Source organism: Actinomadura sp. DC4 (assembly GCF_030406325.1).
Classification (GTDB): domain Bacteria; phylum Actinomycetota; class Actinomycetes; order Streptosporangiales; family Streptosporangiaceae; genus Actinoallomurus.
Genome location: NZ_JAUEQY010000023.1, coordinates 57672 through 115342 on the forward strand (window position 1 = coordinate 57672; position 57671 = coordinate 115342).

A 57671-nucleotide genomic window follows, 5' to 3' on the forward strand; every position below is an offset into this window, starting at 1 on the left:
GGAGTGAGATCCGTGCCCTCGACGGAGACGACGGCCTGGAGGCGGTCGTCGTCGAGGGACCCGAGGGCCGGCGGGAGCGGCTGGAGAGCCGGGTGCTGTTCTGCTTCATCGGCGCCGAGCCCGCGTCCGGATGGCTGGACGGGCTCGCTCTGGACGATCACGGGTTCGTGCTCACCGACAGCCGGCTGCCCGCGGGAACCTCCGCGTCACCGCTGCCCTTCCAGACCAGCGCGCCGCGCGTCTTCGCGGCCGGTGACGTGCGGTCGGGCTCGATGAAGCGCGTGGCCTCCGCCGTGGGTGAGGGCGCGGGCGCCGTGGCGGCCGTCCACACCGCGCTCACGCCGCCGGCCCACCGCTGACGTCACGGGCCTTAAGCGGGCCCGGAGCCGCCTTTCAGTGAACGTCCAGTCGATCTTCACTGCGCCCGGCTAGTTTCCCCGTTCTGATCCGTTGCGTCGACGAACAGAGGGAAACCGGTGCTCAACCTCTCCACCCTTCTGGAGGACAGCGCGCGCTCGCATCCGGAGCAGGTCGCCGTCGTGACCGGTGAGCAACGGCTGACCTACGCCGGCGTCGACGCGGCCGCCCGCCAGGTCGCGGGTCTCCTGGTCGCACGCGGGATCCGGCACGGTGACAAGGTGGCCCTGTCGTGCCCCAACCTGGCCTGGTTCCCGATCGTGTACTACGGCGTCCTCAAGGCCGGTGCCGTCGTGGTGCCCCTGAACGTCATGCTCAAGAGCCGGGAGGTCGCGTACCACCTCAACGACTCCGAGGCGGCCGCGTACTTCTGCTTCGAGGGGTCCCCGCAACTGCCGACGGGCGCCGAGGGCTTCGCCGGGTACGGCGCGGCGGAGAGGTGCGAGCACTTCTTCCTGATCACCGCGGATCCGGCCGCGCCGTCGCCGATCGAAGGGGCGGAGACGCTCGGCGCGGCGCTGGCCGGGCGGCCCGCGACCTTCGAGACGGTGCCGACGCGGGGTGATGATCCGGCGGTCATCCTCTACACCAGCGGGACCACCGGTCAGGCCAAGGGCGCCGAGCTGTCCCACGAGAACCTCGTACTGAACGCGTTCGTGGCCAACCGGATCTTCGTCAGCACGCCGTGCCTCGACACCCACCTGGTGGTATTGCCGCTCTTCCACACGTTCGCCGCGACGATCAACATGAACGCCGGGTTCGCCTCGGCGTCGACGCTGATTCTGGTGCCGCGTTTCGAACCCGAGGCCGTCTTGCGACTCCTCGGGACGCAGGAGATCACCTTTTTCGCCGGCGTGCCGACGATGTACTGGGCTCTGATCGAGGCGCTCACCGACGATGTCGACGCCGACCGGATCGGACGGACGATGCGCCGGGCGGTGGCCGCGGGCTCCAGCCTGCCGGTAGAGATCATCAAGGGATTCCGCGACCGCTTCGGGGTCACCATCCTCGAGGGCTACGGGCTGTCAGAGACCTCCCCATCCGTCACGTTCACCCCGCTCTGGGCCGAGCCGCGACCGGGCTCGGTCGGCAAGCCGATCTGGGGCGTGGAGGTGAAGCTCGTCGACGACGAGTGGAACACGGTCGAGGGCGCCGGTGAGGTCGGTGAGATCGCGATTCGCGGTCACAACGTGATGCGCGGCTACTACAACCGGCCCGAGGCGACCGCCGAGGTCATGCGGGACGGCTGGTTCCGCACCGGAGACCTGGGCAGACGCGACGAGGACGGCTGGTACTACATCGTCGACCGTGTCAAGGACATGATCATCCGGAACGGTTTCAACGTCTACCCCCGCGAGGTCGAAGACGTGCTGATGAGCCACGAGGACGTCTCGCTGGCCGTGGTCATCGGCGTCCCTCGTCCCGGCCACGGCGAGGAGATCAAGGCGGTCGTCGTTCGCCGGCCCGGTGCGACGGTGACCGAGGACGACCTCCTGGCCTGGGGGCGGGAGCGGATGGCGGCGTACAAGTACCCGCGGATCGTCGAGTTCGCCGACGAGATCCCGATGACCGCGACCGGCAAGCCGCTGAAGCGCGAGCTGCGCTGACACCACCCGGCCGCCCCCGGCGGGTGACGAGCCGGTGGACCACGACGAGACGCGGAAGGTGGACATGTACCGGCACGCCTACAAGAGCCAGTGTGAGGTGGAGGAGAGCCGCCACGAACCGGGGAAACGGCCGAAGCGCAGACTGACGCTGTTCGCGCTGGCCCTGGGCACGTTCGCGATCGGGTCGGGGGAGTTCGGGAGTAACGGCATCATCCAGTCGTTCTCCTCGGAGCTGCGCGTCTCGGTACCGCTGGCGACCTGGGCGATCACGGCGTACGCCCTCGGCGTGATGATCGGTTCACCGCTGATCACGGTGGCCCTCGCGCGGTTGAACCGCCGGACGCTCCTGCTCGGCCTGGTCGGCCTGTTCCTGGTGGGCAACGAGTGGTCCGCGCTCGCGCCGAACATCTGGTTGCTGATCGCGGGACGATTCTTCACGGGTACCGTCCAGGGCGCCTACTTCGGCGCCGGCGCGGTCGTCGCGGCGTACGTCTACGGCCCGGGCAAGGGCGGCAAGGCCTTCGCCACGGTGATGACCGGTCTGACGGTCGCGACCGTCGTCGGTTCCCCGGCCGGGACGTTCATCGGTCAGCACGCGGGCTGGCGCATGCTGTACATCGCCGTCGCGGGGGTCGGAGTGCTGGCCTTGGCGGCCCTGTGGGTCTGGGTGCCGCGCACCACGGACCTGGACGGGGAGCCCGTCGGCCGGGAGCTCACCGTGCTGCGGAGGCCGATGGTGTGGGTGACGATGGCGGTCGCCGCGCTCGGCATCTCCAGCATCTTCGCGGTCTACACCTTCGCCGGGCCGTTCGTGACCGACGCGGCCCTGGCGGACGCCGCGATGATCCCGGTGGCGCTGGCGATCTTCGGAGTGGGCATGGCGGCCGGGAACGCCCTCGGCGGCCGTTTCGCCGACGCCCACCCGGCCCGGGTCCTGGTCAGCGGTTACGTCGGCGTACTGATGGTCCTGGTCGTGCTCGGCCTGTTCGGCGATCACCTGAGCGTGCTGTTCCCGTCGATGTTCGGCGTCGGCGCCACGATGATGTTCGCGATCCCGGCGATCCAGGTGCTGTTGAACAGGTCCGCGCCCGAGGCACCCGCGCTCGTCGGCGCGCTCAACCTCGCCGCGCTCAACCTGGCCAACGCCCTGGGCGCCCTCGGCGGAGCGGCGACGCTGGACGCCGGGCTGGAAACCCTGTCGACCGTCTGCGCCGGCTTCGTGCTCACCGCCGCCGGTCTCCTCCTCTTCCTCGCGTCTACGCGGGCACGGTCGCCTGGATCACGGTCCCCTCGCCCTGCGGGCTGATGATGCGGAAGGTGCCGCCGAGCGCCTCGACGCGGTCCTGGAGGCCGATGATGCCCGACCCGTCACGTGGGTCGGCTCCGCCGCCTCCGTCATCGGAGATCTCGATCCAGGCCCGGTCGTCGTCCCGGCCCGCCCGTACGGCGGCCCGGTCGGCGTTCGCGTGCTTGGCGATGTTCGTCAGCGACTCGGAGACGAGGTAGTAAATGGCGATCTCGCTCGACTCGTCCAGGGGCTCCGCAAAGTCGACGTCGAAGTCGACGGGGATCGTGAAGCGGCGCGTCATCGAGAGGAGGGCGGAGTCCAGGCCGCCGCGGGAGAGCACCGCCGGCCGCAGACCGTGGGAGATCTCGTGCACCTGACGCCTGATCTCCCGCAGATCCTCGTCGATGCGCCGGAGGTGCCCTCCGAGCACTCGCTGGTCGGGGGTCAGGCAGTCCTCCGCCTCGCGCAACTGCAGACCGAGGGAGATGAGACGTTGCTGGACGCCGTCGTGCAGGTCGCGTTCGAGGGCCCGGCGCGCGGCGTCGAAGACGCCGACCAGGCGGGCGCGCGACGCGATGAGCTCGGCGCGGCTCTCGGCCTGCGCGATCGTGCAGCCGAGGAGCTGCACGAAGTTGGCCACGTGGTGTTCGGTGCCGTCCGGTGGCGGCCTCGGGGCTCGATAGAGCACCGCGAGCTCGCCCCACACCTCTTCCTCGACCTTGATCGGGCAGGCGATGACATGCTCGATGCCCACGGACCTGGACCACTCGCCCACGTCGCCGCCGATCTGACTGGTCACCCGTCGTACGGGCCGGTTGGTACGGAGCACCTCCGCGGCGCCCGAGTCATCTGCCTTCCAGTGCAGGTCGGACGGAATCCTCACGTCGCCTGCCTCCGGGGCGGCCCAGAACGCGACGACGGACATGGTCAGATCCGGCTCGTAGCGGCTGATGACGCTGTAGTCGGCGGCGTGCATCGACCCGACCGCGCCGGCGACCTCCTGGAAGACCTTGTCCGGCGGCAGGCCGTGCGCGACCAGCATCGCCGTCCGGCGTACCGCCGCCTGCTCGTTCACCAGCCTGATCAGCTCGGTGTGACGGCGCTCCGCCGAGGCCAGGGATTCCTCGAAGCAGGTTCCGCCGTCGTACTCGCTGAACATCATCGTCAGCACCCCACCACCTGGTCCATCAGGTCATTCAGGCTTAGCACACCGGCCGGCGAGATCACCATCCGGCGTCCGGTCCCTGTGGGAGACTGGCTGGTAGGAGCCGGTTCGAGCGGCAGGCGTGGGCGACGATGAGTGGAGCCTGACTTGGCGAGTCTCACGCTCGTCGTCGCGGTAGGCGTGGTCATCCTCGCCTGCCGTGGCCTCGCCGGCCGGCTGAACCTCGCGCCGCCCGCACTGCTCCTCGTCGGCGGGGTGCTGCTGGGATTCGTGCCCGCCCTGCGCGCGGTGCACCTGCCGCCCGAGGCGGTCCTCCTGCTGTTCCTCCCCGTCCTGCTGTACTGGGAGAGCTTCACCTCATCGCTCCGCGAGATCCGCGGGAACCTCCGGGTCATCGTGCTCCTCAGCACCATCCTGGTCGCCGCCACCGCGGCGGTGGTCGCGGTGGCGGCGCACGCGCTCGGCCTGCCGTGGAGCCCGGCCTGGGTCCTCGGCGCCGCGGTCGCGCCGACCGACGCCACCGCCGTCGGCGTGCTGGGCCGCGCGCTGCCGCGTCGCATCGCCACCACGCTCCGCGCGGAGAGCCTGGTCAACGACGGCACCGCGCTGGTGATCTACGCGCTGGCCGTCGGCGTCACGATCGGTGAGGAGCACTTCAGCCTCGTACGCGTCGGCGGCATGTTCCTGCTCGCCTACACCGGCGGTGTCGCCATCGGCCTTGCCGCCACCTGGCTGAGCGTGTGGGTCCGCCGGCGTCTGCACGACCCGTTCCAGCACAACCTCCTCGCGGTCCTCACGCCCCTGACCGCCTACCTGATCGCCGAGGCCGTCCACGCCTCGGGCGTGCTCGCGGTCGTGGTCAGTGGCCTGTGGGTGAGCCAGGCGTCGCCGCGCCTGTTCACGGCCCACGCCCGGCAGTACGTCCAGACCGTCATGCACTTCGTCACCTCGCTCGCCAACGCCGCGCTGTTCGTGCTGGTCGGGCTCGAGGTCCAGTCGGCCGTCCGGGGGCTGAGCACCGTCGGGCTGACCCGCGGCCTGGTCGCGGTGGCCGCGATCTCCGCGGCCATCATCGGCGTACGGTTCGCCTGGCTGTTCACGAGCCCGTATGTCATCCGCGTGCTCGACCGCACGCCACGGCAGCGGTCGCTGCGCCTCGGGGCCCGCCCGCGCACCGTCATGGCCGCCGCCGGCTTCCGCGGGGCGGTCTCGCTGGCGGCGGCCCTGTCGGTGCCCCGCACGCTCGACTCGGGCGGAGCCTTCCCGGGCCGTGATCTGATCGTCTTCGTCACCGCCGGCGTCATCGCCGTGACGCTGCTGGTGCAGGCACCGCTGCTGCCCTCGGTGGTGCGCTGGGCCCGGCTCGGCGGCGACGCGGCGATCGAACGGGAACGCCGCCTCGCCGAGATCACCGCCACCGAGCGGGCCCTGGACGCGCTTTCCGCGCTGGCCGGCGACCTCGGCACCGGCGAGGACGTCGCCGGCCGGCTGCGGGCGGAGTTCGACCAGCGGCTGCGCGTCCTGCGTGCGGACGAGGAGGAGGCGGGTGACGCGCTGGACTGGGAGGAGCAGTACACCGCCCTGCGCCTGGCCGTGCTCGCCCACCAGCACGAGACCGTCGTCCGGATGCGGGACGAAGGCGAGATCGACGACACCGTGCTGCGCAGGATCCAGACCGATCTCGACCTCGAAGAGCTGCAGATAACGCGTCACCGGATCGGCGACCGATGACGAACCGGCGTCCGTCACGCCGAATTCATGCCGCGGAAACAGCGGTCGTTCCAGGGGCCCGAATACTCGTTCACCGGTAGCCACTGTTCAGCCTGTCTTCACCTGGCCTTGCCGAAAGCGACGTGCGCCGCCGCATAGGTTTCGGCGATCGGGCTCATTTTCCTCAGAGGATCTCGGCACGAGGACAGGAATGACCGGCCGGACCATTTCGTGGCGCACGTCCACCGCGAGCGCCACCGCTTTCTGCGTACAGGCGATGGCGATGGAGCCGCCGTCCGGGGAAGAGGACTTCGTCCGGGATTTCGGCTGGCTCGCCGGCGCGATCGACGACGGCCGGCCGGCCGAGCCTCCGCAGCCGCCCCAACCGCCCGCGCCGCCCCCGCCCGCGCCGATGGCACCGCCCTGGTTCACCGAGGAAGACGCGCTGGGCGACACGGCCGTCGAGCGGGTCGACCTGCCGGCCGACGAGGCGACCGCGGCCGCGGAGGCCGACCGCGTCGTCCGGGCGCTTCCGCGGGAGGTCACGTCCCAGGTCCGCGCGGCGATCAAGAAGCGGCTGACCGAAGCGCTCCGGCCGTCCGACGCCGCGACACTCGCCGCGGACGAGCACGCCGACCGGGATCGGTGGACGAACCTGTTGCAGTCCGGCCAGGCGTTCGCGGTCGACGGGCACCTGGTCTGGCTCCACCCGGTCCTGCGGGACTTCCGGCACCTGCCGCCGGGCCCGGGGGAGCGGCCGCGCGAGTACCCGGTGACGTTCGGGGGCCTGTCCGCGAGCCGGTACCGGGAGACGGAGACGACCCGGGGCTATGAGACCGCGGTCAACAGCATCTTCGGAATGGCCTCGTCCGTGCTCTCCTCCATCTTCATGGGGCTGCCGCGGCTGCGGTTCTCGTCGTCGTCGCGGCGGCGTCACGAGGCGAAGGTGCAGGCGATCGCCGGCCGCAAGACCATCAGCGAAGAACTGCACTCCTTCGCCGCGGGTGTGGACTTCCACGTCTTCGTCGACGGCCGGCGCGCCCATCACGACGTGGTCCTGCCCGAGGTCGTGCGCGTGCCCTTTCCCCGCGCCTTCCTGCGCCCCGGAGGCGCGGTGCCGCCCGCCCGGCCGCCGGCGCACGTGGTCTCCGCGGCACGGGCGCGCGCGGCGTCACGGTTCCACATGGTCGTGGGCGCCGTGGGCGCCGAGCCGGTGGGCGTCGAGCTGCAGCAGCGGCTGCTCGCCGCCGGGCTGCCGGCGAAGACGGTCGCGGAGATCCTGACCGACCTGCTGCCGACCATGTTCGACGAGCAGTCGCTGAAGAACGGCTCACGCGCGTGGACGACCAGCGGCCGCACGTCGGACCCGGTCCACGCGCGGACCGGCCTCGCCCGGTCGTTCCGCGGGCACGTGCGCGCGGTCTGGCGGCTGCGGCGGCTGGAGTACGAGGACGAGGCGCCCGGCACCATCCGCGACGACCTGGGGCTGCTCGGCACCCGGCGGAGCGGGCGTTCCTTCGCGAGCTCCTTCGAGTACACCCACGGCGTCCAGGCGGGCGGCATCCACCATCCCGGCCTGTTCGGCAAGGGCTATCTCCATGCCGGGATGTCGCTGAAGTGGTCCAGGTCGCACTCGATGGGGGCCGACGCGGAATGGCTCCCCAAGGCCACGCTCATGCGCAAGACGCGGCTGGCCCGGTACCGGGCGGTCGCGGACCTGGCGATCGAGGTGGAGTCCTCCACCCACCGCGTGGACCCGTTCGAGGTCCCGGTGGTGGCCGAGATCGCGGTGCCGCACAAAGAGGCACGCGACTTCGAGACGGCGCTCCTCGGCGAGGTCCGGTCCGCGCCGTTGCGCGCGTACGACACCGACGTGGCGGCCGGGACCCCCGCCATGCGCACGCTGACCGACCTCGCCGCGCCGGAGCGCGGCTTCGGGTTCCGGACGACGCGGCTGCCCGGCGGGAGCACGGTACGTACGCCCGAGGAGCTGGAGGAGTTCGCGCGGCGGTCGCCCGAGCCCTTGATGATCCGCCGCAGCGCGTGGACCGGCGAGGAACCTCCGGCGTGGCGGACGGCACTCGGCCTGGCGGCGTCGGGACGGGCTCGCCTGTACGCCGCCGACTACACGGAGCTGGACGCCACCGGCGCCCCCGCGCCCGCGCCCGTGCCGAATCCGGCGCGGCACCAGTTCGTCATCGGAGCCGCCGGCGAGGTGGCCGGCCCCTTCCCGCCCGGCCGCGTCCTGCACGACCCCGATCCACGGGAGCCGCCCGCGCTCGCCGCCGGCGTGGGCACCGGCCTGGGGCACGAGACCCGGCTGCCGGGCTCGGAACGGGTGCTCGAGGAGATCCGCGGATTCCTGCTCGAGCGCGTGAAGAACGCGGCGAAGGCGCAGGAGTGGGGGCAGGTGAGCCGCGAGCTCGACGTGACGTTCGGCACCACGGCGCTGGAGGCGGACCTGACGGCGGTCCTGACGGGGATCGAGTACAACGCCACCCTGGGCGGGCACACGGTGGACATCTCGGTCACCGGTGAACTGGGACGGGGCCGCGGGGCCGACGAACACGACCTGACGGTCAACGCCCGCAGCGTCGCCGGAGAGGGCGCCTCGGCGGACCGCGGAGACGCGTGGGAGGCGTCGCTCAAAGTCGACGGCCGTGCTCGCCTCGGCGATCTGAGCCGTACGAACATCGAGATCGGGAAGGTCTCCGCCGGCGGCGGTTACGGACGGTCCAAGGGGCTGGCCTGGAGCGCCGGGAGCAAGGGGTACCGCCGGACCGAGACCGACGGTCCCGCCGTTGAGATCATCCGGGAGATGCGCTACCGGGTCGACGTGCGGATCAAGAAGAAGACGGCCGTCGTCGCCCGTCTTCAGCGCCTCGTGACCGGGGACGAGCTCGTCGCGCGTGTCGCCGTACCCGTCCAGCACCAGCCCGAGACACCGCCTCGCCTGACCGAGCTGACGGATCTGGGCCGGCTGGTACGGCTGCCGGAGCTCCCGCCCGCGGACCGGGTGACCGACCTGTCGCAGGGCGCGCCGGGCCTGTACTCCGCGATCGTCGCGCTGCCCCGGCTCGCCCTGGTGGCGGGCGAGAGGGTCGCCAGGCTCGCCGGGGGACCGCGGCCGCGCGAGCGGTGGGACGTCTCCGCGGACATCCGCCGCGCGACCACCTCGTCCTTCCTGGAGGCCAACATCGCCGCGCTCACCAGCGAGAACGGGATGTTCGTCGACCTGTTCGAGCAGGACGGCTGGTCGTACTCCCTCCAGCTCAAGGCGCGGGCGGTCGACACCCGGCGTGTGTGGTCCGGTGAGGTCGAGCTGGAGCACTACGCGAGCGGCAACGCCAGGCTCGGCACGTCCAAGGGCACCGACCGTACGCTGGTCGCGGCCGGCACGCTGGGCCTGCGCGTCCGCACCAAGGTGAAGACGGAGGACGGCGAGCCCGGAGAGGCGGTCGCGGGGGAGACCCGCCGGGGCACCGACCAGGTCAAGGTCCAGGCCGTCGGGCAGAAGTCGGTCAAGTGGAGCGACACCGACACCGATGAGACCGGCGGCATCGACGTCAGCCGCGTCACGTACGCGGGGCTGACGCACACGTACCGGTCCGGCCTGGTGTTCGAGATCTCGGCCGTCCGGTCGAAGAGCGGCCAGGTCCGGCGGGGCGAGCCGGTGGTGTTCGAGGCGCGCGACGCGATGGACTTCATGGTGCCGGACCGGCTGGCCGCGGACTTGGCGCTGCCCCGACCGTCCGCGGACCTGCCGGAACCGGTGACGCGGACCTACCTCGACCCGGACCTGGCCCTCGGCTCGTCCTACCCCGAGCTCCTCGGCGCGGAGCGCGTGATGCCCCGCCTGGTCGCGTTGCTGCGGCGGCGAGGAGCGCTGGCCGCGTCAGAGGAGACGACCGACTCGGCGCTGATGCAGGTACTGCGGGCGCGGTACTCCCAGGAGGGGTTGCGCAGGCAACATCTCACGCTGTTCGGCACGGGCGTCCTGGCCTGGCTCCCTCTCGACGTGGGCTTCGGCGCCACCCGCTACCTCGGCGTCCGGGTCCGCGGCGAGCTCCTGCCGACCACCGACGCACGGCATCGGCCCGACGCCAAGCTGATGCTGCGCAGCCAGGGCATCGAGACCAAGGAGAACAAACGGCACCGTTCGGTCACCACCACGGCGGAGGGGGTCGTCTACGGCGCCGGATACAAGCCGGAGCGATTCGGCGGCGGAAGCGGCCAGGTCGGCCGTACCTGGGGCAAGGCCGTGGAGACCGCGAAGAAGGTCAACGTCAAGGACATCTCGCGCGTCACCGCCCGCGACCGTTCCTATGAGTTCAACCATGAGGTCCGGTACACGATCGAGCTGGTCGGCACCACCGAACCGCCCCCGGGCGTACGGCAGCTCGCCTCGGTGTCACGGCGCGGGCTCCTCGGCATCGGCGACCTCCTCGGGAGTGACGTCCTGGAGAGGTTCTGGTACCGCCGCCGGACCATCTGGACGGAGGACGCCGACGGGATCGCCGGTTCGGCACGGCTGCTGGTGCCGGAGCACGTGACCGCGGCGTCGGGCGGCCCCGCGGCCGGCCGCCGGCCGGTCACGCCCGAGGACGTCCGCTGGGACGAGGTCCGGCCGTCCCCGGTGGAGGCCGAGCTGGCGCCGCTGATCGGGCAGGTCCACTTCGCCGCGGCCCCCCTCGTCGGCGAGTGGGCGCCGTACGTGACGATCCCGCTCACGCGCCGGCCGGGCGATCCGCTCGCCGCCACCCGTCCACCCGGTTTCGAGCTGAGCACCGGCCGGGGGATCCGGGTCGCCGGGAGCGCGGGCTCGACGAGCCTGCGGGCTCAGGTCAGGCGGCTGCTCGCCCACACGTTCCGGATCCCGCTCGCCAAGGGCGACGTCACGGTGGGCATCGCGCTCGACGGTGCGGTGAAACTCACCGAGGCCGAGCTGAAGGGCCGTAACTACGTCCAGAAGCGGGCCGGCGGCGAGCACAAAGAGGAACGTTCCAGTGGCTGGGACGTGCGGTTCGACGCGCTCGGCGGCAAGGTGAACGCCGACACCGCCGAAGAGGCCGAGGCGATGCCGTACGACCGGTCCTGGGGAGGCGCCGAGGGCGTGGCCGCGGAGACGAGCAACATCCTCGAACGCAACAGCGAGAGCACGCGCCTCTACGACTACTACGCCTTCGACCTGACGCTCGCCCTGCACGGGCCGTCCGGCAGCCACCTCGCCATGCGCGTGCCGCGTGGCCTCATCGGCCGGCTGGCCAGAAGCGAGGTGCGCCGCTTGAAGGAGAACGAGCACTTCGCCGGTTTCTTCCGGGAAAAGGGCGAGGGCGTGAGACCGAACGTCGTGACCGACGCCGCGGGCCTGCGATGGACGGGCTCCTCGGCGAGCGCCGGGGAGTTCTGCGTCGAGGTCGCCGTGATCAACTCCAGACCACGCTGACCTCGACACAGTCTTCGCCGCTGTAGGGAGACTTCCACCACGCGAAACCGCTGTCGTCGGTCTCGACGTTCGTCCGCCATACCGGCCGCTCGTCCGTCTCCGGGACGCGTGGCAAGGCGGCCGGCCCGTCGGGTCCGAGCCTCGCCCGCGGCTCCCCCAGGAACGCGGAGGGACGGTCCGGACGGGGGCGCACGTCCGCGGGGCGCCGTGGAGTGGCGCTCGCCGTTCTCGGCCCGCGCAGGGAGGCGACGGCGGCGGCGTACAGCCGTGGGAAGGCCGGCGCGCCGGCCCCGGCGGGCGGGTCCAGCAGGGTGCCGTCATCGTCCAGCGTCACGTACGCCGCCGCCCGCGCGTCCTCGGGCGGCGTCGCCGCCTGGCCGGATGGGTACTCCGACCACCGGATCCGGCCGTGCCGGTTGTACGCCACGAGCCGTCGCTCCGGCTCCTGCGTCGTCACCAGTGCCAAGGCTCGCGAGCCGGCCGCGAGGAGCCGGGCCTCCAGCGCGCGGAGCGCGTCCGCCGTCCGCTCCGTCGCGCCTCGGTAGGCCGAGGGGAGCCGCTCGCTCTCCTCTCCGGTACGCGGGTCGGTCTCCTCCCACGGCGGTGCGAACACCGCGCGGTCGTCCGGAGCGGGACCGGTGCGGGGCTCGGCGTCCCGTACCGGGGTGACCGGCCGCGTGACGTCGTGGGCCACGGCCGGCCGGGCGACCACGAAGGTGTGCGCGTCCCTGAACAGGAGCGGGTCGCCGGCCCGCGCCCGGAGGGTGGTCCCCAGCGGGACGAAGCGACGCACCACACCGTCCCCCACGTGCACGGCTCCGTCGCCTCCGGGACCGGTGAACCACACCCATGTTTTCGGTGGGAGGTTCTCCGGCCGCGTTCGTGTCACCTCGACGCTACGGCCGGGCTGTCCCGCGAGGTGGTCGCGGACCGCGTCCGCGCGTGTCATCACCTGCTCGGCGCGGGCGAAGAACCGTACTGCCGCGGGCAGGTCGGTCTCCATCACGTCGGTGGGCGTCATCCCGGCCGGCGGCGCGCCGTGCGTGAGCCAGGAGACGGGGGCGAACTCCGACAGCGCGCCGACATGCCGCCAGCCGTCCTGGGCCAGGCCCCGCTCGCCGACCCGGTGGCCGCCGGTCGCGTTCCGGTAGAGGTGTGGGTCCTCTGGGGGCGGATGGTCCGTCACGGTCGGCCCGTGCCCGGCGTCCCGGTCCCGCGGCGGCTCGGGTTCCGTGTCGTGTTGCCACCCGGGTCCCGGTTCGTAGGGCGACTCGGGCCGAGACGGCGGCGTGAGCAGCAAGAGGGGAAGCATGTCGTCGGGCTCGGCGACCACGAACACCGAGCGCTCACCGGCCCGCCGGCGCAGATCCTCGGCCGGCAGGATCCGGACCTGATCGCCCGGCACGTACGTGCGATAAGCCCCGTCGGGGAGCGCGACCGCCGCTCCCGTGGCGGCGCCGTGGAAGGCGACCCACGTACCGGGCGGCAGATCGTCCGGCAGGTCGTTCCTCGTTTCGACCAGGCGGTCCGACCGCCGCACGAGTGTCCGATGGAACCGCTGGGGCAGGCTCGCGTCGCGGTCGGCCGTCAGGAAGTCCAGCGCGTCGGTCCAGTCGTCGGCGACGATGTCCTCCACCGTGACGCCCTCGTCCGGAGCGTCGTGTGTGAGCCAGAAGACCGGCGCGTAGTCCGCCAGCGGCTCGGCGTGGGGGCCGCCCTCATCGCGATGGTGGAGCACGGGGCGCCCGTTCTCTTCCACGGACAGGACCGCGTCGGTGATCGCCAGCCCCTCGGGGACCACAGGCGGACGCGGCGGCCGGGCCAGGGCGGCGGCGGATGACCGGAGCCGCTGGAAGAACGCCTGGTCGAGGGCTTGGCGTGGCAGCTCATCGGCCAGGTCGCTGGGGACACCGTCCCGATCGAGGTCCAGCGAGGCGTCCACGGTGCCCGGCCGGCCCGCAGGCCGCCTCGATCCGGCGTCGAACCACCGGACGGCACCGTCCCGATTCACCGCCACGAGCAGCTCGGGCCGGTCAGGGACGGCCACCAGCGACACGTCGCCCGACTGGGCCTGCCGGAGTCCGCGCTCGATCGTCTCGCCGGTCGTGCCCGTCACGGCAGCGTACAGAAACCGAACACGTGGCGCCCGGCCCATCCGTCCCAGCGCGGTGAGGTCATCGAGCCATTCGCCCAATTGCGTGATGGCGGCCTGCGACGGAGGTCCAGGCGCGTCCCCCCGAGCGAGCGTCCGCAGGTGCCCCAGGATCCGGTGCGCCTCGTCCACCCGGGCCTCGGCGGCCGGCGTCGGAGTGACGTCCGCCAGCCAGCCGGCGCGTGTCTCCCGGTACAGCAGCTGCCCTTCCAGCGAGTCCTGGATTCGCGCTCGGGCCCTGGGGTCGTCCTGGGCAGACGGCGCCGCCAGCCTTTCCCGCAGTTGAGCGATCATCATGTCCAGTGAGTCGATTTCCTGGCGGGTGATCGTGTCCTCGGCACGGCGCCAGTCCAGGTCGTCGTACCAGAACCGGCGGGCGTCGTACGCCCGGCGCACCCACCTCGACATCCCCGGGCGCAGCGTGTCCAGGCGTGCGCGGCGGGCGGCGATCTCCTCGGCGGCGGCCTGCTTGAAGGTCTGCCCGCGCGCCGCCGCGCGGCGGTACAGCCGGTCCAGCTCGTGGTCCTCCGGCACGAAGGCGGCCAGGTCGGCACGGCGCCGGTCCGACAGCTCCTTGAGCAGGGTCTCCACGCGTGCGCGGCGGGCGGCGATCTCCCCCGCGACGGCCTGCTCGAACGTCTGCCGGCGGGCGATCGCATGGAAGTACAGCCGTCCCACCTCGGCGTCGTCGAGCCCGAAATCGAGGACCTCCGCGTGGTGCAGGTCCGACAGCAGCCCGCGACGGTGTGCCAGGTCCGCGGTGAACCAGTCCCAGACGAGGCCGTCGAGCACGCTGAGGCGGCCACCGATGATCCGGTTGTGGGCCGGGTCGAAGGTGTGCATCCCGCCTTCGGGGTCGATCCATGTCCGCCGTCCGACGACGTTGCCCTCCCGGCTCTCGACGAGCACGTGAGTGTGCAGGGCGTGTGCCACGTCACGGGCCACGTACACCGGGTCCAGCCCGAGGAGTGACACCTCGAGCGGCAGCTCGGGCAGGATGGCGAGGCGCGCCGCGGGCAGCCCGGCGAGCGCGGCGTTCACCTGGTCGCGTGTGGCCTGTACGGCGTCGATCAGCTCATTGACGGCCCGGTTCATCGCGCTCGTGGCAATGGTCCGCTCGTCCGGGTCGATCGTGTGGTTCTGCAGGATGGCCGGTACGTCCGGTAGGACCTCCACGGGGACGCCGGCCTCGAGAGCGGCGGCGAGATCGGCCTGCATCGTCGTCTCGGCCCACGGCCGCACCGCCCGGTACGCCTCCCTGGCCAGCGTCGCGGCGTCGGAGGTGAGGACGACCGGCCGGTCGCCGCCGATCCGGTTGCGGATCTGCCGGGCCACCTCCTGGTACGCGCGGATCGCCTCCAGGCGTTTCCCCGCGGCGCCGGTCAGTAGCGGGGCGAGGTCGAAGGTGGGGGCGCCCTGCATGTGCGGCCAGGACTCCCGGTGCCGCCGGGCTGCTTCTCCCGGCCGCTCCTGCCACGCCGCTTTCGTCCGCTCCATCTGAGCACGCAGCTCGTCGACCTCGGCCTGGAACAGTTCCGCGTACACGTCGCCGCTGATCGGGTCGCTGTACTGGCGCCCCTTGGGCGTCGGCGCGCGGAACAGGTGGTGTTCGAACTTGTCGGCGTGCAGCCGGCCGCCGAAGCGGAGCCGGACCATGTAGACCGGTCCCTGTTCCTTGACGTGCTGCTCTCTGCGGTAGTTCTTGGTGTCGGCGCTCTCCTGTTTCATCGAGGTGATGCGGCTGCCGGAGTTCTGGCCGTCCCAGGTGTGCGCGTGCTGGTCCGGGTGGTGTTTGCCCATCTCGCCGGAGCCGTCGATCTGGTAGTCGCCCTCCACACGTACCTGATCGGTGCTGGAGGAGGTCGTGGTGCCGCTCTGGTGCTTGGCGTAGCGGCCGGTGCCGGTACCGTCCTTCATCTGGGCGATCACCTCGAGGTCGTACAGGCCGCCTTTGAGGTAGAGGTCCGCGCGGGTGTCGGCGTCGCCGGGCATGATGAGGCCCTTGGCCACTTGATAGCCGCGCTCGTCGGTCGCCTCCTGCAGATGGTTGGTCAGGTGCAGCCGTGACAGCAGGACCGGGAGCGAGCGGCTGGACTCCGCCGCCGGGTCCCCGGCCTTCGCCCCGAACAGCTTCGCGACCGCCCCGGGCTCGAAGACCCCTGCCAGCAGCTTCTGGGCGATCGGCAGGGCGTCGTCGAGGAGGGCTCCGGAGATGAACGCGTTGCCCGGCAGCTTCGGCAGCTTGGCGAGGTCGGGCAGGGCGGACGGCCCGCGCAGGACACCGGCTTCGGCGATCGCGCGCGGCACCTGGATCTCCAGCCGGCCCGGAAACCGCCCCGGTGGCTCGGCCCGGCCGTGGTGCGTCGCTCCGTCGAACATCTTCAGCAGCAGTTTGTTCAGCGGCCGGCCGTTCATCTTGAGCCGCCGTACGCTGATCGTCATCTCCTCGTCGAAGCCGGCCAGGTAGTGCCCGGACCAGTCGTAGACGGTCTGCTCGGTGACCCCTGTCTCGGCCCTCGTGGTTCCGCGGTGGTGTCCTTCGGAGACCTTGACGGCGACGGCGTCGGACGCGGTGGTGCTCTCCTGACCGCCCGTGCCGAGCTTGGCGGGCGTCAGGGCCTGGGAGCCGTCCTTGGACTTGGAGGTGGAGATGCTGTTGTAGCCGTGCCCGTAGACCTCGATACCGGTCTGCGGCACGAACTCGCTGATCTTCGGCGCCGACTTCAGGACGCTGGAGACGTTGATCTCCACGACGTCGGTGAGCAGCCAGCCGACCGGGTTGACGAGGTAGAAGGAGTATCCGTTCGCGGACAGGAACTCCTCGAACATGCCCACGTCCCGGCCCTCGGCCAGCATGGCCTGAAGCGCGTCCACTCCGCCCTGCATGCGCCCGATGACCCGGCCGCTCCGGTCCCAGACCTCGGCCCCCTTGGCCAGCATGCCGGGCGCCATCGCCTCCACCTTGTCCCGTACGAGCTGGTAGGTGGTCCGGCCGTCGGTGTGCCGGTAGCTCTGCATTCCGCTGTGGCCGAGGATCCGGCCGCCCGGGTCATCCCGCCTCAGGTACTCCGGCAGCTCCATGTGCTCGATCGGGGTCTTCGGATCCCGCATCGGCCGCTGTTCCGGCGTGAGGAGGTCCTCGAACGCCTCCCGCGTCTTCTCGTGCCAGATCGGCGACCCCCCGTTGGCATGCAGCCCGTACAGGAGCTGGACGAACGCGTTCCGGTCGTCCTCCACATCGGACGACGCGGGCACCTCGACCATCCATCGCATGAGGATCTTGGCCACCGTCTCACCGCTGAGGGCGAGGTCGCCGTTCCGCCAGGATTCCATGGCCTCGCGCAGCCTTGCGTCCGTCAGGTCCGCGGCGCCCTTCGCGTAATCCAGCAGATCCCCGCTCTTGGACAGGTCGACGGTCTCGAACGGAGCCCGGGGAGCCTCCAGCGGCACCGGCCGCCCGAAGGCGTTGTTGAAGTCCTGCCGGACCTGAGCGTTCCGTACGGGCGCCTCGCTCACAGGCTGCCTCTGCGTGAGCGTGTCGGCGAAGGCGTCGGCCTGCTCGAGCAGCCGCGGAACGTCGCTGTCCCAGATGGCCAGGCCCTCCAACTCCTCCAACGCCGCCGCCTCGACGGAAAGATGGGCCTTCCACCGGGTGAGGACCTTGGCGACGGTGTCACCGGTGAGCGTGAGCTTCTCGTCCTGCCAGCGTTTCAGCGCGTCGGCGAGCTGCCTGTCGGAGATCGGTACGGTGCCGTCCCCGTAGCGTTTCAGCGCCTCCGGCTCCGACAGGAGGAACATCACGGTGCGCGGGTCGAGCCGGTTCTCCTGCAGGCGCCGGGGCTTCCCGGAGGGCACGACCTTCGAACGCTTCTCCTGCTGGGCCGAGACCGTGAAGTGCATCTTGCCGGAGAAGGCGTACGCGTGGTTGAAGTCGAGCTGGATCAGTTCCTTGCCGCCGGAATGCCCGTCGGACTTCGAGGTGTTCCACTGCCAGTGCCGGTTGACGTCGGCCTCGCCGACCATCCCGGCGTGCCCGACGTCGCCGCCGGCGGCCACGTCGAGCTGATCCCAGGTGAGGCCCAGCGAATCGCTGTCGGTGAGCCGGTTCTCCGCCAGGAACAGCTTGATGTCGCCCTTGACGAACTTCTCTCCCGTGGAGCCGCTGAACTCCAGGTTCTGCAGATCACCGGAGATGTTCACGGCGCCGAAGGTGTCACGCAACAGTCCGGTGTCGAAGAGCCGGTCGGTGGTGTACTCGCCGTTGAGGATCTCCCGCAGATGGGCCCGTACCCCGATCGTGCCGGCGAAGGTGTCGATGTCGGAGTCGGCGGGCAGGGTCGGGCCGGTCAGGTCGGTCAGCGCCCGGCCGGCCCGCTCTCGCAGGCCGGTGGTGTCGATGAAGTAGACGAGCCCCTGGTCGAGCAGGTCGCGGGGGGCGGTGCCCGCCGGTCCCGGCGTACGCTGGTCGGCGGTGCCCAGCCGCAACAGGTGCGCCACCGCCGTCTGGCCCGGCAGTGGGACCCGCCGGGTGCGCTGGGTGTGCGGGGGCTTGCGCAGCTTGTTCTGCGTCCGTTCGGGCGGCTGGACGTCCGGCCTCACCCGCGCGGAGTTCTTGTACTCGAAGCTGACCTCGTAGTCGCTGGTCAGCTCGAACTCATCGACCGGGCCCGGAAACTCCAGGAGCTCGGGGCGGTTGTTCAGGAAGCTGACATTGTCGGCGGCGCCCACGGTCCGCTGAGCCTCCAGGCTCGTCGCGGCACCCTTGAGGCGGTCGAACAGGGCCCGGATCGAGACGCCGAACGCGAGCTTGCGCGAGTGGCCGACGCCCTGGCCCGCGGTGTCCATTCCCATCGCCAGGTTCACCGTGTGGTACTCGTCCGTGGTCCGGAGATACCGGGGTTCCGTCGTCTCGCTCTTCCGGGCCCTGACGGTCACCTTGACCGAGTCGACGTCGAGGTCCATGCCGAGGGTGCCGCTGCTGACCCGCAGGGTGAAGGTCATCCCGTCCTGGTGGATCTGGTCGTAGTGCGAGTCCAGGCCCTGCGTGGAGATCATCTTGTCCAGCAGCTCCTGGTTGCTCAGCCGTCGGCGAAGCCGATTGCCGTGGCTGTACCAGTGATGCGAGGCGAAGGGGTCGTTCTGGTCCGGGGACAGGAAGCCGTACCTGTTCACCTCCTGCTCGATCTGCTCCCGTAGAGCGTCGACGGTGCCGTCCGCCACCCGGACGAGCCCCATTCCGATGCCCTTGCCCTCCTTGACGTGCAACGGCACGTCCATTTCCTGCGGATCCTCCGGGCGGCGGCCGGAGCCTTTGACCGCGTCGCTCCGGTACGGCATCGTTTCTCCGCTGGGCCGCTTCGCCCTCACCAGGGCCTTCCGGTCGACCGCGAAGCCGTGGGCGAACGCCTCTTTCACCGGCATCCGCACCAGCCCGTGCCCTGGGACCGGGCCCGTCACGCCTCGCCGGCCACCGCGGACGCTGACGGAGGCCTGGTGCCGGAACTGGACGTCGTACGCCGCGGTGAGGCCGGTGAAGCGCGGCACCGAGACGAGCAGGCCGGTACGTCCCGCGGACAGCGTGTCCGTGCGCGTCTTCGTGTACGAGACCGCGGCTCCGGCGTTCAGGCCCGCCTTCTTGGCACCGGTCGGGTCCGGCAGCAGGTCGAACTCGGTGGCCACCGGCATGACCGTGCTGGAGTTGGTCAGCGTGTGGCTGCCGCTGCTGCCGTCGATCGCGGTACGGACGTCCTCCAGATGCGACTTGTCGCTCGTCGCACCGACCTGCGGCGCCTGCTCCGTGAACAGCCGCCGGCTGCGCACGCGCACCTTGGCGATCTTCTCTCCCCGGGCGTCGTGGAGCGTGATCTGGTAACCACGCTGCTCGTTGACCGCGTCGTCCAGGTGGGCGTTGAGGTTCGTCAGCTTCTGCAGGAGCTCTTGGCGAGTGACGCTTCCCGTCGGCAGCCGCAGGCCCTGCACGTTCAACGCCGTGAGGATCTCGTCGAACAGTCTGGGGACGTTGGTGAGGCCCGACGCGAAGTAGTTCCTGGGCAGTCTCGTCTGCCGTTCCTCGACCGCTTCACCGGTCGCGGTGACCGTCTGCTCCGGAGCCTTCTTGGTGTACGGCTTCGGTATCCACACCAGCAGCGACTCTTTGCCCGACTCCCTGATACGAGTGGGCCGCAGACGCTGCCAGCGAGGAAGCGCCTCGGACTTCTTCTGCTGGCGGATCTTGTAGGAGATGTTCACCTGCCCGTAGGTGATCAGCTCCGCGTCGACCCGGTTGTCCTCGACCTTCCCCCGTTCGGCGTCCTTGATGTTCGACGTGCTCCGGTTGGACTGGTTGGCGACGCCGGAGACCGATGCGCTGATCTTGACCACGTTGAGCACGTTCGGCGTCGCGCCGACACCGAACGTCAGCGCGACCTTGCCCCGCGTCGCGCTGGTCTGCCCGCTGTGCGTCTCCACATGCGCGCCGGTGCCGTACGCGGCGTTCATGGAGCCGATGGCCTTGAAGACACCTTTCGGGGCCGCGTTCTTGGACGGAGTGGAGTACGAGCCGGCCGGGTTGCGGCGGACGCGCCGCGGATTCTTCGGATTGAAGGTGATCAGGACTTCGGCCGATCCGATCGGCACCACCAGCCCGCTCGCGTCGTCGTCGGTCCGGCCGCTCAGCAGGTACGGGTAGTTCGAGAGCAGCCGCTGCACCAGCTCGGACTTGTTCTTCTCAGTGAAGACCACCTGCCTGCGGCGCAGCTCGGCGGCGAGCGAGTCGAGCAGCGGGCGCATGTACGGCAGCCCGGCGCGTGGCACGCCGATGGAGCGGGCCATCTCGTCCAGCGGCAGGTCCTCGGTCACGGGTGCGTTGGCCGGCGGCGGGGGCGAAGCGGTGCCCTCCACCGGATCGCCGTGTTGCCCGAGAACCGTCGACGGCCTTGATACGTCGGTGCGTACGGAGACGCGTGACGAGGGTCGCCGGGGGCGTGGCGCGTCCACTTCGGCGAGCAGCGCCTCGCTCGTCGAGGCCACCGGCGGATCGGCGGACATCGACGTGTCGTGCGCCTCGACGCTCGCCGGCAGGTCGACCGTGATGCCGGACTGGTGCAGGAGGAGCGGCCGCACACCGGGGGCCCTGGCCGCGACGGCGTCCTCCAGCGTCTCCTTCGACACCGGCCGGCCGTGGACCATCACCTGGCCGTCATGTTCCGTGCCGATCACGAGCACGGTCTCCGGCGGCACCCGCTCGCCGAGCACGGCGATGGTGTCCTCGTCGAAACGCGGCCCGTGCTCAGGCGCGCCGGGCAGCCACAGTGCCACCGGACGGCCGTCGGCCATGCCCAGACGCATCCCGTCGAGCAACTCCTCGTACGACACCGTGTCCTGACCGGATCGCGTCTCCGGCGTGATGTCCTTCTCGCCGTCCGGCTTCTTCTCGTCCGGCTTCTGATCGTCTCCGGTCAGCCGCCGGGCGAGTGCGACTCCGGCCTCGCGCCCCGAGCGGGCGATCTCGGCGGCCACCAGAGTCCGGGCATCGTCCACGTCCGCTTTCTCACCTGCGGCGATCACGATCTCGGTCGCGGTGTCCATGAACTCCTGGACCCGCGGCACGGGCCGCATCGCGAGCGTCTTACGGGCGCGGATGAGGTCCGTCCGCGTCGCGTTGCGTGCCGGACGGCGGTTGCGACCCTGCGGCCGGCGGGTGCCACGAGTCCAGTTACGGGGAATGTCGTAGGCGACGGCCTGCACGCAGAAGGTGTCGCTCCACCGTGACTTTCGCCATGCGGGCTCGGCCGGCGCGGTTTCCGGCCGGCTGTCCGCGCCGTCGTCGGCCGAGCCGGCGCGGCGCGGGCCGGTCACCTCTCGACCACGAACTGCTCGCACAGACAGTCACCTACTGACGGCCATTGAGCGCGGCATTTCCATGGGTGGCCATGGCCCCGCCTTTGTGACGGGAGGATGCACGCCCCGGACCCGAATGTTTCAAACATGTATCACGCGTGTTCAAACAGCGGAAGAGATGGCGCTTCCGGCATGCGCGATTCGTTATCGTTCTCGGAACATCCGTGCCATCGAATGGGATTTCAGCGCCATTCGTGAAGTCGGACGTGCGGCGGCGACCGAGCATTCAACGCGTTGGCATCGGTGTTCTAGTCGTGCGCCCCGGTCAGTGGGCAACCTTGTACGTTGCTAGTGATTGATAAGGATCGGGAGCACCATGAGATATTCAGGGCGGTTCGCCCTCGTTGGCGCTGTCGTCGCCGGCCTGTCCCTCGCCGCGACGGCGGCGGACGCGACCCCTGCCGGTCCGGGTGTCAGCGGCACGATCATCACGGAGAAGACCGTGGGCGACAAGCACATCGTCGTACGCGAGATCACCCTGCCGCCGGGACAGAGCACCGGCTGGCACTTCCACGACGGAAACCTGTTCGGCTACGTCAAGAAGGGCACGCTCAGCCACTTCGACTCCACGTGCAAGTCCGACGGCGTCTACCGGACCGGCAGCGCGATCGTCGAGCCCTCCAGCTCGGACCATGTGCACATCGGCCGCAACCTCGGCGCGGTGCCGGTGGTACTCGACGTCGTCTACGTCCTTCCGGTCGGAAGCCCCCTGTCGGAAGACGCGCCGAATCCCGGGTGCGACTTCCAGTAGACCGCGACGACCTCTCGCCGCAGGTGGGCGTTCGACCCGGCCGGGCGCGATCCGGCCGGGTCGAGGCGCATTGACCGCCGCCTCGCCGAAACTCAACGGAGGTGTGAACAGTGGGTCACTCCCAGCCGAAGTACGGTCCGGCTTACCAGCCGCCGGCCGATGACGGTGACAACTCGCCCAACCCGGATGCGGGAAAGGACTTCTCCGGCGACGTCCCGCACCTGGCGGTTCCCGCGCCATGGAGCAGCCCTGGTCCGCCTTCGTTCAATGAGGACCCGCCCGCGCCTCCGGGCGGGGCGGGTGACCCGCCCAAGGACATACCGGATATTCCAGGATTCACAGTTAACCTGGCCTCGATACGCGGCGGCATGAACACCATGATCGCCGACGCGGAGGTCCTGGTGGGCGCGTACGAGGACCTGGTCGCCGGGGTCCTCGGCGGCAAGGACACCGTCTTCGGCCAGAACGCCACCGTCACCAACACCTCTCCCAGCATGTCAGGACCGTGGTCCGGCGGTGGGGGAAGCGGGACCCAGCACGTGGACCCGAGCCCGGCCGCCGCCAGTGCGGTGGAGTTCGCGGCCAGTATGAACCCCGCCCAGGAGAAGGTGCTCGAGTTCGCCGCCAACGCCATCGAACTGGTCGGACAGTTCATCGCGGGAGTGGATCGTGCGGGCCAGACCTATGCCGCCACCGACCGTGCGGCGATATTCCCGCCACCTCCCGAGAACCCGGTGGCCGCGCATATGGATCATTCGGACCAGTCGTGATCGGCACCTGAAAGCGGACCTGTCCGGTACCAAGCCTGATCGGAGTGGGATGTCCTATGGCGAGTCCGAAGACCTGGGATGAGTTCAGGGTCGATCTCGGTCAGCTGCACCATGTGATCGGCGTCGTCAAGAGTCAGCACGACCTGATCAGTGACGCGCTGATCCGGGTGTCCAGTGAGTTCGATAAATGCCGGGACGACTGGGACACGCCGTCGGCCGTCACCTTCGACAACGTGAAGGTGTGGCTGACGACGGCCAGCACGGATCTCAACGCGCTGCTGTCGGACATGGCGACGCGAATGCAGACGGCATACAACAACTACAAGCATGCCGAAGAGGTCAACGTCCTCAATCTCAAGTCCGACGGCAGACACTCTGACTCTCACGGCGGCGGCGACGGAAAGCACGTGGAGAAGATGTTGCTGAGAGTGGCCGCGCAGCCTGCCGACGGAGGCGACGGCCAGCTGGGGAAGCTGATGCTGAGGTCGGTCATGGTTCGCCGCAGTGGCGACGCCGGGACTGAGGGGGCGCTGTTGGCGCTCAGACGTCTTCCGGACGCGACTGACTGATTCACTCCTTTTTGCCCGCCGACTGAGAGGTCACGTCATGCCAGATTCTCTCGCAGATTACGACAGTGTCCAGACTTTCATCGTCTCGCCGCGTGACATTCTGGTTCACGCCAGGAACATCGAGTCGGACAGTCAGGTCATCGCCGACTCTCTCGGCGTCATTGTCGACGCTCTTCAGAGCCTCAATCTGGGGTGGGCGGGAAAGACGGCTCAGGAGGCCAATGATTTCGGCGACCGGTGGACGGCGGTCGCGAAGGAGCTCTTCGGCACCGATGACCATCCGGAGGACGGTGCGCTGAACATCGTTCTGGACGGTGTGTACATCGTCGCCTCCCTGTTCGCCGGTGCGGAACAGGGGCTCAAGGACTTCTTCACCGACATGACGACGGCCTTGGCGGGAGATGGGGGCGGTGACTCCGGTCACCCGGCGAGCATCACGGACGTCACCACGACGGCGGTGACCGAGACCTGGTAATGGCCCGATAGCGGAACGCGGTTAACCATCCTTACTCAGGATGGAGAGGATTTATGGCTAGCAGCGGCGACGTCAAGATATGGCTCGGTATCGACATCGACGCGATCTACGCGCTGGGCGACAAGTGGATCGCGTTCGGCGACATGCTCGGCGAACGTGCCGACTCGATGACCGGCGGGGTCGCGAGCATGTCGTGGTCAGGCCAGGCCGCCTCGGCGATGCAGGTCCTGTGGGGGACCGGTGACTCGGCCGGCGCCAGCAGCCCGGCCGACTACGGCGGCCCCATCCTGGGCAACCTGCTGAAGGCCAGAGACGCCGCGTACGCGGTCGGTGGCGCCATCAACTACTACGGCGACCAGCTTTCGGCAGCCGTGGACAAGATGAAGAAGGAGGCCATCCTCGACATCATCCTCCAGATCGTCGGACTCGCCACGATGATCATCCCGTTCACCCGGTTCGGTGCTGCGGTCTTCAGCGCCGCCGACAAGATCCTCTCGAGCGTCATCTCCGACCTGGTGAGCGTCCTCGCGAAAACGGCCGGACTGGGCGCTAAGGCCGCCGCGAAAGTCGGTGGCTTCGCCGGCGGGGCCATCAGCGGAGCCGCGGTCAACACCGGACTGGACCTCGTCCCCCAGGCCATCGGCCACGCGATCATCGGGGACCACGATTGGAAACCCGAGCCATGGGGTCCGGCCGTCGCGGCGGGCCTCGGCGCCGGTATGGGAGGCGTTTTCGGGGCTCACGGCGCCGGACGGGGCGGAGGCTTCGACGGGGTGAAGGTGGGCGGGGACGCGCCTCCGGTGGGGAAGACGCCGGACATCGGCGGGACCGGCAAGGTGCCGCGCCCCGGTGCGGTGACGGTACCGGGCGGTGGCCGGGCGAGCGTCCGCGTGCCCGGCCCGGTCAATTCGGCCGGCTTCCACGAGGTGAGCGGAACGGGCGGCGTCGGTGCCGAGTTCCGCTCGGGGGGGCCGGCCGCGGTCGGCCATGAGGCCCCGTCGGCCATCCCGGCGGGGAGCCGTGGCGCTGCCCCCGAAACGGTCGGCCGTCCTAACCCGAGTGGCTCCGACGCGGTGCCGCGGCCTGCGGGCGAGGAGCCCGCCACCGCGGTCCGGGCCGGCACTCCGCGACCGGAGACCGCGGAATTCAACGCGGGCCGGGCCGCCGCTCCTCCGCCTAGTGAGCGTGTGCCGGCGGTTGGCCGGGTGGCGCCGGGAGGGGCGGAGGGCCGGGTTGCGGCTCCTCCGCCTGGTGAACGTGCGCCGGCGGTCAACCGGGTGGAGCCCGGTGGGCCGGAAGGTCGGGTTGCGGCTCCTCCGCCTGGTGAACGTGCGCCGGCGGTTGGCCGGGTGGGGCCCGGTGGGCCGGAAGGTCGGGTTGCGGCTCCTCCGCCGGGCGAGCGTGCGCCGGCGGTTGGCCGGGTGGGGCCTGGGGGAGTGGAGGGCCGGGTTGCGGCTCCTCCGCCGGGTGAGCGCGCGCCGGCGGTCAACCGGGCGGCGCCCGGCGGGCCGGAAGGCCGGACTGCGGCTCCCCCGCCGGATGAACGTGTGCCGGCAGTCGGCCGGGCGGCACCTGGGGGGCCGGAGGGCCGGGTCGGCGGTCCGCCGCCCACCGAACGTACGCCGTCTCCTGGCCAGGCCGTGCCGGGCGGATCGACGCCCCGGCCCGGCGCTGCGGCTCCGGCGAGGCCGGCCACGGCGGACGCGCCGGGGAGCGCGCGGTCCGCGGTTCCGGCCGTCCCCGCGCGTGGCGATGCGCAACGGCCCACTGGGCAGGCACCCCCTGCGGACGCCGAGGACGCGGGCGCGCGCGGTACCGGCACGGTCAGCGGCGGTGTCGCGGCCAACGGCGGTGGCGGTCCACGGACGCCCATGGGAAACCCGGCGGCCGAACCGGCCGCCGGACGTCCGGCGTCGGGCAACGCGGCGTTCGAGCACGATGCCGCCGTGGCCGTCGACCGGTCGGGTCCGGCCACGTCTGCCGATGGTGGCCCGGTGCCGCCGGCCTCCGCGCGGGCGGGGGCGGGGAAGTCGGCGTCGGCGGTTGAGTCCGGGCCGAACGCCGCCGCCGAGTCCGCGATCGGCCCTCCGGGGGCGCGCCCGGCTGATGTGGCGCGAGGCGCGGGGCCTCGCGGTGAGGAGGCCGTCGCTCCGGCGAGGACTGGGCCTCCGGGGGCGCGCCCGGCTGATGTGGCGCGAGGCGCGGGGCCTCATGGCGACGAGGCCGTCGCTCCGGCGAGGACCGGGTCTCCGGGAACCCGCCCGGCCGACGTGGCGCGAGGCGCGGGGCCTCACGGTGACGAGGCTGTCGCTCCGGCGAAGACTGGGCCCTCGGGATCCCGTCCGGCTGATGTGGCGCGAGCTGCTGGGCCTCGTGATGACGAGGCCGTGGCCCCGGCGGCCTCTGCCGATGGTGGCCCGGTGCCACCCGGCTCCGTACGGGCGGGGGCGGGGAAGTCGGCGTCGGCGGTTGAGTCCGGGCCGAACGCCGCCGTCGAGTCGGCGATCGGCCCTCCGGGTTCGCGTCCGGCTGATGTGGCGCGAGGCGCGGGGCCTCATGGCGACGAGGCCGTCGCTCCGGCGGGGAGCGGGCGGACGCCGCTTCCGAAGGCGCCGGACCGGGTGACCGCCGGTCCGGGTGTTAAGGCCGAGGGTCCCGGAGCCGGTCCGGGGGGACCGAAGGTCCCGTCGTCGCAGCGGTCGCCGTCCCGTGCGCCGGGGGAGACCGCGCAGGATTCCGGCTTCGGCGAGGACACGACCGCCGGTGCCGTACGGCCGCATGAGCCGCCGACAGGGGAGGCCGGCCCGGCCAAGACCGACAGTGCGCCGGCGACCCCCCACGACGAGCACGGTGTCTCCGCTGAAAAGGCGGGGAGTGCCACCGAGCACGGCACTCCTGCGGAGCTCTCCAGGGGCGACGCCGGGAGCCCGCGAGCCGACTCGGCCGAGCCGAAGACGGCTGTGGGCGACGGCCCCGCCGCGCCCCCACCGGCACGGTCCGAACCGCCGAACGACCGCCCGGCGACCGGCCACGATGACACCCGCGCTGAGGCCGGAGCCGAGGCGAAGGCGCCGTCGGATCGGGCGCTGGACAAGATGGTGGAACGGGCGACCGGGAAGGTGGAGGCGCAGGAGGCGAAGGCCGCTGCGGCCCGGGCAGCGAGAGCCAAGGCCAACCGCTCGGCGCATGAGGTGCGCCGGGATCAGCGCCAGGAACAGTTCGACAAGGAGCAGCTGGAACAGAATCTGCCCGTCCGGAAGCTGACGCCGCACGAGCACGCGGATCGTGCGCTCCAGGAGGCGCACGCCAAGGAGAAGGTGAACGGCGCGGGGAAGGGCAAGCCCGAGACCGTAGCGCCCAAGAAGTCGGCTCTCACACCGGAGCAGGAGGTGAAGGCCCGGGTCCGGCGTCAGGAGAGGTTCGAGCAGGAGCAGAGAGCCGCAGGGGCGGATGACCAGGATCTGCGGCAGCTGACGGAGGAGCAACACAAGAAGCTCGGCGAGCTCGAACGGCAGATGGACGCCGCCCGAGCCCGCGAGAACTCGGCCCGGCAGACCGTGGAGAAGGCCGGAACACCGACGCCGAAGTCCGAACCGGTCACCAGTGAGTCCGTACGTTCCGGCGCCGACGAGGGGCCTGGGCACTCCGACGCCGACTCGTCCGCCACTCCGGCCGAGCGGGCGCTGAACACGATGGTGGAACGCGCGGCCGGGAAGGTGAAGGCGCAGGAGGCCCGAGCCGCCGAGTGGGAGGGGAAGGCCGCCGAGGTCAAGAAGGCGGCGGCCGAGGCCGCGTTCCGCGCCACCCCGCGTGGACGACGCCAGGAGCAGTTCGACAAGGAGCGGGCGGAGCAGGGCCTGAAGCCCCGGAAGCTGACGCCGCAGGAGCACGCGGACCGCGTTGTCCAGGAGGCGCACGCCCGCGAGGACGCGAATGCCGCGGGGAAGGGCAAGCCGGCGGCCGCGGCGTCCAAGAAGTCGGCTCGCGCGGCGGAGCAGGAGAAGGCCAAGGCCGCGCGCCAGGACAGGTTCGAGCAGGAGCAGAGAGCCGCCGGGGCGGGCGAGCAGGATGTACGGGAGCTGACAGAGGCGGAGCACAAGAAGCTCGGCGAGCTCGAACAGCGCATGAATGCGGCCCGGGCCAAGGAGAAGGCGGCCCTGCAGAAACTGGAGAAGGCCGGAAAGCCGGAGCCGCCCACCGGTGAGCCCGCGCGTTCCGGTGCCGACGAGGGGCCCGGGCAGACGCACGCCGACTCGTCTGCGACTCCGGCCGAGCGGGCGCTGGGCAAGATGGTGGAGCGCGCGACCGCGAAGGTGGAGGCGCGGGAGGCGAAGGCGGACGCCGCGGCCAAGGCCGGCCGCTCGGCGCATGAGATCCGCCGGGATCAGCGCCAGGAACGGTTCGACAAGGAGCGGGCGGACGGGGGCCTGGAGCCCCGGAAGCTGACGCCGCAGGAGCATGCGGAACGTGCGCTCCAGGAGGCGTACGCCCGGGAGAAGACGAACGTCGCGGGGAGCGGCGAGTCCAAGGCCCCATCGGCTGAGAAGACCGCTCACGCCGCGGAGCAGGAGAAGAAGACCCAGGCCTGGCGCCAGGAGCGGTTCGAGCGGGAGCAGAGGGCCGCGGGGGTGGGCGAGGAGGATCTGCGGCAGCTGACGCCGGAGGAGCACAAGAAGCTCGGCGAGCTCGAACAGCGCATGAACGCGGCCCGGGCCAAGGAGAAGACGGCCCTGCAGAAACTGGAGAAGGCCGGGAAGCCCGCGCCCGAGGCCGAACCGGCCACCGGCGAACCCGCCCGGGGTGCGGACCAGACTCACGGCGAGCCCACGCCCGACGCGGAGCCGTCGGCGAAGGCGCCGTCGGATCGGGCGCTGGGCAAGATGGTGGAACGGGCGACCGCGAAGGTGGAGGCGCGGGAGGCGAAGGCGGACGCCGCGGCCAAGGCCGGCCGCTCGGCGCATGAGATCCGCCGGGATCAGCGCCAGGAGCGGTTCGACAAGGAGCGGGCGGACGGTGGCCTGGAGCCCCGGAAGCTGACGCCGCAGGAGCACGCGGAACGCGTTGTCCAGGAGGCGCACGCCCGCGAGGACGGGAACGGCAGGTCCACGGCCGCAGCGTCCGAGAAGTCGGCTCGCGCGGCGGAGCAAGAAGCGAAGGCCAAGGCCTGGCGTCAGGAAAGGTACGAACAGCGGCAGAAAGCCGCCGGCGCTGCCGACGACGACCTGCGGCAGCTGACAACGGAAGAGCACACCGAGCTCGCCGGCCTCGAACAACGCATGGACATCGCCCGGGCACGGGAGAAGGTGGCCCAGGCCAAGCTCGAGAAGATGCAAAAGGCCGGATCCGCGAACGGTGAGGAACGCCCGGCGACCGACACCGGCAACGGCGCCGCGCCGTCGGAGGCCAAGAACGCCGCGGAGCCTTCGGACGACGGTCTCGTACGGAACGGCACCTCCGACGACGCGGTTTCCAGTGACGCCCCCGCCGACGCCGAGTCCGCCACGAAGACTCCCGCTGAGCGGGCACTCGACGACATGCGGCAACGCGCGACCGCGAAGGTGGAGGCGCAGGAGGCGAAGGCGGCCGCGGCGGCCAAGGCAAGCCGTTCGGCGCATGAGATCCGCCGGGATCAGCGCCAGGAGCGGTTCGACAAGGAGCGGGCGGACGGTGGCCTGGAGCCCCGGAAGCTGACGCCGCAGGAGCACGCGGATCGCATTGTCCAGGAGACGCACGCCCGGGAGGACGCGAATGCCGCGGGGAAGGGCAAGCCCGAGGCCACCTCGGCCGAGAAGGCTGCTCACGCGGCGGAGCAGGAGGCGAAAGCCAAGGCTTGGCGTCAGGAGCGGTTCGAGCAGGAGCAGAGGGCCGCGGGGGCGGGCGAGGAGGATCTGCGGCAGCTGACGCCGGAGGAGCACAAGAAGCTCGGCGAGCTCGAACGGCGGATGGATGCCGCCCGAGCCGAGGAGAAGACGGCCCGGCAGAAGCTGCAGAAGGCCGGAAAGGCGGAGCCGGCCACCGGTGAACCCGCCCGGGCCGAGGAGCGGCCCCAGGGCGAGACCACGACCGGCGCCGACTCGTCCGCGACTCCGGCCGAGCGGGCGCTGGACAAGATGGTGGAACGCGCGACCGCGAAGGTGAAGGCCCAGGAGACGAAGGCGTCCGCGGCGACCAAGGCCGCGCGTTCGGCGCATGAGATCCGCCGGGATCAGCGCCAGGAGCGGTTCGACAAGGAGCAGGTGGACGGTGGCCTGGAGCCCCGGAAGCTGACGCCGCAGGAGCACGCGGAACGTGTTGTCCAGGAGGCGCACGCCCGCGAGGACCGGAACGGCAAGTCCACGGCGTCGCGCCAGCAGAAGCCCGGACAAGAGCAGTGGGCCGAGGGAGCCGAGGCGACGGACGTCACGAGTCCGGCCGGCGTGCGAAGGCCCGGTCCGCAAGACCACAATGCTGAGACCAGACAACGCGCCGACAAGTTCGAAGAGCTCCTCCGGCACAAGCGCGAGAACGCCACCTCGACGGGCACGGCGAGCGAGTCTTCGGCGGCCGGCCCGGCGGCGGGTCGGGCGGCTCCGGCGAACCCCACCCGGCAGCTTTTCCGTACCGACCTGAAGACCCGCGAAATGCACCTGGTGGAGGTCGTTCGTGGTGATCGGCTGGGCAAGGCCGGTCCGGCGGAAGAGGATCGCGCGGACGCGGACGCGGACGCGGGCGGGGCGAAGGCGTCCGGCCAGTACGAATACCGCGAGATCGCCCCGGGCACGCGAACCGCCGTCGAGACGCGCCTTGGCCCGAACGAGGTGGTCGTGAGCGCCAAGCCCGCCCGCGGGCAGGAACACGGCGCGTTCGCGTACAAGAAGGGGCAGCGGATCCCGATCGGTGACCCGGCCGAACGTCTGGCCGTCTTCGATCACGCCGCGGGTACGTGGGACGTGGCCACCGTCAATCACAAGCCGGGCGGGGCAACCTCCGAGCAGAGCCACCAGGTCTCCGGTCCCCGTGCGGGGGAACCCGCGCTTCCCAAGGAAGACGTCAAGCCCGTCCAGATCCTGCGGCGCGACGGCGACGGCAACATCGACCTGCTGACCTACGAACGTCCCCCGGAGAACGTACGGTTGCCGGGCGGAGGCAAGAGCGACGGCTTCAAGTACCACGGCCTGGCAAAGGACGATCCGAAGGGCTGGCACAACAGGACTCCGCTCGGAACCCCAAAGGTCGAGCGGCTCGTGACCGCGCCCAAGGCGAACCGGCTCAGCGGCAAGCCGATCGCGGACAGGACGTCGAGCGCGATCGTCCGCGACCCGAAGACCGGCCTGTACGAGAAGCTCACCGAGGTGTCCTCCGGTGCCAAGGCCGGGCCCACGGGGCCGGGGAAGAGCTACTACCGCATCAAGGACGACGGCACTCTCGAGCGCGTGACGTTCAAGGTCGAGAGGCTCGACGTCGTCAAGGTGCGCGCCGACGGAACGGTCGCCCATACGAAATGGGCCGCCTCGGGTAAGGGCAATGCCGCACCGGTCCTCGACAAGGACGGCTCGCTCACGTCATCTTCGTCGCGGAAACCCTCGATCGACGAGCTGCGCTACGACAAGGTCAGCGGCCAGATCATCCGGGCCGAGGACACGCACGCGCGCGGCCCGGACGGTGGCGGTGGCTCCGGTGACGGACCTGGTGGCGGTAAGGGCTTCGGTACCCGATCGAAGTCCGCCGGTGGCCAGACCGAGAACGTCGTCGAGACCTACACCGAGGAGCGTCCGGCGACCGACACCGCAACCGCCGCCAAGCCCGCCGAAAAGGGCGAGGACCGGCCTGCGGCGAACAAGGACAAGCTGCCCGGCAAGGGCCGCTTCCCCGGCAAAGGCAAGCCCCCGGGAGAGTCGCCCGCCCGCCCGGACAACAAGGCGCGCGCGGACGGATTCAAGAAGCTGATCGGCCGGTCGGGCCCAGGCCCAGGCTCGGGCTCGGGCGATGGGGCTGGTTCCGGCGGCGGTGGCGGATCCCAGCGAGTCCGCGCCGGGGATGGTTCGAGTACGACGACCGAACACCCCGACGCGCCCGCCACGGGCGGCCCCGCCGAGGAACACACCGGCGGACCCGGCGCGGCGACGGATCGCCCTGATGCCGGGCCCGGCGGGACGGACCGTCCGGCGGCCGACCATGACGCAGCCACTCGTCCGTACGACGCCGCTCACGGTGAGCCCAAAGTGGGCGGCGAGGGACCGGTGAAGACGCCGTCGGATCGGGAGCCCCCGGCCGACCATGACGCAGCCACTCGTCCGTACGACGCCGCTCACGGTGAGCCCAAAGTGGGCGGCGAGGCATCGGCGAAGACGCCGTCGGATCCGGAGCCTCCGGCCACGGGCGAACGGCCGACCGTCAAGCCGGAGGCCCAGAGGACGAAGACGGACGCGGCTCCGGACTCGGCGGCCACGGACGATCGGCCGGCGCAGGAGGTGCCCCGGGAACAGCGCCAGGAGAAGCTCGACAAGGAGCCGGACGAGCGCGGCCTGCCGCAGCGGACTTCGACACCGAAGGAGCACCCGGACCGTACGGGCCAGGAGCCGCCCACCCGTGACAGGGCGAACGCCGGGGGGACCGGCGAGCCCAAGGCCGCAGCACCCAGGAAGCCTGAGGCCGCGGCGCCCAAGAAGCCTGAGGCCGCGGCGCCCAGGAAGCCCACGCGCACACCGGACCAGCTGCGCCAGGCCGCGATCCATCGCCAGGAGAGGTTCACGCAGGAGCAGCGGGCCGAGGGCGTCAGGGAGGAGGACCTGCGGGAGCTGACGCCGGAGGAGCACGCGAAGCTCGCCGACCTCGAGGAGCGCATGGACGCCGCTCGGGCGGAGGAGAAGGCGGCCTTGCAGGCGGTGCCGAAGACCGAAGCGGCGGGTACGAGGACCGCGTCCGCCGCCGAGGCTGTTGGCGGGGACACGCCGAAGACGGCCGATGCGGTGAGCGTGGAGGTGTCGCCTTCTGCTGATGAGAAGGCGGTTCCGCAGGAGGTGCCGAAGGCTGATGCGGTCGGTTCAAGGGTCGAGCCCGTCGCGGAGGCCGGTGGTGGGGACACGCTGAAGACGGCTGATGCGGCGGGTACGAGGACCGAGGCCGCCGTCGACGCCGTTGGTGGGGACACGTCGAAGACCGGCGGCGCGGCTGGTGCGGAGACGTCACCGTCCGCCGACGGCGTTGCCGCGCCGGCGCGTGAGCCGTTGGGGCGGCAGGTTCTGGACGATGCGGCGCAGACTCTGACGCTGGTGGGCCGGGTCGACGATGCGGTGGCCCGGCAGCTGCGGGCCGACGGCCGGATTCTGGCCAGGCATTTCGCCGGGCTTCCGGGAGCGGCACGGCTGTCGCCGGCCGAGTCGGCGCATGTGGATGAGGTGTTCGGCGCCGAGCTGGCGTGGGCCGGTTTCGAGGGTGCGTCGCGGTTCGGCGAGCGCCTGTTCGGGGTGGACGGCGGGCTCCTGCCCTCCTCGGCGGTGCTGGACGGTGTTCGTGAGCGTGCGACGCTGGATCCGCGGCGCGCCGATGCGGTGCTGTCGTTGCGGCTGGGTTCCGATCGATACCGCGATGCCGCGCTGCAACTCCTCAACCAACTGCACGACGACTCGGCGGCCGTGTCGCCGGATGCGATCCGGGTGGTGGCCGCGAGGATCGCGCAGAACTCGATCAGCGATGTGGTCGCCGAGGCAGGTCGGCCCCTCGCCGCCGACCTCCTCGACGGGACGTCGCAGACGCTTCCCTACGAGCCGCGTGATCACGAGCCGCGCGACCACGAGGCGGCGACCCCGCCGGTGCGCGGTGAGTCCGAGACCGCGGTCCACCAGGCACTGACGACCGTCTGGCCCCTGTCGGCGGACGCCTCGGCGCAGATCTGGGCCGAGGCCGGGGCGATCGTACGGGAGACGGCCGAGCCGGCGCAGGTCAGCGGGCTGAAGGCGTACTTGCAGGAGGACTTCAAGCCTCGGCTTCTCGTCGCCGCCGAGCTGACCGGCGGCGGACCCGACGCCGCGCGGGCGCTCGCCCGTGCGTTCGCGACCGGCGGCGAATCCGCCGGACGGGTCGTGGGCGGGCCGGTCTCCGATCAGGCCACGATGCTTCTGCTCCAGGGCGTCGTGTGGCGTATCCAGACCGCGCTGCAGGCACTCGGTGAGGAGCCGGATCTCCTCGCGTCGCTGGCCGGGCAGGCCGACGACGTTCTGGAGCAACTGGGCCTTCCTCCGGGACACGTCCTCGCCGCGGCGGGCTTCCTCGTCGGGGGCGAGACCGTCGACGGCCGATCTCCGTCCCAGGCCGTCGACGACCTCGTGCAAGCCCTCACCGGTGAGACCGAGATCGGTAAGACGGACGAGGCCGTGCCCGACGCCGCCGACCTGGACGCGCCACGGAAGACGCCGGGCGAGCAACCCGGTCTGGCCCACCTCGAGACCCACCACCCCCAAGCGGGGAAGCGTCCGGCCGAACGTGGCCGCGGGCCGGCCCGTAAGGGGAAACCGCGCCCGGCCGAGCCGGCCGGCGACGACGCCGCATCGGTACGACGGCGCCACGACGGCGGCCAGGCGGGCAGGCCCACCGAGGACACGGTCCACGCGGCGGACCGGACCGAAGCGGCGCCGGACGGCGTCGAGCCCGTACGGCCCGATCCGACCGACCTCCGGGCGGCACGGCGACTGCTCAACGAGCAGCCCCGCGCCCAGAGTGAACGGGCCAAGCGCGAGGCACGCAAGATCGTCCAAGGACTGGGCGGACGCGCGGCGACCACGGCCCCCGGCAGCGCCGACCCGGACGCCGACCATCTCCGGGTAGGCCTCCTCGTAGCGGCCTGGATCGTCCGCACCGGCGGCGAAGGCGCCGACGAGTTCGCCCGATCCCTGATGCCCGACCGGTCGGCCGCTCCGGGCGCTCCGGGCGTGCCGGCCGACGGGCTGGACTGGCAGGGTTCGTCGCACAGCGCGGGTCCGTACTGCGTGCAGGCCGCACTCGTGCACAGGGGGTCCTGAGCAGCCGAGTGAACGAGGACTGAACGCCCGCCGCCGGCCGTCGCCGTCGGCGGAAGTGCTCGTTCAGTGTCTGTCCACCCCGCATATCTACGCTGACCGGTCATAGGAGGCAGACCGTCGCGAGGAGGGACCAGATGGGCTCAGGAAGATGGACCGGCGCCGAGAACACGTTTTCGCTATGACTTCTTAACGACTCCCTGACATCTCGCTGATGGTCTTTTCGTATGGCGAGTCGCGTAGGGACGACATCGGAAGCATTATCGAGCGCCGTTCACCCGGGATTGGCACTCCCGTGCAAGAGAACGGCGGCAATCTTCTAGCCGTGCTCTTGATCGTTGTACGTAAGATCACTTGTGGTCTATTTACGGTCATGAACGACCACGGGCTGCGATCGCTGTCGAGCCGAGCGGCAGGAGCCCCCGCAGTGGACGAACGGTCCACGGCCCCGCAGGTTACTCGGCGGTCATCGCCTTTACAGCTCCCCGAGCCTGGCTGTCGCTCCACCGCGATCCGATATCTCCGGCTGGGGTGATGCTCGCTGACTTGGTGCGGGGAAGCCAGGCGGTCGAGATAGAAAGGAAACTTGTCCGAGGTGGTTACCTGGCATATCGCGATACCGCGAGATATGCCGCTGGGCGATAAAGTGCTTCAGCGTCTGTGGCAAAGAGGGTCCTCGTGCATGGGACTGCCGGCCATCTCGCCGGAAATAGCCCTGCATGCCGTGGCGGACTACAAAGAGCAGGTGACGTGGCAGAACCTCGATGACATGCTGATCCTCAGCCGGATCAGCGGCGCGCACACCGTCCACTTCTCCCGCAGGTCGCTGGAGGGTGGCTGGGCGGACTTCATGGCCGTGTTCCAGGTGACCGCCGGCTCCGTCCGCATCGCCGACGCGGAGAACGACGTGGTGATCGGCCCCGGGACGATCTGCTTTCGCGACTTCGGGACCGACTGGAGGTACTGGTCGGGCGAAGAGACGGCGGCACGCATCCTGATCTTCCCCAAGCAGGCGCTGTCCGAGGTCTCCTACGAACGGCTCATCCCCTTCGTGGCGGTGGGGTCGTCCTTGCCGGAGGCCCGCCTGCTGCTCGCCCAGCTCGACGTGCTCGGCGAGACCGCCGGCACGCTGAGCTGCAAGGCGGCGAAGAGAGCGCGGAACGCCACCCTCCACCTGATCCGGGGAATCCTCGACGCCGAGCTCTCGTCGGAGGTGCAGTCGTCGCACACGCGTAGCCGCGCCGAGCGGTACATCGACCGCAACCTCCGCGATCCGGCCCTGGATCCCAACACGATCGCCAAGGGCCTGGGCGTGTCGTTGCGCACCCTTCACCGGACGTTCGCCGAGTCGGACGAGTCCGTGATGGCGTACGTACGCCGGCGGAGACTGGACCACGCCCGGATCGAGATGACCACCCAGGACTCCTCGATCACCATCACCTATCTCGCCGCGCGGTGGCAGTTCGCCGACGCGGCCCACTTCTCGCGGGCGTTCCGGCAGCGCTTCGGTATCACACCGACGCAGTACCGCAAGATGGACCGGAACATCCGCCTTCGCGCCCAGGGCCTGGACGCGATCTGACGAAAACGCCGGTCCACCCGACGGGATGGACCGGCGTCCCACGTCACTCGACGAAGATGTCCACCGGCGGGCGCATCTCCGCGCAGACGCGGAGGACGTCGTGGATGACGTGGCCCTCGAACTCCTTGAACGGCGCCAGGTCCACGGGCGCCTCGTCCTGGTCGACCGCGGGATAGGCCTGCTGCGTGAGCAGGTAGTCGAACCGCGGCGCCCATTTGCGGGCGCCGAGACGCGCGGTGGTCGAGCAGTTGTCCACCAGGTGCGCGATGCCCCGGGCGTGCATGTACGGGTTGAGGGAGTCCACCGCCTCGATGACCGACTCGTTCGCGATCTCTGAGTACGGATGGCCCTTCTCCAGGAAGGTGTCCACCTGGCCCATCATGACGCCGCAGAAGACACCGGCGGTGAAGGGGCTCAGCGGGATGTCCTCCTCCACCCGGTCGGCACGCACCTTGCGGCCGACCTGCCACATCGTGGACTGGTCGATCTTGCCCATCGGGAAGCGCGCGAGGCGTTTTCCGGCCACCACGACGCTGCGGATCTCGTTGCCGGACTCCACCTCCTCGTAGATCTCGTGGGTGAGTTCGAGGCCGACCGGGTACGCCGCCGCGTACGCCTCGGCGAAGACGGCCCGGTCGTCCTCGCTCAGCCGCTCGTACAGACCGCGCAGGCCGTCCTTGGAGATGGTCTTGGAGATCGGGCCGGTGACCGACTCCGCCGAGAGCCGGAACGCCTCCTCGGGGTTCATCCCGTTGTCCCGGTAGCGGCGGAACAGGCTCTCCACCACGCCGTGCACACCGGCCGCCAGGATCGACCGCTCACCCGTCAGGTCCGACAGATACTCCGAGCGGAGCGTGGTCTGGAAGGTGTACGGCGCGCCGAGCGCGACCGACCAGGCCAGGGCGCGGTCGGCGGCGTGGCCGGTGACGTCCTGGTGGACCGCGAAGCTCGCGTTGATCCCCGCGCCGTTGACCTCGGCGCCCTGGAGGTACAGCGCGCGCACCGAGGCGCCCATGCCCTTCGGGCAGACACCGACGACGTCGATCTCGGCGGGGAACGTCTCCTGCCGGTCGGAGAGGTGACCGAGAAGGAAACCATGGGACAGGCCCAGCGTCGCGCCCGGCCGCAGCGCGGCGAAGATCTCCTCGTACAGGTCGGTCTGCGCGGCGTCGGAGATCAGCAGGAGGACCATGTCGGAGCCGGCGATGACCTCGAACATCTCGCCGAGGGTGCCGTCCTCCTCGAGGAAACCGGCCTCCCGCGCCGCCTCGAACGACCGCGAGTCCGCCCTCAGGCCCACGGCCACCTTGACCGCGCCGCCCAGCGAGTCACGCAGGTTCTGCGCCTGCGCGGAGCCCTGTGGCCCCCAGCCGATGACGCCGATCTGGCCGACGCCCTCCAGGGCGCGGGGGAGCCGGTCGAAGAGGTGCCGGCCGCCGCGGACGATGGCCTCCCGCCGCCCGCCGAGCTCGATGTACTCCTTGTCGAAGACGGCGGTCTCGAAATCCAACGTGTCTTCCTGCATTTACTTCTTTCATGATGAGGGGCTTGGCATATGGTCGGCCCGGAGCGTGAATCCGCCCGTCGGGTCCCCAAGATCGGTCTTGTGGCCGGCGTGTCCTACGGCATGGCCGAGAGCCGATTGTCTCAGACGGCATCGACGGCGAACGAGAACCTCCCTGCCGCGAGGGCTGTAGACCGGCGCCAGCCGCAGGCACCGGACGTGCAGGTTCAACGGTCTGGCGCAGGCGTCCAAGACCTCACGGTGCGCCCTCTGAAACGATCGAGTTCGCCTTATGCAATCGCATTCACCGGACGGTCCCGCGTGGAGCGCCCGCGTGTCCGTGACATTCCAGAGAAAGGCGACGCCATGGCCGTGAATGACGGTACGACCGTGGGAGGAGTGACCTACAAGGTCACCCCCGAATATCTGTCCAACGCCGCGACGAGTACGACCAACACCGCGACGGAGATCGACGGCATCCTGGCGCAGATCAGGTCGTACGTCGTCAGCCTTGAAGCGTCGTGGCAGGGCGTCGCGTACAACACCTTCCAGACGCTGATGGCCGAGTACGACATCTACGCCAAGATGCTGCACGACAGCCTCACGGACATCGCGTCCGGCCTGCGCGGGAACTACGTCAACTACACCGAGTCCGAGCAGACGAACATCAACAATCTCCAGTCGCTCGACTCATCCCTTCCCGCCGGAGGCCGCACCATCGGCCCGGCGAACCTCGGCTAGTCAACGAGAGGACGTTTCTCATGCCCGACATCGACGGCACCCCGATCTACGTCGGCGGCGGCCTTGAGGGCGCCGGAGCGTGGATGAACACCCAGGCCACGACCTGCTCCGAGGACCTTTCGCGGCTGAAGACCCAGCTCGCCCCGCTGGCAGAGGCGTGGACCGTGAGCAAGGCGGCCGACTACTACCAGGGCCTGCAGCAGGAGTGGAACATCGCCGCCGAGGGCCTGTTCGGCCCGGACGGCGTGCTCGGCCGGATCGCCCAGACGATGAACGTGAACTGGGGCAACTACTCCGACGCCGAGTGGTCCAACATCCAGACCTGGCAGCACTGAGACGCGGGCTTCCGCCGCGAACGACATGAGGATCCGAATTGGACGATGAACGGTGCCGGATCACGGTGGTCGGCGCGCGGCGGCGGGTCGACCTGGCCGTGCCGGCCCACGCTCCGATCGCCGAGTACGTACCCGAGCTGACCCGGCTGTGCGGCCAGGAGACCGACGAGACGTTCCCGGCGTCATGGTCGCTCGCGCTGCCGGGCGCCAGACCGCTGCCGCTGGGCACGTCGTTGCTCGAGGCCCAGGTCGTGGACGGCGCGACGCTCTACCTGCGTGACGTCGTCGAGGGTGAGACGGACGAGCCGGTCGTCACCGACCTGGAGGACCTGGCCGAAGAGGTCCGTGGCGGCTGGGACCGGTGGAACACGCGTCATCGCGTCATCACGACCATCGGCATCGGCCTGGCCGCGATGGTCGCGGCCGTCGCACTGCTGGTCCTCAGCTCGCCCAACAGCCCGGCGACGATCGTCACGATCATCGCGGGGTCCGTGGTCGCGCTGCTCGCCGGGCTGGCCGTCCGCCGCGACTGGGCGATGCCCGCGCCGCTCCGGTCGGCGGTGGCGATGGCCGCCTGTCCGCTGTTCGGCCTCGCCGGCTACGCGCTTCCCACGTCCGGGAACGCGATCGGCGCCGGGATCACGGCCGCCGCCGTCGTCGGCGCGCTGGCGGCCGCGATCGCGGTGCCGGACGTGGCGACGCTCCTGCTGCTGCTGGTCACGGCGATCGCGCTGCCGGTCGCGATCCTCCTCGCCATGGCGCAGGCGACCTTCGTCGAGTACGCGTCCGTGACGGGCGTGGTCGGGCTCATCGCGCTGAGCGCCGCACCCGCGATCGCCGGGCGCCTGGCCACCCTGGCTCCGGCGCGCGGGAACGCGCCGGCCGATCCGGCGGCGGAGATCGCGGTGATCATGAGGCGGGGCCGTGGCGCCCTGATCGCGCTGGTCCTGACCCTGTCGCTGGTGGTCACCGCGTGCCTGCTGGTCGTGGCGGACTCCAGTGATCCGTTCGCGGTCGGGCTGGCCGTGTGCGTCAGCCTCGCCCTGCTTGCGCAGGCCGGCGAGAGTGAGGTGCCGGTGGCCGTCATGTCCCGTCTCGCCGCCGGTTTCGCCGGCCTCACCGCCGTCGCCGTACGCGCTCCCGTCCATCTGCTCCACCTCGCCTCGACGCCCGTGGCCCTGCTCGTGTTCGGCCTTGGCGCCGTCGTCCTCGGCATCGGATGCGGCCTGTCGAGCCGGAGGGCGCCCGCCGAGATCCCGGAGGAGCGCCCGTCCTGGCTGGGGACGCTGGGCATCGCGATGCTCGCGCTCTCCGTACCGCTCGCCGCGGGTGTGTTCGGGGTGTTCGGCGACCTCGCGCACCTCGGCGGACGACTCTGACGTGAAACCGGCCTGGCAGCGTGTCTCTCCGAACGCCTGGGGCGCTCACCGTACGATCGGCGCCGCCGTCCGTGCGGCCGAGGACGGCGCGACGGTGTCGGTGCACCCGGGGGTCTACCAGGAGTCGGTGGTCCTCGACCGGGACGTGACGGTCGTCGCGGCGAAGGGGCCGGGCACGGTGCGCATCGTGGCCCCGCAGCGGTCCGCGCTCCTGCTGCACGGCTGCGCCGCGACCGTTCAGGACATCACGCTCGAGGCGGCCTCCCCGAAGGAGACCGCCGTCCTGGTCAAGGGCGGTTCGCCCGTGCTGGAACGCTGTGAGATCGGCCGGGGCCGCGTCGAGCTCACGGCGGACGCCCGTTGCGTGCTGCGCGGATGCCACGTCCGCGACGCGGAGTTCGCCGGCGTCTACCTGACCGGTACGAGCCGGGCCGTGATCGAGGACTGCACCATCCGCTCGGTCGACGGTGACGGGATGCGGCTCGACGACGCGGCGCACGCCGACTGCGCGCGCACCACGGTGGACGACGTACGGGGCAGCGGCCTGCGCGTCGCCGGCACCGGCGGCGGCGTGTTCGACGACTGTGAGATCAGCGGTACCGGTGCCGCCGCCGTGTTCATCGAGGCGCCGGCCCACCCGCGTCTGCGCCGCTGCCGGCTGCGCGACACCGGCGCCGAAGGCGTACGGATCGAAGGCTCGGCGCGGTGGGCCGACGACGGCGCGCGCCGGGAGGAGGAGACGCCCGACGAGGACGAGCCGGCCGGCGTCGAGGCCGGGCGGGAGGACCGCCGGGTCCGGCTGGAGCAGTGTGAGATCACTCGTACGGGCGACGGGGTGGTCGCCCGCGGCGACTCCGGCGTCTCGCTCAAGGACTGCCATGTCCGGGAGGCCAAGGGCAGCGGTGTCGTCGTCTCGGGAAACTGCCGCGTGGATCTGGAGGACGTCCGTCTCGTCGACGGGGCCGGAACGGCGCTGGTCATCACGGACGCCGGTGACGTCCATGCGCGGCGTACGGTCCTGACCCGTACGTCCGCCAACGGCGTGCACTGCAGCGGCGCCGCCATCCTGACGCTGACCGACTGCGAGGTCTCCCGCACGGCGTTCACCGCCGTCCACCTCGACGGCGGAGCGCACGCCACACTGCGCGACTGCCGCGTGTCCGACACGCCCGAGCACGGGTTGCGCGTACGCGAGCAGGCCGAGTTGAAGGCCGAACGCGTCATCGTCGAGCAGATCCGCATGGCGGCGCTCAGCGTCGAGGGCGGCGACGCGCTGCTGCGCGGCTGCCACGTCCGCGACGCCGAGACCGGCGCCAAGATCACCACGACGCACCGGCCGCTCCTCGACGACTGTGCGTTCACCGCCATCGCCCGTACGGCCATCGAGATCGGAGTGGACACCGGCGTCCTGATCTCCGGGGGCCGTATCGAGAGGACCGGCTCGGCCGGGATCTTCCTGGACGAGCACAGCGAAGCCTGGTTCGAGGGCATGCGGATCACCGACACCGAGGGAAGCGGCCTGATCGTGTGGACCGGGGCCCGGCCGCGCGTCCGGAACGTCACCGTCGCGCGTACGGGCAAGAACGGGCTGTACGCCGCCAAGGGAAGCGCCGGAGTCTTCGAGGACTGCGACATCTCCGAGACGGGCTTCCCGGCGATCTACGTGGGCGAGGAGGCGACGCCGACCCTGCGGCGCTGCGTGGTGCACGACACCGGGGAGGACCTCACCCGCGCGGACGGCGCCGAGCCGGTGTTCGAGAACTGCTGGACGCGCGGAGTGGCCGGCAGCTCCATGCCGCAGGCCGAGTCGGCGCCCAGGGCGGGCGGGAGCGCTCCGGACGAGCCGGAAGAAGGCCTGGAGTCGGAGGAGACCCTGGAGGACCTGCTCGCCGAGCTCGGCCGTCTCGTCGGGCTGGACCGGGTCAAGCAGGAGGTCAGCGCGCTGGCCCAGCTCATGCGGATGGTCAAGCGGCGCGAGGAGCTCGGCCTCTCGCCTCCGCCGCTGTCGCGGCACCTCGTCTTCGCCGGCAACCCGGGCACGGGAAAGACCACGGTCGCCCGCCTGTACGGGCGCATCCTCGCCGCGCTGGGGCTGCTGGAGCGCGGGCACCTGGTCGAGGCCGACCGCGGCGACCTGGTCGGGGAGTACGTCGGGCACACCGCGCCCAAGACCACGGCGGTCTTCCGGCGGGCGATCGGGGGCGTGCTGTTCATCGACGAGGCGTACGCCCTGGTGCCGTACGGGCAGGGCAGCGACTTCGGCCAGGAGGCGGTCTCCACGCTGGTGAAGCTGATGGAGGACCACCGCGACGAGGTCGTCGTGATCGCCGCGGGCTATCCGGGCGACATGGAGCGCTTCATCGACTCCAACCCCGGCCTGGCCTCACGTTTCACCCGGACTCTCACGTTCGAGGACTACCTTTCCGAGGAGCTCGTCAGCATCGTGGAACACCACGCCGAGCAGCACGACTACCGGCTGGCCGACGACACGCGTGACCGCCTGCTGGACTACTTCGCGGCCTACCCGCGCGGCGAGCGGTTCGGCAACGGCCGTACCGCCCGGCAGGTATTCCAGCGGATCACCGAACAGCAGGCACAGCGCGTCGCCGGGCTGACCACCACCCTCAGCAAACGGGACCTCACCGAGGTGCTCCCCGAAGACCTGCCGCAGGGGGTCGCATGAGCAGAATCGCCTTTCACCGGTCCGCGCGTACGATGCCGCCGCCGGTCCCCGAAGAGCGGGTCACGCTGGCGGCACCGCCGCAGAAGCCGCAGAACAACAACGCCTCGAACTGGCTCTTCATCCTGTTGCCGCTGCTGAGCAGCATCAGCATGGCGGCCTACATGGTGACGTACGGCAAGCCGTGGCTGGTCGTCCTCGGCATCTCGTTCGTCCTCATATCGGTCGGGGTGACGGTGGCGGTGCGCTGGCAGTTCCGCAGCACGAACCGGCGCTCGCGCGACCGCCAGCGGGAAAGGTTCGACGAGCACCTCGCCGAGATCCGGCGGCAGGCGCGCGCCGTCGCGAGCGCCCAGCGGGTGGCGAGCGCCTACGCCCACCCGAGCCCGGAGCGGCTGTTCGCGATCACGACCGGCCGCCGTCGCGTGTGGGAGCGGCGATACTCCGACGAGGACTTCTTGAAGCTGCGGCTCGGCGTCGGCCGCGGCCCGCACGCGCTGCAGATCCGCCAGAGCGGGCGCGGCGATCCGATGGCGGAGTACGACAAACATTCCCAGCGCGCGGCCGAACGGGTCGTCGCCGCCAACACGAGCGTGGGCCGGCAGCCGGCCTGGGTGGACCTGGCGCGGTCCGGGGTGGTGAGCCTGCTCGGCTCGCCGGAGACCACGCGAGCGGCGGCCCGTACGCTGCTGGCCCAGCTCGCGGTACTGCACGCGCCCGACGACGTCACGGTGGCCGTCTGCGCGAACGGCGCGCCGGGCTGGGAGTGGGCCAAGTGGCTGCCGCACACCCACGACCCGGAGGCGCGGGGCGCGGACGCCGGAGTGGTGCCGCTGGTCGCCGACGACCTTCCCGGGCTCGCCGACTTCCTCGACGACCACCTGGACAAGCTCCAGCGGCAGCGGGCCGAACGCGCGACCCGGCTCACCTCCCTGCGGGACAACGGGCCGCGGCACCGGCTCGTCGTCGTGCTCGACGGGTACCAGCCGGACGAGGCGTGGGCGCGTACGCCGCTGGTCCAGCGCCTGATCGGCGAGGCCGGCCCGGAGACCGGCGTCACGGTGGTCTGCCTGGTCGGTAAGGAGAAGGAGGAGCCCGAGCGCGTCGGCGTACGGGTGCGCCTGGACGACGCGGGCGGCCTGGAGCTGACGAGCCGGGTCCCGGCCCTGCACGGCGCCGTCGAGGACGCGGTGGCGGACCGCATGGGCGCGGCCGTGTGCGAGCAGATCGCCCGCCGCCTCGCGCCGCTGCGCCTGTCGGGCGAGCGCGAACAGGTGCTGTCGCGGACGGTCTCCCTGCCGGACATGCTGGGGGTGTCCGACCTGGCGACGTTCGACCCGCGGACGCGGTGGCGGACGCCGGACGACGAGATGCTGCTGCGGATCCCGATCGGCGTGACCGGCGAGGGCGACGATCTGGCCCTCGACCTGAAGGAGTCCGCCCAGGGCGGCATCGGCCCGCACGGCCTGGTGGTCGGCGCGACCGGGTCGGGCAAGAGCGAGCTGCTGCGCACCCTGGTCACCGCGCTGACGATGCAGCACTCCCCGGAGCTGCTCAGCTTCGTGCTGGTCGACTTCAAGGGCGGCGCCACCTTCGCCGGCGTCACCGAGCTGCCGCACGTCGCCGGCCTGATCACCAACCTCGCCGACGACCTGGCCCTGGTCGACCGCATGCGCGCCGCGCTCCAGGGCGAGCAGCAACGCCGCCAGCGGATGCTGCGCGACGCCGGAAACGTCGACTCGCTCAGCGACTACCAGCTCCGGCAGGCGGCGGGCGGCCTCGACGTCAACGGCAAGCCCCTCGAACCGTTGCCGTACCTGCTGATCGTGGTGGATGAGTTCGGCGAGCTGCTCTCGCAGCGGCCGGACTTCATCGACCTGTTCGTCCAGATCGGGCGGGTCGGGCGCAGCCTGGGCATGCACCTGCTCCTGGCCACCCAGCGGCTGGAGGAAGGGCGCCTGCGCGGCCTGGAGTCGCACCTGTCGTACCGGATCTGCCTTCGCACCTTCAGCGCCGGTGAGAGCCGCGCCGTCATCGGCACCCCCGACGCCTACCGCCTGCCTCCCATCCCCGGGTCGGCGTACCTGAAGGTCGACGAGTCGGTCTACGAACGCTTCCGCGTCGCGCACGTCTCCGCCCCGTACCAGGAGCCGTCCCTACGGGAACGGGCCGTGCCGGAGAAGGTCCCCCCGGTGCCGTTCGCGTTCCGCACTCCGCACCAGGGACGGGACGAGACGTCTCCGGAGACCCCGGTCGCGCCGTCGCCGCGGATCGCGGCGGGCGAACGCACCGAGATGCAGGTGGCGGTCGAGCAGGTGCGCCGCTTCGGGTCGCCGGTGCACCAGGTCTGGCTGCCGCCGCTGCCGGGGAACATCACGCTCGACTCGGTGCTGGGGAACGTCGACGTCGAGGACCCGGGCCACGGGCTCCAGGCGACGATGTGGCCCCAGGGGCAGCTGAACTTCCCGATCGGCGTGGTCGACCTGCCGGTCCAGCAGACCCAGTATCCGCTGGTCATGGACCTGGCGGGCGCTCACGGGCACCTGGCGCTGGTCGGCGCGCCGCAGACCGGCAAGAGCACCCTCCTGCGCACCGCGCTCCTGGCCGCGATGCTCACCCACACCCCAGGGGAGCTGCGGTTCTACTGCGTCGACCACGGCGGAGGGGGGCTGCAGGGCCTGCAGGACGCGCCGCACGTGAGCGGAGTCGCGGGCCGCCACGACCCCGAGCGGACGGCACGTGCGCTGTCCGAGGTGCACCAGCTCCTCGGCGCCCGCGAGCGTCTCTTCGAGGAGCTCGGTATCGCCTCGGCGGGCGACTTCCGCCGGCTGCGCGACGAGGGCGAGCTGCCCGAGGAGATGGACGCGGCCGACGTCGTCCTGGTGATCGACAACTGGGGCGCCGTACGCGAGGTGACCGAGAACGCCGACGCGACGGTCGCCGACATCTCCTCACGGGGTCTCGGCGTCGGCGTGCACCTGGTCATCAGCGCGAACCGGTGGGCGGAGATCCGGATCAACCTGCGCGACAACATCCGCGGCCGCATCGAGCTGCGGCTGAACGAGGCCGCCGAGTCGGAGGTGAACCGCCAGGCGGCCCGGCTGCTGCGCACGGTGCCGCCGGGTCGCGGCATCGCCTCGCCGGGGCTGGTCTACCACGCGGCGCTGCCACGGATGGACGGGGTGCAGACCACCGACGGCCTCGGCAAGGCCCAGGAGGCGGTGATCGAGGAGGTCGCGGCGTGCTGGCCGGGTGAACGCGCGCCCCACCTACGCGTCCTGCCCAAACGTGTGTCACCGGCCGAGCTGCGCGCCCTCTGGGACGCCGGAGCGCCGTCCCCGGGCGAGGTCCCGGTCGCGCTCCGCGAGCTCGACCTCGCGCCGGTCGGGGTGGACCTGCGCGCCGCGGACCCGCACTTCCTCGTGTTCGGGGACTCCGGTTCGGGGAAGACCTCCTTCCTGCGCGGGTGGATGCGCGGCCTGGTCGAACGGCACGAGCCCGAGGACGTGCGCTTCGTGGTCATCGACTACCGGCGCGGCCTGATCGACGCCGTTCCCTCTCCGTACATCGGCGCGCAGGCGGGCGACGCGGAGTACGCCGTGGCCTATATCGAGCAGTTGGTGGGAAAGCTCGGCGAGCGACTGCCTCCGCCGGAGGTATCAAGCCACGACCTGCGGGAACGCAACTGGTGGACCGGGCCGGAGCTCTACCTCGTCGTCGACGACTACGACCTGGTCGCGGGCGCGACCCGCGGGCCGCTGGCTCCGCTGGCCGACTATCTCACCCAGGCGCAGGAGCTGGGTTTCCACGTGGTGCTGGCCCGCCGCGTCGGCGGCGCCTCACGGATGCTGATGACCGATCCGCTGGTCAGCAGGCTGCGTGAGCTCGGCTCCCCGGGACTCGTGCTGTCCGGGGACCACCGGGAGGGCATCCTGGTCGGCGACCAGCGGGCCGCCCAGCGGCCGCCCGGCCGTGGCGTGATGGTCCGCCGCGGCCGGCCGGCGCAGGTCGTGCAGACCGTGCTCGACGAGGACGAGTCGTGGTGAGCGCGTCACGCCTCGTCGGCGGCGGGGCGGGCGAAGCGTTCGTCCAGCTCGTCGCGGAACTCCGCCGGGAGCTCGAACTCTCCGGACTTGATCCGATCGAGCAGGTCGACCCACGCGCTCGGCCGGAAGAACAGCTTCGGGCCGTCGGGGTCCTTGCTGTCGCGGACCGCGATCACGCGCTCGGACTCGGCCGGTACTTGCGTCACTGGCTCGCACCTTTACGTGAGACGTCGTATCAAATGCATTATGCCTTAACCGAGTGGAGGAAGAAGAACTCGTGAGCGGGATCATCGAGTCGGCGGAAGTGTTGTTCGTCGACGGTGCCGACGTGCCGGTAAAACATAAACACGAAGATCGAATGGTGGTCCTGCGGAACGCGGACGACCCCGACGGCGACGCGTTGTACTACACGCCGAACGAGTGGGAGGCGTTCATCCTCGGGGTGAAGGACGGGGAGTTCGACGACCTGGCCACCGGGCCTGGCGTGCCGATCTCCGACCCCGACGACCCTGACGAGGGCGATGCGGCCGGCGGCGGCCAGGCCGCGGCCTTTCCCTGGACCGGTCGTCCGGGATACCCGCTCGGCGGGCGATCCCGGGGCTGATCGCCCGGCGCGCGAAGCGCCAAAAATACGGCACGTTTAAGTGGTGTTTCCTTACTGTTAAAAGCCGTTCCTCTTATTGCCTCCGTTACTACGGCCGTCGTAGCTTCTGCTCAGAATCTCTGTTCGGTGAGCTGCGGCGGTGGCATTCCAGATGGGCGTACCGGCTTTTCGTGCCACTCAGGCGACACCGGACCCGTGGCGGACGTCACGGCGAAGTACCGGCGCGTGCGTACAGGCGAGGACCGTCCTCCTCCCGCCCGTCTCCCCGGACAGGGTCACGGTCTGGTTCGACGAGGGCTCGGCCGTCGCGAACCGCCATGCCGTGGCCCGGATCGCGGTGGCCGCCGCGGCGGTGCGGGACCTCACCGGCCGGACCGGCCCCGCCCTGCGTGTCACGGCGACCGGCTTCGGCAACGGGTTCGTGCGGTTGCCACGCGCCGGAGACCGGCTGCGCGACCAGCGGGCGCGGTCCATCGGGGAGAAGCGGGCGAAGGCGGTCCTCGCGCTGCTGAGGGAGTCCCTGAAGGACCTCGAAAGAGCCGGGCGGATCACGTTCGCCCCCGCCACGTCCGGCGGCCGGGAACCCGACGCGGCCGCCCGGGCCCGGCGGCGGGTGGAGATCGCGTTCGAGCCGGCGGAGCCGCGCCCGGCCGGTTCCGCCGAGCCGCCCGCGGGCCTTGTCCCGCCTCGCACGCTGACGGCCCTGATCGGCGCGTCGGAGGCGATGACCGCGGCCGCAGCGGGCACGGACGTCCCCATCCCGCCCGAAGTCCGGAAGGCGAGCCCGCCGCTGCGGGCGCTGGAGCGCAACCGGGTCTCCGTGGCGAGCCGGATGGCCACGGTGCTCTCGTTCACCGCCGCCGCGCGGGCGATGCTCGCCGGCGCGGACACGACGGGGTCCGGGGCCGTCGCCGGAGGGCTTCACGGCGCGATCACCGCGCTCGACGACACCCTCGAAGCGGGGTCGGCGATCCTGCGGCTGCAGGACACCGTGGCGGAACTCCGGCGGCTGCTCGAAGCCGTGGCGCCCGCTCGCACACGCCGGCAACTGGAGCGCGAGATCCGGCTGCTGGAGTCGGAGGGCGCGCTCGACGAGCGCGCGTCCGAGATCCGCGAGAGGATCGAGGACGCGGTCGTCCGCCATCAGGCCGAGCTCGCGCTACGGGAGGAGCGCCGCGCGTCGGCCCGGCGCACGGCGGAGACCGTTGCCGCGGCGCGGAATCCCACGCCACAACAGGTGGCCGGATCCCTTGAGCAGACGGTCGCGCGGCGAGCCGGCCAGACCGAGGTCGAGCCGGACCGCGACGGCGACTGGGCGCAGCGCCTGGCGTACTACTGGCTCGTCCACCAGCGCGCGCAGGAGGACGTGGCGCTCCTCGGGCTGGACCCGGCGGCGCGCCGGGCCAAGCGGGCCGAGCTGCGAGCCCTCGGGCTCGCCCTGGGGCGGCGGCTGGCCGAGCTGCTGCGTGACCAGGTGGAGCCGGACGCGTCGGTCGAGAGGGAACTCGCGGGGCCGATCGACGCCCTGCGAGCCGCGATCGCGCCGATCGAGAAGGCGCGGCGGTCCCGTGCCGGCGCGTCGCCGTGGGAGATCACCCGATCGACGCCGGTCGCCCGGTACGAACTGCCCGCCTACCTGCGCGGCTCGCTCGGTCCCGAGCTGGTGCGTTCGGTCGCGCCGGAGGCGGCGACGGCGTTCGCGGACGAGGTCGTCGCCCTGTTGCCCACGTGGCTGCGGGCGCACTACACCGACCGCGTCCGCGCGCGGATCACCGCCGACTGGCTGATCGACAACTGGGGGCATGTCGCCGGCGGCACGCTCACCTTCGACGTCGGGCCGTTCAAGGTGACCCTGTGGGCGGAGACGAGCGGCGGCACCCAGCTCGGCGACGAGATCCACGTACGGCCCAAGCACACGACGGCCCTCACCACCGGCTCTCGCGCCGGCCGGGTCCACTTCTTCATGTCCGACGGGACGCTCAACGTGGCGTGGGCGCTGGACTCGTTCGCGGGAAAGCATCTCGGCGCGCTCGACCTTCACGGCCACGACGCCTTCGCCGGCGTGGCCACCTGGGGCTGGGCCGACCACTACGAGAAACCGCAGTCAGGGTACGGCATGCGGATCGACCAGACGGTCAAGGGCAGCACCTACCGCTCGGTGCCGTTCGGGATGAGCGTCCAGGCCTTCGCGAAGGTCGAGCTCACCGGGGTTCCGGGTGTCTCCTGGGTGCAGGACAACACCGGGGCGGCGCCGATCGTCAGTGACGGGGTGGAGCTGGCCGTCTCACGCGAAGTGCTCTATCCCCTGAACGCCGCCGCTCTCGCGGCCTCACGCTCGGTCTTCCCCGGCAGGATCGATGGCCGCTGGGAGCCCGTCCCCGCGAGCCTGGTCGCGCGTGACGAGCCGGTGCGTCTCCCGCGCTGGTCCTGGGTGCAGGCGTTCGAGGCCGCCCGTGCGCTGGCCGCGGCCGTCGCCACGGCGATCGGCGCGAAGCCCGGGTCGGAGCTCGAACGCCGGGTGCAGCGGGCGATCACTGCGGAGACGGTCGTCGCGGCGTTCCCGCTGGCCCGGAGCAGACATGGCTGGGAGATCGTGCTCGACGCGCCGCGTACGGGCCCGAACTCCGTCACGGTGCGGTTCGAGTTCACGAACCCGGGCCTGGTGCTGCGCGGCGACGACGGCACGTGGGCCGACTACGCGCAGACGCTGGTCACCTACCAGGACGTCGTCACGGCGCACGCGGACATGATCGATATTCCGCCGACCCTGATGTTCGCGGCGCTGCAGCTCTACCACGGCAAGCCGATCGGCGAATTCGACCCGGGCTTCCAGCTCCTGACGTACGCCATGCCGTGGATCTGGCGTGAGGCGGTACGGGTGACGTCCGGGCTGAGCGGCGAGGCGAACGAACTGTCCAGCGTACGGCTGGTCGGCGAGCCCACCGCGCTCATCGCGGTCAAGACCAGGGCGGTCATCGAGGTCGGACGCGGTAAGGCGTGGACCGCGCTCGACCTGCCCCGCGACACCACCATCCGGGTGCTGGACCGTGACCTGCGGCGGTGGTTCGGCGACGAGCTGACACCTCTGCTCAAGCAGCCGAGCACGGTCCTTCCAGAACCGCCGCTGAAGGCGCCGGAGGACCTGAAGACGTGGTGGCCCGCCTGGATGTGGATCGCCGAGGTCGGCGAGAGCCTGGAGAACATCTACCAGCCGCTGGTCGACCAGATCAACCAGCGGTATCCGGGCGCGCTGCCCTACCCCCAGCCGAACCGCCCCGGCCGGTGGGTGACCAGCCCGATCGCCGAGGCGAACCTGCGGGCGCTGAAGCGCGCGCTGTCGGCGGAGCAACTGGCCACCGGCCTGCCGCGCATGCGCACGACCGGCGTGCCGATCACGCTGCAGTGGAAGCAGTACGCCGGCCTGACCCGGCAGGTGTACGTCTGGCTGCGGGCACACTCCGTGGGCGAGGCGCGGTTCCAGCATCGCATGCCGGACGGAGAGCAGGACTTCTTCACGATCAACACGCACGACCTGACCGGCTCCAGCGAGCAGATCTGGGGAAGCTGGTGGGGCCTGCAGTTCACGTTCGCCCTGGGCGCCCTGGGCGTGGACGCCCTGAAGGCGGTGGAGTTCCGGCCGATCCTCGCGGCGCGTCTGGCCAAGACCCTCGGGATCACCTCCGGGCACGTGCTGTGGTCGCTGTTCGGCGCCGCGATCGACGACATCGCCGTCTTCGACCAGGGCGTACGGATCGAGGCGAGCATCAGCGCCGATCCGGTCCCGGACGACCCGACCGCGCGCATGCCCGGCGCGTACCCCATGGACGGCGAGGAGGAGTGGACCGTCCCCGATCAGCACGTCATCGACGGGCCGGCGGGCGAGCACGTCGCCGTGCCGATGGAGCGCGAGGACCCGAACGTCCAGGTGACCGACGACGGCCGGGTGATCGCCACCGACGACATCACGTTCACCATGCCGGTACAGCTCACCTCCCGGCAGGTCACCGGCGACGACGGGCAGGCCGCCTGGGTGCCCTTCGACGACATGGCGGGCGACCGGCCGGCGTGGACCGCGGAGAGCGGGCCGGAGTGGCCCGACCAGTCGGTGCTCCTGCCTCACCTCGGCGGCGTCCGGGAGGAGATCGAACGGGCGTTCGCCGAGCGCTTCGGCGTCGACCTGCCGGCCTCGGAGCAGGTACGGCTGGCCGACGCGATCCAGTTGCTGGCCGGCCGCATCCAGGACCTCCAGCAGTCGCCGGCCGAGGACGAGGGCGGCTGGCCGATCTGGGAGGGCAAGGCCGGCTTCCGCGCACCGGACGTCCTCCACGGGCGGTGGGGCGACACCGGCGCGAGCGTGCGTGCCCGCGCACGGGTGGTGCGAGCCGAGACCGTCGCGCCCGCCGACGGCTTCGGCGCCTACAACGAGTACGGCAGCCTCGACCTGCACGGTCTGTACGAGGAGTCCGGCAGAGGCTGGCAGGGCGGCCTCCGCGTGCGGTTCCCGATCGGCGTGAACGAGCACACGACGCTCACTCCCCAGCCTCAGCTCCTGCGCCGGGCCGAGAACAACAACGGCTCGAACGAGGAGATCTCCGGCACACGGAGCCGGATGACGCTGGACGTGTCGACGGGGACCAGCTTCCTGCTGCTCGGCCGGGCGTACATCGAATTCGACTTCATCCTGGCGGTGGACGACTCTCCGCCGGACCCGAGGCCCGTTACCGTCACGCGTGCCGGATGGTTCGTGCACAGCTCCGAACAGGCCGACGAACTCGGCATGGTGCCGGCGCATCGGAAGACCCCCCAGGGCACGGAGGACGCCGCGTTCCCCGGCGCGAGGGTGAAGCAGGAGGAGCTGTACGCGCCGAGCTGGCTGCTCGACGGCGAACACGGCATCGGCAACGCGGGCGTGTACCGGTCGCCCCGTACGCGGGAGCTCGCCAAGAAGATCTACAACACGGTCAAGAAGGCCTGGGGCCACCACGTCGCCGCCGAGCTGGACAAGGAGCTGGTCAAGGCGCTGTCCTCGGCGGGCGCGGTCGCCGTCGTCGACGGTGGCCTGGCATTCGACGTACCGCTCTCGGACCATTTCCCCCTGCTGCGGACCGCGAGCCTGCGGGTCGTGCTCAAGGGACGCCTGACCGACCCCGGCTACCAGGGCATCAGCCTCGACCGCTTCTACTCCGGCTTCCAGGTGGGCGGCGACCGCACCAAGGACAAGACGCGCGACCGGCGGGTCCGGTGGGCCCTGGACGCCCGGGGCTGGGTGATCCGTGAACTGCACCCCACCCGGGGCGGGGACCCGAACTCCTTCTGGTACAACCACACCTACAGCTACGGCACGCAGAACGAGCGGACGCGTACCGAGTCCGACAGCGCGGAGTCCAAGGTCTCCCATACCGGCAACGACAACTCGGGGCTGTTCTGGTTCGGCGTCGACTACACCGTCGACATCGAGCTGAGCAAGGCGCCGGTCCTGCTCTTCGACCTCCTGACCCTCGGCCTCCTGCAGACGTCACGCTCCCTGCGCGTCGAGCACAGTCAGCGCGGCAGGGCCGCCCGGCTCCATCTCGACCCGTACCTGCTGACCTCGGAACCACCTCCGAAACCGGGACTGACCGTGCTGCCTCCGCCGGCGCGGCTGCCGAAGGTCCTGGACCGGAGGGTTCCGCGCACGCTGTCCGACGACGAGCGGAGATCTCTCGGCGCGACGCCTCCCCAGCGCCTGCCCGGCACCGGCATCGGGGACCTGATCGGCGGCTACCGGTTCCCGGCCGACGTCTTCCGGGAGACCCAGATCATCGGCCTTCCGGGCCTGGACGTCCTTCAGGGACTGGCCGGCGACCTGATGGGGGCACCGGGAGGCGAATCATGGTTCTACGCCTGGGGCGACGTCTTCCGGCAGCTCACCTCCACGCTCACCCAGGCGCAGTTGTCGGGCCGGTCGGCCGAGCTATTCGGCGCCGAGGGGTTCACCTTCTCGATCCGTGAGCCGGGCCGTTTCGGCGGTTACCTGGGCAAGCTCACCCTCGCGGTGAGCGCGCTGGAGTACACCTTCGACACCACCACGCCCGAGGTGATGATCCGCGACTTGAGGAACCGCGCGTCGGTCGTCCGGAGCAGCGGTGGCCGCAGCAAGGTGACCTTCCACTCACCCTGGGCGCTGGTGGACTTCCAGGTGGGCGGCCGGCCGATCGACGGCAACAACGCCGCCGGGCCGTTCGCCGGAGTGGACCACCTGGGCGCCGACACCACGGTCATGGCCGACCGGGGTACGAAGACGATGCTCGAACGCGGTCCCAAGACCACCGGCCGCAACGTGACCCTTGTCGGAGTCAAGCCCACCTATCTACTGGTCTGGAAGCCCGAGTACCGCGCCCCGTGGTTCGTCAGGTACACCCCGGACGTCGACGCGGCGAACGGCGTCCTGCTCCGCGTGCCGACCGAGAGACTGGGCGCGCTGAGCGGCGCCCCGTGGCACGGCGACCGGAGCGGCCCGCCGGCCACGCGGCCCGGCCCCGATCTGATCGAGGGCGACTACGCGACGACCTACCCGGACGCGTACCGGGAGACGGCGCTGAGGCACGCCGAGACCCTTCGGGCGACCCTCCCCGCCGAGGTCTCGCCGGCCGAAGGCCGGCAGGTCCTGTTCGACGCCGCCGTGAACGAGCGGATGGAGCGGCACTTCGGCGCGGCGTTGCGGCACGCGGGCATCGTCGACGTGTCGATGCCGCGGTACGGCGACTGTTTCTTCGAGACCGCGCTCACCGCGCCGCGGGCGGTCCGGGACCGGCTCCGCGAGGTACTGGGCGCCGAGCCGACGGTGGCGGCGATGCGGGCGCACATGGCCGACTTCCTGGCGGCTGACCTCGCCTTCGCCGCCGGTCATCCGTCCGCCGCGCCGGTCGCCGCCGCCTGGTTCATGGACATCGAGACGGAGGAGGCACGGGCCCGGTACGTCGAGGACGTCAGGCGCATGGGCTCCTACGACAACGAGGCGTCCGACCGGGTGCCGGAGCTGTTCTCCCTGATCTTCGGTATCCCGCTCGACGTATGGCAGCCGAGGTACCGCCATCCGATCGGCTGGACGCCGGAGCGGGATCCCGGCACCGTGCCGATGCCGCTGATCCGCCGGGGCTCGCACTACTACTTCGGACAGTTCGCCGACCCCTCACGGCAACCGACACTGCTCACCCCGGCGCGGCCCCGAAACGCGACCGGGAACCGGCTGACGACGGGGCAGGCGAACACGGTGACCGACGCGAACCGCTTCACCTGGAGTTCCTCTTCCGCCAGCAGCGGCGACTGTGTCAGCGTCGCCGTCGTCCGGCGGTGACGATGATCGACTCCCGGCTGGTGCCGGCGGCCTGACCGCGTTCTACCGCCACACGACGGCGACGTTGACACAGTTGCCGTTGCTGGAGGAAGAGGAGGTCCATCTGACGCCGTTCGAGTCGGTCACGGCGTTCGGGTGCCCGGCCCTCCGGCCGCCGGTCCGCGGCACCCCGGACATCGTTGGGCGCGCGCCGGCCGGACGGGGTCGCGTCGAGCCACCCGGGGACCTGTCCGCCGGAGGCGGGACGCGCTCGACGGCGGGAACGACTCGCCGAGAGGAAGACGAACCGGCGTGAGGCGTCGGTCCGACACGCGTGGTCCCGCTGGTCTCACCGGCGGAGTGTGACGCGTCGTCGGCCGCGCGATTGCTGACGTGGTACCGCCGACGGTGGCCGCTTCGCGGAGAAAGCTGGTCGACGAGGGATTCGGCGGTGGCCAGGATGATGGGCGCACCTGGTGTTGAGGCGGTGGTGATGGTCGTGACGAAGTCTTCGTCATTCATCAGGTCAGGAAATTCTTCGCTGGCTCGTAGCGTATCGGCGAGGGTATCGATCATTTCCCGGGCGATGGTGCCGACGGCCTGACGCTCTCTCCGTACGTGCTCCAACAGCGTTTCCGCGGCGAGCCTGGACCGTTCGATCTCCGCCTGCTCTGGCGCGGATCGTTGCGGAGTAAGTTGGTCGATGAGAGATTCGGCGGTGGCCAGGATGATCTGCAAGCCTGGCGATGAGGCGGTGTCGATGGCCGTGACGGGGTCTTCGCCGTGCTTCAGGGCGCGGAAATCTTCGTTGCCTCGCAGTTCGCGGGCAAGGGCTTTGATCATTTCCTGGCTGATGTCGTCGGCCGTTCCGGATCCTCCGGCGGCTTGGCGCCTCGTCAGTACGTGCTCCAGCAGCATTTTCGCTGAGGCGTTGAGCCAGATGGCCTCCGCCTGCTTTCTTCTGGACCGTGAACCGGCGTCGCCGTCTCGCGGGAAAAGCTGGTCGACGAGGGAGCCCGCGGTGGCCAGGATGGTCTGACTGCCCGGTGAGGCGGCGGAGATGACGGTCGCGACGAAGTCGGGATCATTGCTCAGGGCGGCGAATTCCTCGCTGGCCCGTAGTGTGGCGGTGAGGGTCTCGATCATTTCCGGCTTGATGGCGCCGGCGGTTCCGGAACCTCCGGCGGCTTGGCGCTCTGTCCGGAGACGTTCCAACAGTGTTGTGGCCGCGATCCTCGACCATATGGTCTCCGCCTGTCCCCAGAGTCGCCTTTCGCGGGCGAGTTCGGTGGCTGTTCTGTAGCCCTCCCGCATATTCTCAGGGTCGTCTTGATGAACTTCGCCGCTGTGCAGAAGAACGTCGGCGACCCGGTTGACGACCTGTGCCGGTATATAGTCGCCGTGACCATCGGGTGCCGACTCGTTCCGCCGGTCGGCGTGAATCGCGCTTTGCAGAAGAAATGTCGCGGCGCTATCCGCCACGCGGCGACGCCAGCCATCGGCAAGGGCTCTGATGGTGCCCGCGTTCAGGTAGGAGCCATCGCCAGGAAGGACTACGCCGTTCGCGCTTCCGTGGTTATATTCCAGGAACTTCTCAAGAGTGGATAGATCGCCTTCGTTGACCCCGATCGAGATCCCGGCGCTGTGGGCGATATGTATCAGTTCCTTGGGTGAGTATCGCGCTTCGCGGCGTGCTTGGATTTTATTACTGGTGGCCGCGAAGGCCGTGTAGCCGTCTTCCACCAATGAAAGACGGTCCGTGTCCGGCTGGGCAAAAGCCAGGTACCACTCTGCGAGAGATTCGCCTATCGGCTCGAGGTAGGTCGGGTCGACGTCGAACCTCTTGCTCATTCGGTACACGAATCTTGCATCTAGTCCCCATCTGCCGGCCAAGGCGGGGATGAAGTCGGGAATACCGTTCAGCCTCAGGCTGAATTCCGCCAGATCTTCCTTGTCTATGGCGGGATCGGTCCTTGGTCGGGCACCCTCGTTCAGTGCTTTAAGTAGATTCGTGAATTTGTCTTTGTTCCACCAGTCATGGCGTTCCGCGAGTCGCCGGTTGTAGTCCGGTTCGCGAACCAGGCGCCTGATCGGGTGCATGCTCTCGCGATGTCGTCCGCTGGAGCGCTCGAACGGAGGGGGGCCCTCCTCCACATAGGGAGGTGGTTCCACCGGTGGCGCGGGTTCAAGCTGAGCCGCACCGCCGTCCTGAGCCGCACGCGAGGTCGACTGTGCCGGAGCT

At 70.8% G+C, this 57671-nt stretch carries 24 protein-coding genes (2 of these 24 cut by a window edge); 18 read left to right on the plus strand and 6 right to left on the minus strand.

Annotation, left to right across the window (positions count from 1 at the left end):
- From QWU11_RS32110 to QWU11_RS32120, 3 genes are all read left to right on the plus strand, one after another.
- Positions 1-359: the 3' portion of a cyclic nucleotide-binding domain-containing thioredoxin-disulfide reductase gene (locus QWU11_RS32110; protein WP_290118228.1), read on the plus strand. It extends 1306 nt beyond the left edge of the window; 359 of the gene's 1665 nt are visible here — the last part of the coding sequence; its start codon lies beyond the left edge, outside the window; its stop codon occupies positions 357-359.
- Positions 360-476: 117 nt separating this feature from the next.
- A complete protein-coding gene (locus QWU11_RS32115; RefSeq protein WP_290118229.1) occupies positions 477-2024 on the plus strand; it encodes a long-chain fatty acid--CoA ligase in 1548 nt (515 codons plus the stop codon).
- A 34-nt stretch (positions 2025-2058) separates the two neighbouring features.
- Entirely contained in the window at positions 2059-3330 is a 1272-nt protein-coding gene (locus QWU11_RS32120; protein ID WP_290118230.1) for an MFS transporter, read from the plus strand.
- On the opposite strand, the gene QWU11_RS32125 is transcribed toward QWU11_RS32120, so the two are convergent.
- Complete coding sequence (locus QWU11_RS32125) at positions 3281-4474, minus strand: GAF domain-containing sensor histidine kinase (protein ID WP_290118300.1); 1194 nt, start codon at positions 4472-4474, stop codon at positions 3281-3283. The two genes, QWU11_RS32120 and QWU11_RS32125, sit on opposite strands and share 50 nt — an antisense overlap.
- A 150-nt stretch (positions 4475-4624) precedes the next feature.
- Here QWU11_RS32125 and QWU11_RS32130 point away from each other — a divergent pair, with 150 nt between their 5' ends.
- Both QWU11_RS32130 and QWU11_RS32135 read left to right on the plus strand, forming a co-directional pair.
- Positions 4625-6208 (plus strand): Na+/H+ antiporter, encoded by a 1584-nt coding sequence (locus QWU11_RS32130; protein WP_290118231.1) that lies wholly within the window; start codon positions 4625-4627, stop codon positions 6206-6208.
- A gap of 190 nt (positions 6209-6398) precedes the next feature.
- The gene (locus tag QWU11_RS32135) at positions 6399-11633 is read left to right on the plus strand and encodes a hypothetical protein (protein ID WP_290118232.1); all 5235 of its coding nucleotides are present in this window, start codon (positions 6399-6401) and stop codon (positions 11631-11633) included.
- Here the strand turns inward: QWU11_RS32135 and QWU11_RS32140 are convergent.
- Positions 11614-21642, minus strand: a complete 10029-nt coding sequence (locus QWU11_RS32140) for a hypothetical protein (protein WP_290118233.1) — start codon at positions 21640-21642, stop codon at positions 11614-11616. The two genes, QWU11_RS32135 and QWU11_RS32140, sit on opposite strands and share 20 nt — an antisense overlap.
- A gap of 358 nt (positions 21643-22000) precedes the next feature.
- Here QWU11_RS32140 and QWU11_RS32145 point away from each other — a divergent pair, with 358 nt between their 5' ends.
- The 4 genes from QWU11_RS32145 (at position 22001) to QWU11_RS32160 (ending at position 24249) form a co-directional block, all read left to right on the plus strand.
- On the plus strand, positions 22001-22435 hold the full coding sequence (locus QWU11_RS32145) for a cupin domain-containing protein (protein WP_290118234.1): 435 nt from the start codon (positions 22001-22003) through the stop codon (positions 22433-22435).
- 368 nt (positions 22436-22803) lie between these two features.
- On the plus strand, positions 22804-23205 hold the full coding sequence (locus QWU11_RS32150) for a hypothetical protein (RefSeq protein ID WP_290118235.1): 402 nt from the start codon (positions 22804-22806) through the stop codon (positions 23203-23205).
- Between the two features lie 56 nt (positions 23206-23261).
- The gene (locus tag QWU11_RS32155) at positions 23262-23774 is read left to right on the plus strand and encodes a WXG100 family type VII secretion target (RefSeq protein WP_290118236.1); all 513 of its coding nucleotides are present in this window, start codon (positions 23262-23264) and stop codon (positions 23772-23774) included.
- 37 nt (positions 23775-23811) lie between these two features.
- Entirely contained in the window at positions 23812-24249 is a 438-nt protein-coding gene (locus tag QWU11_RS32160; protein WP_290118237.1) for a hypothetical protein, read from the plus strand.
- Positions 24250-24446: 197 nt separating this feature from the next.
- On the opposite strand, the gene QWU11_RS32165 is transcribed toward QWU11_RS32160, so the two are convergent.
- Positions 24447-24992, minus strand: a complete 546-nt coding sequence (locus tag QWU11_RS32165; protein ID WP_290118238.1) for a hypothetical protein — start codon at positions 24990-24992, stop codon at positions 24447-24449.
- 1878 nt (positions 24993-26870) lie between these two features.
- On the opposite strand from QWU11_RS32165, the gene QWU11_RS32170 reads away from it, so the two are divergent.
- Together QWU11_RS32170 and QWU11_RS32175 are read left to right on the plus strand one after the other, a co-directional pair.
- Positions 26871-35246, plus strand: coding sequence for a hypothetical protein (locus tag QWU11_RS32170; RefSeq protein ID WP_290118239.1), 8376 nt, complete (start codon positions 26871-26873; stop codon positions 35244-35246).
- Positions 35247-35925: 679 nt separating this feature from the next.
- Positions 35926-36825, plus strand: a complete 900-nt coding sequence (locus QWU11_RS32175; RefSeq protein WP_290118240.1) for a helix-turn-helix domain-containing protein — start codon at positions 35926-35928, stop codon at positions 36823-36825.
- 43 nt (positions 36826-36868) lie between these two features.
- Here the strand turns inward: QWU11_RS32175 and QWU11_RS32180 are convergent, their stop codons facing one another.
- Entirely contained in the window at positions 36869-38335 is a 1467-nt protein-coding gene (locus QWU11_RS32180) for a hypothetical protein (RefSeq protein ID WP_290118241.1), read from the minus strand.
- 360 nt (positions 38336-38695) lie between these two features.
- Here QWU11_RS32180 and QWU11_RS32185 point away from each other — a divergent pair, with 360 nt between their 5' ends.
- The 5 genes from QWU11_RS32185 to eccCa are packed head-to-tail and all read left to right on the plus strand — an operon-like array spanning position 38696 to position 47510.
- Positions 38696-39070 carry a WXG100 family type VII secretion target gene (locus tag QWU11_RS32185; protein ID WP_290118242.1) on the plus strand — a complete coding sequence of 125 codons (375 nt, stop codon included), beginning with the start codon at positions 38696-38698 and terminating at the stop codon, positions 39068-39070.
- 20 nt (positions 39071-39090) lie between these two features.
- The gene (locus QWU11_RS32190; RefSeq protein WP_290118243.1) at positions 39091-39405 is read left to right on the plus strand and encodes a hypothetical protein; all 315 of its coding nucleotides are present in this window, start codon (positions 39091-39093) and stop codon (positions 39403-39405) included.
- 38 nt (positions 39406-39443) lie between these two features.
- Positions 39444-40784: a type VII secretion integral membrane protein EccD gene (gene eccD / locus QWU11_RS32195; protein ID WP_290118244.1), complete on the plus strand. Its 1341-nt coding sequence runs from the start codon at positions 39444-39446 to the stop codon at positions 40782-40784.
- A gap of 1 nt (position 40785) precedes the next feature.
- Positions 40786-43467: a right-handed parallel beta-helix repeat-containing protein gene (locus tag QWU11_RS32200; RefSeq protein ID WP_290118245.1), complete on the plus strand. Its 2682-nt coding sequence runs from the start codon at positions 40786-40788 to the stop codon at positions 43465-43467.
- Positions 43464-47510 carry a type VII secretion protein EccCa gene (eccCa, locus tag QWU11_RS32205; protein ID WP_290118246.1) on the plus strand — a complete coding sequence of 1349 codons (4047 nt, stop codon included), beginning with the start codon at positions 43464-43466 and terminating at the stop codon, positions 47508-47510. The genes QWU11_RS32200 and eccCa overlap by 4 nt, the downstream gene beginning before the upstream one ends.
- Positions 47511-47515: 5 nt before the next feature.
- Here the strand turns inward: eccCa and QWU11_RS32210 are convergent, their stop codons facing one another.
- Positions 47516-47716, minus strand: a complete 201-nt coding sequence (locus QWU11_RS32210) for a DUF397 domain-containing protein (RefSeq protein ID WP_290118247.1) — start codon at positions 47714-47716, stop codon at positions 47516-47518.
- Positions 47717-47787: 71 nt separating this feature from the next.
- Between QWU11_RS32210 and QWU11_RS32215 the strand changes: the two genes are divergently transcribed.
- Positions 47788-48114, plus strand: a complete 327-nt coding sequence (locus QWU11_RS32215; RefSeq protein ID WP_290118248.1) for a DUF397 domain-containing protein — start codon at positions 47788-47790, stop codon at positions 48112-48114.
- Positions 48115-48253: 139 nt separating this feature from the next.
- Entirely contained in the window at positions 48254-55450 is a 7197-nt protein-coding gene (locus QWU11_RS32220; protein WP_290118249.1) for a hypothetical protein, read from the plus strand.
- 42 nt (positions 55451-55492) lie between these two features.
- Here QWU11_RS32220 and QWU11_RS32225 read toward each other — a convergent pair whose 3' ends face one another.
- Positions 55493-57671: the 3' portion of a hypothetical protein gene (locus tag QWU11_RS32225; RefSeq protein WP_290118250.1), read on the minus strand. 737 nt of this gene lie beyond the right edge of the window; only the last 2179 of its 2916 coding nucleotides appear in the window; its start codon lies beyond the right edge, outside the window; it ends in the stop codon at positions 55493-55495.

Coding starts and splice junctions, on each gene's coding strand:
- QWU11_RS32150 (WP_290118235.1), top strand. CDS start 22,804: ATGAACACCATGATCGCCGACGCGGAGGTCCTGGTGGGCGCGTACGAG.
- QWU11_RS32125 (WP_290118300.1), bottom strand. CDS start 4,474: ATGATGTTCAGCGAGTACGACGGCGGAACCTGCTTCGAGGAATCCCTG.
- QWU11_RS32145 (WP_290118234.1), top strand. CDS start 22,001: ATGAGATATTCAGGGCGGTTCGCCCTCGTTGGCGCTGTCGTCGCCGGC.
- QWU11_RS32185 (WP_290118242.1), top strand. CDS start 38,696: ATGGCCGTGAATGACGGTACGACCGTGGGAGGAGTGACCTACAAGGTC.
- QWU11_RS32135 (WP_290118232.1), top strand. CDS start 6,399: ATGACCGGCCGGACCATTTCGTGGCGCACGTCCACCGCGAGCGCCACC.
- QWU11_RS32190 (WP_290118243.1), top strand. CDS start 39,091: ATGCCCGACATCGACGGCACCCCGATCTACGTCGGCGGCGGCCTTGAG.
- QWU11_RS32160 (WP_290118237.1), top strand. CDS start 23,812: ATGCCAGATTCTCTCGCAGATTACGACAGTGTCCAGACTTTCATCGTC.
- QWU11_RS32175 (WP_290118240.1), top strand. CDS start 35,926: ATGGGACTGCCGGCCATCTCGCCGGAAATAGCCCTGCATGCCGTGGCG.
- eccCa (WP_290118246.1), top strand. CDS start 43,464: ATGAGCAGAATCGCCTTTCACCGGTCCGCGCGTACGATGCCGCCGCCG.
- QWU11_RS32155 (WP_290118236.1), top strand. CDS start 23,262: ATGGCGAGTCCGAAGACCTGGGATGAGTTCAGGGTCGATCTCGGTCAG.